Annotated in this window: 51 protein-coding genes and 1 pseudogene (1 of these 52 running past the window's edge); 26 read left to right on the plus strand and 26 right to left on the minus strand. The window is 41.6% G+C overall.

Annotation, left to right across the window (positions count from 1 at the left end):
* Positions 1 to 222: the start of a DUF3685 domain-containing protein gene (locus AC5JL8_RS13060; RefSeq protein ID WP_495880200.1), read on the minus strand. 1,596 nt of this gene lie to the left of the window's left edge; the window shows 222 of its 1,818 coding nt (coding positions 1–222); its start codon is at positions 220 to 222; its stop codon lies off the left edge, out of view.
* A 257-nt stretch (positions 223 to 479) separates the two neighbouring features.
* Positions 480 to 938, minus strand: a complete 459-nt coding sequence (locus tag AC5JL8_RS13065; protein ID WP_495880493.1) for a Fur family transcriptional regulator — start codon at positions 936 to 938, stop codon at positions 480 to 482.
* A 1,317-nt stretch (positions 939 to 2,255) separates the two neighbouring features.
* On the opposite strand from AC5JL8_RS13065, the gene AC5JL8_RS13070 reads away from it, so the two are divergent.
* A complete protein-coding gene (locus AC5JL8_RS13070; RefSeq protein ID WP_495880201.1) occupies positions 2,256 to 2,729 on the plus strand; it encodes a CRR6 family NdhI maturation factor in 474 nt (157 codons plus the stop codon).
* Between the two features lie 290 nt (positions 2,730 to 3,019).
* On the opposite strand, the gene AC5JL8_RS13075 is transcribed toward AC5JL8_RS13070, so the two are convergent.
* Positions 3,020 to 3,979 carry a glycosyltransferase family 9 protein gene (locus AC5JL8_RS13075; protein ID WP_495880202.1) on the minus strand — a complete coding sequence of 320 codons (960 nt, stop codon included), beginning with the start codon at positions 3,977 to 3,979 and terminating at the stop codon, positions 3,020 to 3,022.
* A gap of 256 nt (positions 3,980 to 4,235) precedes the next feature.
* Here AC5JL8_RS13075 and ispD point away from each other — a divergent pair, with 256 nt between their 5' ends.
* From ispD to AC5JL8_RS13090, 3 genes are all read left to right on the plus strand, one after another.
* Complete coding sequence (gene ispD / locus AC5JL8_RS13080; RefSeq protein WP_495880203.1) at positions 4,236 to 4,919, plus strand: 2-C-methyl-D-erythritol 4-phosphate cytidylyltransferase; 684 nt, start codon at positions 4,236 to 4,238, stop codon at positions 4,917 to 4,919.
* A gap of 194 nt (positions 4,920 to 5,113) precedes the next feature.
* Positions 5,114 to 5,656, plus strand: a complete 543-nt coding sequence (gene scpB / locus AC5JL8_RS13085; protein ID WP_495880204.1) for an SMC-Scp complex subunit ScpB — start codon at positions 5,114 to 5,116, stop codon at positions 5,654 to 5,656.
* 344 nt (positions 5,657 to 6,000) lie between these two features.
* Positions 6,001 to 6,345 (plus strand): DUF760 domain-containing protein, encoded by a 345-nt coding sequence (locus AC5JL8_RS13090; protein WP_495880205.1) that lies wholly within the window; start codon positions 6,001 to 6,003, stop codon positions 6,343 to 6,345.
* 238 nt (positions 6,346 to 6,583) lie between these two features.
* On the opposite strand, the gene AC5JL8_RS13095 is transcribed toward AC5JL8_RS13090, so the two are convergent.
* Positions 6,584 to 7,792 carry an HhoA/HhoB/HtrA family serine endopeptidase gene (locus tag AC5JL8_RS13095; protein WP_495880206.1) on the minus strand — a complete coding sequence of 403 codons (1,209 nt, stop codon included), beginning with the start codon at positions 7,790 to 7,792 and terminating at the stop codon, positions 6,584 to 6,586.
* Between the two features lie 229 nt (positions 7,793 to 8,021).
* On the opposite strand from AC5JL8_RS13095, the gene AC5JL8_RS13100 reads away from it, so the two are divergent.
* On the plus strand, positions 8,022 to 8,900 hold the full coding sequence (locus tag AC5JL8_RS13100) for a peptidoglycan DD-metalloendopeptidase family protein (protein WP_495880207.1): 879 nt from the start codon (positions 8,022 to 8,024) through the stop codon (positions 8,898 to 8,900).
* A 16-nt stretch (positions 8,901 to 8,916) separates the two neighbouring features.
* On the opposite strand, the gene AC5JL8_RS13105 is transcribed toward AC5JL8_RS13100, so the two are convergent.
* Positions 8,917 to 9,957 (minus strand): cysteine hydrolase family protein, encoded by a 1,041-nt coding sequence (locus AC5JL8_RS13105; protein ID WP_495880208.1) that lies wholly within the window; start codon positions 9,955 to 9,957, stop codon positions 8,917 to 8,919.
* Between the two features lie 395 nt (positions 9,958 to 10,352).
* Here AC5JL8_RS13105 and ispG point away from each other — a divergent pair, with 395 nt between their 5' ends.
* Positions 10,353 to 11,579: a (E)-4-hydroxy-3-methylbut-2-enyl-diphosphate synthase gene (gene ispG, locus AC5JL8_RS13110; RefSeq protein WP_495880209.1), complete on the plus strand. Its 1,227-nt coding sequence runs from the start codon at positions 10,353 to 10,355 to the stop codon at positions 11,577 to 11,579.
* A gap of 145 nt (positions 11,580 to 11,724) precedes the next feature.
* Entirely contained in the window at positions 11,725 to 13,011 is a 1,287-nt protein-coding gene (gene ctpC, locus AC5JL8_RS13115) for a carboxyl-terminal processing protease CtpC (protein ID WP_495880210.1), read from the plus strand.
* Between the two features lie 69 nt (positions 13,012 to 13,080).
* On the opposite strand, the gene AC5JL8_RS13120 is transcribed toward ctpC, so the two are convergent.
* Entirely contained in the window at positions 13,081 to 13,269 is a 189-nt protein-coding gene (locus AC5JL8_RS13120) for a DDE transposase family protein (protein ID WP_495880211.1), read from the minus strand.
* A 247-nt stretch (positions 13,270 to 13,516) separates the two neighbouring features.
* Here AC5JL8_RS13120 and hflX point away from each other — a divergent pair, with 247 nt between their 5' ends.
* The 4 genes from hflX to gshB all read left to right on the plus strand — a co-directional run bounded on the left by hflX (position 13,517) and on the right by gshB (position 18,071).
* Positions 13,517 to 15,262 carry a GTPase HflX gene (gene hflX, locus AC5JL8_RS13125; RefSeq protein WP_495880494.1) on the plus strand — a complete coding sequence of 582 codons (1,746 nt, stop codon included), beginning with the start codon at positions 13,517 to 13,519 and terminating at the stop codon, positions 15,260 to 15,262.
* Positions 15,263 to 15,508: 246 nt separating this feature from the next.
* The gene (locus AC5JL8_RS13130; protein WP_495880212.1) at positions 15,509 to 16,237 is read left to right on the plus strand and encodes a hypothetical protein; all 729 of its coding nucleotides are present in this window, start codon (positions 15,509 to 15,511) and stop codon (positions 16,235 to 16,237) included.
* 468 nt (positions 16,238 to 16,705) lie between these two features.
* Entirely contained in the window at positions 16,706 to 16,978 is a 273-nt protein-coding gene (gene grxC, locus AC5JL8_RS13135) for a glutaredoxin 3 (protein WP_495880213.1), read from the plus strand.
* Between the two features lie 118 nt (positions 16,979 to 17,096).
* A complete protein-coding gene (gshB, locus tag AC5JL8_RS13140) occupies positions 17,097 to 18,071 on the plus strand; it encodes a glutathione synthase (RefSeq protein ID WP_495880214.1) in 975 nt (324 codons plus the stop codon).
* A 478-nt stretch (positions 18,072 to 18,549) separates the two neighbouring features.
* Here the strand turns inward: gshB and ftsZ are convergent, their stop codons facing one another.
* The 3 genes from ftsZ to AC5JL8_RS13155 form a co-directional block, all read right to left on the minus strand.
* Complete coding sequence (gene ftsZ, locus AC5JL8_RS13145; RefSeq protein WP_495880215.1) at positions 18,550 to 19,839, minus strand: cell division protein FtsZ; 1,290 nt, start codon at positions 19,837 to 19,839, stop codon at positions 18,550 to 18,552.
* Positions 19,840 to 20,186: 347 nt separating this feature from the next.
* Positions 20,187 to 20,435, minus strand: coding sequence for a hypothetical protein (locus AC5JL8_RS13150; RefSeq protein ID WP_495880216.1), 249 nt, complete (start codon positions 20,433 to 20,435; stop codon positions 20,187 to 20,189).
* A 977-nt stretch (positions 20,436 to 21,412) separates the two neighbouring features.
* Positions 21,413 to 22,258 carry a cell division protein FtsQ/DivIB gene (locus AC5JL8_RS13155; protein WP_495880217.1) on the minus strand — a complete coding sequence of 282 codons (846 nt, stop codon included), beginning with the start codon at positions 22,256 to 22,258 and terminating at the stop codon, positions 21,413 to 21,415.
* An 861-nt stretch (positions 22,259 to 23,119) separates the two neighbouring features.
* Here AC5JL8_RS13155 and AC5JL8_RS13160 point away from each other — a divergent pair.
* A complete protein-coding gene (locus AC5JL8_RS13160) occupies positions 23,120 to 24,451 on the plus strand; it encodes a P-loop NTPase fold protein (protein ID WP_495880218.1) in 1,332 nt (443 codons plus the stop codon).
* Positions 24,452 to 24,753: 302 nt separating this feature from the next.
* Positions 24,754 to 29,781, plus strand: a complete 5,028-nt coding sequence (locus AC5JL8_RS13165) for a WD40 domain-containing protein (RefSeq protein ID WP_495880219.1) — start codon at positions 24,754 to 24,756, stop codon at positions 29,779 to 29,781.
* Between the two features lie 65 nt (positions 29,782 to 29,846).
* Here the strand turns inward: AC5JL8_RS13165 and AC5JL8_RS13170 are convergent, their stop codons facing one another.
* Together AC5JL8_RS13170 and AC5JL8_RS13175 are read right to left on the minus strand one after the other, a co-directional pair.
* Positions 29,847 to 30,197, minus strand: a complete 351-nt coding sequence (locus AC5JL8_RS13170) for a hypothetical protein (RefSeq protein WP_495880220.1) — start codon at positions 30,195 to 30,197, stop codon at positions 29,847 to 29,849.
* Between the two features lie 202 nt (positions 30,198 to 30,399).
* Positions 30,400 to 30,729 carry a hypothetical protein gene (locus AC5JL8_RS13175; RefSeq protein ID WP_495880221.1) on the minus strand — a complete coding sequence of 110 codons (330 nt, stop codon included), beginning with the start codon at positions 30,727 to 30,729 and terminating at the stop codon, positions 30,400 to 30,402.
* Between the two features lie 236 nt (positions 30,730 to 30,965).
* Here AC5JL8_RS13175 and AC5JL8_RS13180 point away from each other — a divergent pair, with 236 nt between their 5' ends.
* The 6 genes from AC5JL8_RS13180 to psaI all read left to right on the plus strand — a co-directional run bounded on the left by AC5JL8_RS13180 (position 30,966) and on the right by psaI (position 38,276).
* On the plus strand, positions 30,966 to 31,799 hold the full coding sequence (locus AC5JL8_RS13180; protein ID WP_495880222.1) for a photosystem II manganese-stabilizing polypeptide: 834 nt from the start codon (positions 30,966 to 30,968) through the stop codon (positions 31,797 to 31,799).
* A gap of 1,002 nt (positions 31,800 to 32,801) precedes the next feature.
* A complete protein-coding gene (locus AC5JL8_RS13185) occupies positions 32,802 to 33,578 on the plus strand; it encodes an RNA polymerase sigma factor SigF (protein WP_495880223.1) in 777 nt (258 codons plus the stop codon).
* A gap of 165 nt (positions 33,579 to 33,743) precedes the next feature.
* Entirely contained in the window at positions 33,744 to 34,649 is a 906-nt protein-coding gene (locus tag AC5JL8_RS13190; protein WP_495880224.1) for a hypothetical protein, read from the plus strand.
* A gap of 2 nt (positions 34,650 to 34,651) precedes the next feature.
* On the plus strand, positions 34,652 to 34,897 hold the full coding sequence (locus AC5JL8_RS13195; protein ID WP_495880225.1) for a hypothetical protein: 246 nt from the start codon (positions 34,652 to 34,654) through the stop codon (positions 34,895 to 34,897).
* 388 nt (positions 34,898 to 35,285) lie between these two features.
* Complete coding sequence (locus AC5JL8_RS13200) at positions 35,286 to 38,024, plus strand: hypothetical protein (RefSeq protein WP_495880226.1); 2,739 nt, start codon at positions 35,286 to 35,288, stop codon at positions 38,022 to 38,024.
* Between the two features lie 111 nt (positions 38,025 to 38,135).
* On the plus strand, positions 38,136 to 38,276 hold the full coding sequence (gene psaI / locus AC5JL8_RS13205) for a photosystem I reaction center subunit VIII (protein ID WP_495880227.1): 141 nt from the start codon (positions 38,136 to 38,138) through the stop codon (positions 38,274 to 38,276).
* 165 nt (positions 38,277 to 38,441) lie between these two features.
* Here psaI and AC5JL8_RS13210 read toward each other — a convergent pair whose 3' ends face one another.
* The 6 genes from AC5JL8_RS13210 to AC5JL8_RS13235 form a co-directional block, all read right to left on the minus strand.
* Positions 38,442 to 38,570, minus strand: a complete 129-nt coding sequence (locus AC5JL8_RS13210) for a photosystem II reaction center protein J (protein WP_495880228.1) — start codon at positions 38,568 to 38,570, stop codon at positions 38,442 to 38,444.
* A 72-nt stretch (positions 38,571 to 38,642) separates the two neighbouring features.
* Positions 38,643 to 38,762 (minus strand): photosystem II reaction center protein PsbL, encoded by a 120-nt coding sequence (gene psbL / locus AC5JL8_RS13215; RefSeq protein ID WP_010997988.1) that lies wholly within the window; start codon positions 38,760 to 38,762, stop codon positions 38,643 to 38,645.
* A gap of 9 nt (positions 38,763 to 38,771) precedes the next feature.
* A complete protein-coding gene (gene psbF / locus AC5JL8_RS13220) occupies positions 38,772 to 38,909 on the minus strand; it encodes a cytochrome b559 subunit beta (RefSeq protein WP_015115279.1) in 138 nt (45 codons plus the stop codon).
* A gap of 9 nt (positions 38,910 to 38,918) precedes the next feature.
* Positions 38,919 to 39,167 (minus strand): cytochrome b559 subunit alpha, encoded by a 249-nt coding sequence (gene psbE / locus AC5JL8_RS13225; protein WP_495880229.1) that lies wholly within the window; start codon positions 39,165 to 39,167, stop codon positions 38,919 to 38,921.
* A gap of 119 nt (positions 39,168 to 39,286) precedes the next feature.
* Positions 39,287 to 40,309, minus strand: coding sequence for a photosynthesis system II assembly factor Ycf48 (locus tag AC5JL8_RS13230; protein ID WP_495880230.1), 1,023 nt, complete (start codon positions 40,307 to 40,309; stop codon positions 39,287 to 39,289).
* A gap of 101 nt (positions 40,310 to 40,410) precedes the next feature.
* Positions 40,411 to 40,755 (minus strand): rubredoxin, encoded by a 345-nt coding sequence (locus AC5JL8_RS13235; RefSeq protein ID WP_495880231.1) that lies wholly within the window; start codon positions 40,753 to 40,755, stop codon positions 40,411 to 40,413.
* Positions 40,756 to 40,951: 196 nt separating this feature from the next.
* Between AC5JL8_RS13235 and ndhC the strand changes: the two genes are divergently transcribed.
* From ndhC to AC5JL8_RS13260, 5 genes are all read left to right on the plus strand, one after another.
* A complete protein-coding gene (gene ndhC, locus AC5JL8_RS13240; RefSeq protein ID WP_045872960.1) occupies positions 40,952 to 41,314 on the plus strand; it encodes a photosynthetic/respiratory NAD(P)H-quinone oxidoreductase subunit C in 363 nt (120 codons plus the stop codon).
* The gene (gene ndhK, locus AC5JL8_RS13245; RefSeq protein WP_495880232.1) at positions 41,305 to 42,042 is read left to right on the plus strand and encodes a photosynthetic/respiratory NAD(P)H-quinone oxidoreductase subunit K; all 738 of its coding nucleotides are present in this window, start codon (positions 41,305 to 41,307) and stop codon (positions 42,040 to 42,042) included. The genes ndhC and ndhK overlap by 10 nt, the downstream gene beginning before the upstream one ends.
* Positions 42,035 to 42,562, plus strand: a complete 528-nt coding sequence (locus AC5JL8_RS13250; RefSeq protein WP_495880233.1) for an NAD(P)H-quinone oxidoreductase subunit J — start codon at positions 42,035 to 42,037, stop codon at positions 42,560 to 42,562. The genes ndhK and AC5JL8_RS13250 overlap by 8 nt, the downstream gene beginning before the upstream one ends.
* 349 nt (positions 42,563 to 42,911) lie before the next feature.
* A complete protein-coding gene (locus tag AC5JL8_RS13255) occupies positions 42,912 to 43,565 on the plus strand; it encodes a GIY-YIG nuclease family protein (protein WP_495880234.1) in 654 nt (217 codons plus the stop codon).
* Positions 43,558 to 43,800, plus strand: a complete 243-nt coding sequence (locus AC5JL8_RS13260; RefSeq protein ID WP_495880235.1) for a hypothetical protein — start codon at positions 43,558 to 43,560, stop codon at positions 43,798 to 43,800. Before AC5JL8_RS13255 ends, AC5JL8_RS13260 begins: the two co-directional genes overlap by 8 nt.
* A gap of 65 nt (positions 43,801 to 43,865) precedes the next feature.
* On the opposite strand, the gene AC5JL8_RS13265 is transcribed toward AC5JL8_RS13260, so the two are convergent.
* Positions 43,866 to 44,042 carry a hypothetical protein gene (locus AC5JL8_RS13265; protein WP_495880236.1) on the minus strand — a complete coding sequence of 59 codons (177 nt, stop codon included), beginning with the start codon at positions 44,040 to 44,042 and terminating at the stop codon, positions 43,866 to 43,868.
* Between the two features lie 22 nt (positions 44,043 to 44,064).
* Positions 44,065 to 44,229 (minus strand): hypothetical protein, encoded by a 165-nt coding sequence (locus AC5JL8_RS13270; RefSeq protein WP_495880237.1) that lies wholly within the window; start codon positions 44,227 to 44,229, stop codon positions 44,065 to 44,067.
* Between the two features lie 232 nt (positions 44,230 to 44,461).
* On the opposite strand from AC5JL8_RS13270, the gene AC5JL8_RS13275 reads away from it, so the two are divergent.
* Entirely contained in the window at positions 44,462 to 45,301 is an 840-nt protein-coding gene (locus tag AC5JL8_RS13275) for an Rpn family recombination-promoting nuclease/putative transposase (protein ID WP_495880238.1), read from the plus strand.
* Positions 45,302 to 45,337: 36 nt separating this feature from the next.
* On the opposite strand, the gene AC5JL8_RS13280 is transcribed toward AC5JL8_RS13275, so the two are convergent.
* From AC5JL8_RS13280 to AC5JL8_RS13290, 3 genes are all read right to left on the minus strand, one after another.
* Positions 45,338 to 45,577: a hypothetical protein gene (locus AC5JL8_RS13280; protein WP_495880239.1), complete on the minus strand. Its 240-nt coding sequence runs from the start codon at positions 45,575 to 45,577 to the stop codon at positions 45,338 to 45,340.
* Between the two features lie 178 nt (positions 45,578 to 45,755).
* Complete coding sequence (locus AC5JL8_RS13285; RefSeq protein ID WP_495880240.1) at positions 45,756 to 46,310, minus strand: phosphate-starvation-inducible PsiE family protein; 555 nt, start codon at positions 46,308 to 46,310, stop codon at positions 45,756 to 45,758.
* Positions 46,311 to 46,394: 84 nt separating this feature from the next.
* The gene (locus tag AC5JL8_RS13290) at positions 46,395 to 47,486 is read right to left on the minus strand and encodes a tetratricopeptide repeat protein (protein ID WP_495880241.1); all 1,092 of its coding nucleotides are present in this window, start codon (positions 47,484 to 47,486) and stop codon (positions 46,395 to 46,397) included.
* 282 nt (positions 47,487 to 47,768) lie between these two features.
* Here AC5JL8_RS13290 and AC5JL8_RS13295 point away from each other — a divergent pair, with 282 nt between their 5' ends.
* Positions 47,769 to 49,811: an elongation factor G gene (locus AC5JL8_RS13295; RefSeq protein WP_495880242.1), complete on the plus strand. Its 2,043-nt coding sequence runs from the start codon at positions 47,769 to 47,771 to the stop codon at positions 49,809 to 49,811.
* A gap of 115 nt (positions 49,812 to 49,926) precedes the next feature.
* Here the strand turns inward: AC5JL8_RS13295 and AC5JL8_RS13300 are convergent, their stop codons facing one another.
* From AC5JL8_RS13300 to AC5JL8_RS13315, 4 genes and pseudogenes are all read right to left on the minus strand, one after another.
* Positions 49,927 to 50,166: a hypothetical protein gene (locus AC5JL8_RS13300; protein WP_495880243.1), complete on the minus strand. Its 240-nt coding sequence runs from the start codon at positions 50,164 to 50,166 to the stop codon at positions 49,927 to 49,929.
* Between the two features lie 97 nt (positions 50,167 to 50,263).
* Positions 50,264 to 50,398 (minus strand): hypothetical protein, encoded by a 135-nt coding sequence (locus tag AC5JL8_RS13305; protein ID WP_495880244.1) that lies wholly within the window; start codon positions 50,396 to 50,398, stop codon positions 50,264 to 50,266.
* On the minus strand, positions 50,395 to 50,718 hold the full coding sequence (locus AC5JL8_RS13310) for a DUF433 domain-containing protein (protein ID WP_495880245.1): 324 nt from the start codon (positions 50,716 to 50,718) through the stop codon (positions 50,395 to 50,397). Before AC5JL8_RS13310 ends, AC5JL8_RS13305 begins: the two co-directional genes overlap by 4 nt.
* 85 nt (positions 50,719 to 50,803) lie before the next feature.
* A pseudogene (locus AC5JL8_RS13315) lies at positions 50,804 to 51,657 on the minus strand (tetratricopeptide repeat protein); the annotation flags it as partial.
* Positions 51,658 to 52,092: the final 435 nt, after the last annotated feature.

Consider the following 52,092-nt stretch of genomic DNA (forward strand, 5'->3'; position numbering starts at 1 on the left):
CTGAAGGTCAGTGGAACGACTATTACCTAGTTCTAAAATTACTAAATCGACTTGGTTGGGGTCTTGTTTGGCAAGTTCTGCCAATACTTGCAAAGCCGCAGTATCTGTTTCTACATCTGATACTACTTGCAAATGAGGAAATTTTTCCAATGCTACCCGTAGTCCTAAACGGAAGATAGGGTCTTGGTCAATTAACAATAATTTTAAAGGGCGATCGCTCATAGTCTCCTCAAAAACAGAGGCACTGTTTTTTACCAGCTAAAAAAACAGCTCCGATACTTAGCTTAGTCCTCCTTATTGTTACTTGTTTATGCAATTTGAGAATATGATGCTGATGAGGTTGAGAAGACGTTTGGTTTTAAAATTAAATATAAATAATGATATTAATAGGATGACAGGTATAAATAATAGGTACTTGACAAATACCGGTGGTTAGCTACCTTTATTTACCAACCACCGATTACTGCCAAAGAACGCGATTAGCAATTAACGCTGTTCTCTCGTGAGTTGCGGTAGCCATAAAAATTAATACTGTAGTCAGTGATCCGTACTCCTGTTTGCTGTTCAACTTGGCGGATAAAATCTTCTGGTAGTTCTATATGAACGTCGAGAATCTGATTAGTATCAATACAGTTGACATGACTATGGGAATCACTGATGTTACCGTATAGACGCCCATCACAACGTTCAATACACTCAATGATACCTTGACTAGATAAAGCTTCTAAATTTTGATAGACAGAGGTATGACCGATCTCTTTGCCTTGCTGGTTCAAGCGATCGTAAATTTCTCTAGCAGAAAGATGTTCATTTGCTTGCCAAAGCAGTTCCAGAATAAAGCGGCGCTGACGGCTAACTCGCATACCTAGCACTTGACACTGTGCAAGAGCATCTTCTAGAGAACGAATTGGTTTTGTCGATATTGCTTGTTTTTGCATATTTAAGTTTGTTAACTGTTGGGTTAATTTTCCCATTTCAAGGTTAGATGGTTATTCTTATAAGCGAGGATATTACTACTACCTTTCGGTTCAACCTGTGTTATTTCTTTTGAACGCTGCGGAAATCACAGGTTGAGGCGAAAATTTTTGATTTGTTGGGAGTCGTCTTGTCACACCTTAATCTAAAACAAACTCATTACAACTTTAGCTTAAAATATATGGCAATGTCCACTTAAGCGCAGGCGTTCTCCTTGCTCCAGTAGGCTCATCCGCAGGAAATACCATACTCATGGTGTATTAAATTTACTTGAAAAGGAGAATAATTATAGACTTATAGAAGTCACGTCTAGCTTAAATAAAATACTGTATAGATAAGTAGTATATGTTGCAAGGCTTAGGCAAAGTTAAAGACCGATAAACTTGCTAGTTATACCTTGTGCATTTCATTTAGCGATCGCTGGTTCGTAAAAATTAAGTTCAAATTTTTTTAGATTTTAGCTATAAAAAATCGTCTGAAGAATCTGAGATTACGTTAATTACTTAAATTAAGGTTACAAATTATTTTTCTTTGTTACATCAAGCAGAGGCTTGTCTACTACGAATTTGTAGTAACCTGCAAGTGAAATGATATTATGCTGTCTTTAATGCAGATTAATTACTCTGTACAAAGTAATTAAGCAAGTTTTCGCCTAGCATTACAAAGCAAAAAAAGTAATGTTGCTATCACTGAAAGCATATCTAAAACGCCCTAAATTTTCAGCATATTCACGTATTAACATATTGTCCGCAAATTCACATAATGTCTAACAAGTAGATACGGAAGTAGAAAAACGAATTGATATTTATAACATCGAAGTTAGGTTGCTTCACTTTCAGTATTTGCTGTGTAATTTCTAAGGAGTAGGTAACTATAGCAAATAAAAATTACAAAGCGTAACAATATCCAAAGCACAGAGTTTATACCTCTTAGGTATAGACAATGAAAACGCCAAAGTTAATGGCATACCCTATGGGAAAACGCAAGCGAAGGTGGCAAGATGTCATCCTTAGACGTAGACCACCCTTCTTTTCAGCGGGTAGTCTAGCCGTGAAATCAATGCCAGTAACTTTTAGACAGATGATTTTCCTTTAATTTCGGCAAATAGACAAAGACGTTATGGGACGCGATACTTATCGCGTCTTTATTTTGTTAAAAACACGCCTAAAGCACTTAGAGCAGGGAGCAAAGTTAAAACAAATCTAGCATCCATCCCTGAAAGCTGCTACTGTAGATTCTCGATCCTACAGTTGAGCATAAAGAAAGTGGCCGCTGAGTCAATGACAATCACGATCGCAATCAATACTGACTCCATTAACAATCTGGATCTGTCACCCGCCTCAATGGTGATTGATAAACTATTACAAGAGGGGGCGATTTCGTCCCAAGAACAACTGCTACACTTTGATATCAAATATGACATGGAACCTGGCGATCCACGAGAGCTCTCAGAAATTCCTGAGGTGCGTCTGTGGTTTGTTCGCTTGGATGCCAAATATCCTTGGCTACCATTTTTACTAGATTGGAAAGCTGGGGAATTTGCCCGTTATACTGCCATGCTTGTACCACACCAGTTCACTGCTACAGAAGGTATTCAGTTCAATCCCGAAGCCTTAGAAATATTTTTGATGCACAAAATCTTTGTTTTAAGTGATTGGCTGAAGCAGCAGGGTATACCCAGTCAATCACGACTGAAATCTATGGCACAGCTGCTTGGTTATGACTTAGATGACGCTTTCTTCGAGATATTTTAAATTAGTTTACTTTGGTAATTAAATAAACTTAAATCCGCTGTTAAGCAGCGGATTTAATACCGCAACAATATTTAGGTTAGAAGCTGTTAGATTTTTACCTGGAGGGATGAAGTATTTTGGCTGATACTTTTCTGTATTTTGCTCTCAATATCTGGATTTGCAGCAAAATCCACTTAGGTTAAAAAATGATCGCTTACCCTAATTGTTACCAAAATTCTCCGATAAACAGCATTCTTACCATATTGATATCTAAATCTAATAAACGATCGCGGTTTGAGAAAACTACTGCTTTAGCCGCCCCAAATTTTCTCCAAAACTACTGTCGGTGAAATATCTGCCATTTTGCCTGTAGGAGATTTAATGGCAAGGAACTTATCGCTTTTTGGCAACAACTTGGCTGGATCGGTAGAACCAAATAGAGCAATGGTATAGGTTTGGACTGCTACACTCAGTTGCAAAGGCGCACTATCGGTAGACAACATCAAACTTGCTCCTCCAATAATCGCAGCCAACTTGCCGATATCATTTGGAGAAGTTACCTTGAGATTAGGAGCAGACTCCAAAAGTGCCCGTACAATTTGTTCATCCTCAGGCCCTTTAATGAGCACCACAGGCAGATCCGGTTGCTTGTGTTGAAAGTCCTGAATAATTTGCTGCCAGTTTTTCACAGGATAAATTTTATCCAATCCTTTAGCTTGGGATATTAGGCTAGAACCAGCATGAATCAAGATGTAACCTGTTTCATGCACTCCCAAGCGTTTTTGTTCCTTTTGTGCCCATTCAATATCTGATTTTGGCAAATTCACCGCTAATGGTGGGCAAGGAGACTTAATGCCTAATGGTTGCAGCAAGTCGTGGTAAACTGCCGCCGCATATTGTGATGGTTTGAATGGTACAGAGTTGGTGAGAAAAACTGCTCCTTTACCTTGGTAGCCAATGCGTGTGGGAATTCCCGCCAACCAAAGTAAAAGGCCTACCAACCAGCTTTGCCCTACAGTAATGGCGAGATCGTACTCGCGATCGCGAATCGCGCCCACCAGGTTACCCCAATCTGCTAGGCTGTTACGGTCTTTGTAATCAAATGTCAGTACCTCGTTAACTGACTTGCTTACCCGATAGGCAGCTTTTGAGCGAGGTTCCACTACTACATCTATCTGAGCATTGGGGTAATAGCGCTTCAGTTCATCTAGAGTCGGAAACAAGAGAATTTGGTCGCCAATTCCGCCAGGTACAAGGGCTACTACTCGCATAATATTTATTGACGCTTGACGCTTACTCGCTCCTTATTTTAGGGGAATATAGGTATTAGCGATTGGGTATTAGGGATTTGGTATTGGGTATTGGGCATTGGGCATTGGATAAAGAAGACAAGGAGCAAGAGTTAATCATGGTTCTTTCCCCTTGTCCCCTTGTCCCTTTGTCTCCCCTGCTTCCCCTGCTCCCTGCACAAGCTGCTTTTTCCTAGTCCCCAGTCCCCAGTCCCTAATTCAAAGATTGAGGAATTCTGTGTATTTACTAATTCCATCTGCCGGTATGGGTAGAAGAATGGGGAGCGATCGCAATAAACTCCTGCTGACAGTGCGATCGCAACCAATTATTGCTTGGACTCTCAAAGCCGCTGCTGCGGCAAATACAATCACTTGGATAGGAATTATTTCCCAACCCACTGACTGGGATGACTTCAAAGCAATTTTCGCTGATTTAAAGCTGACTAAACCAGTAGAATTAATTCGCGGAGGCTCTACCCGCCAAGAATCGGTTTACAATGGCTTGCAGGCGTTGCCAGCCCCAGCAGAACAAGTGTTAATTCATGATGGAGCTAGATGTCTAGTTACACCAGATTTACTCGACTCCTGCGCCCAAGCTATTCGCCACTGTTCTGGTTTGATTGCTGCTGTGCCTGTCAAAGACACTATCAAAGTTGTTGATGAAAATGGCATAATCCAAAGTACACCAGATCGACGGCAACTTTGGGCGGCGCAAACTCCTCAAGGATTTAATGTTGAGTTATTGAAGCAGTGCCATGGTGAAGGTATCCGTCAAGGCTGGGAAGTAACCGACGACGCTGCTTTGTTGGAAAAATGCGGTGTTGAAGTACAAATTGTCCCAGGAGAGGAGACAAATTTGAAAGTAACCACTCCCCAAGATTTGGCGATCGCAGAGTTTATCCTCAAAAGTAGATGCTTGTAATGGATAAACTGTGTTACTCAAAATTTTAATGCACCGCTAATGTAAATTTTTATGTGTCAAAATTTACATTGACGTATTTTAGTTTTTATGATATTATGCCACACACTTAGAAATCGTTCTTTGTCAAGTGTCAGTTGTCAATCGTGAATGACTAAATGGCTAACGACTAAATAACGACTAACGACTAACTACTAATGAATACAGCCACAGCGACGAAGATAGAAGCAATTCTCTATTTAAAGGGTAAGCCCTTGTCGCTCGGTGAAATCGCCGAGTATGCCGCGTGCGATCGCGCCACTGTTGAGGAAGGCATAATTGAACTAATTGACGACTATGCCCGCCGAGATAGCGCCCTAGAAGTCGTAGAAACGCCAAATGGTTACAGTTTACAACTGCGGCCTGACTTTCATGATTTAGTGCAAACACTAATTCCCGTAGAATTAGGTTTGGGTGCATTGCGAACCTTGGCAGCGATCGCCCTGAATAGTCCCATACTCCAAAGCGACTTAATTAACCTACGGGGTTCAGGAGTATATCAACATGTTCCAGAACTTGTGGAACTCGGTTTTGTCCGGAAACGCCGAGATAGTGATTCGCGTTCATACTCACTACAAATAACCCCGAAATTCCACCAGTATTTCCAAATCGAGCAACTTCCCCAAATATTATCCACAAGTCAGAAAGAACAACAACTAGAATTGGATTTAGAACTCAAAGAAAACGAAGCAGCAGAATAACTTGTGCTGTTTGACACTATATTTTTTACCAAAAAAGTAGTATTACCCTTGAGAACAACAAAAGTCTTTGAATCACGGTTAAGTCATGAGATAATCACACATTAAACAATTAAGCAAAGATCCTTCTGCGGTACTATTCGAGTATTTACAAAAGCCAAGCCTAAAACTAGCCAAGACGTTGAGCGTAAAACACTTGTAAACAGACATAGTTAGGATTTGCTCAGTTATAAATGTGGTAGTCGCCTTCCCCTGGGTAGAGCCAACGGCTTATACCAGTGGGGAATGCATTACTCTTGTACTATGGTTTAGAGTAGAATCAGCAACTAAGCTAAAAAAAACTGCCAATGGTGTTTGATCCCGACTTTTTAAATGACAACTCTGAGGAACACCCAAATCAGCTTCTGAACGAGCACTTTGAGCAAAATCCCAATCAGTTGCTCAAATATCTACAGCACCAGTCGCCTGAAGTTTTAGCCCGCGTCGCCCAGTCCGTCAGCCCCGAAATTAAACAAATCATTTCGCAAAACGTCCAAGGGCTGGTGGGAATGTTACCTGCAGAAAATTTCAACGTTCAAATTACTACAGATAGGGAAAATCTGGCGGGTCTTTTGGCGTCGGCTATGATGACGGGCTATTTCCTGCGCCAGATGGAACAGAGGATGCAATTAGAGCATTTATCTGGTCAATAGTTAATCAAGCAAAGTTTGGGGCTGTGGACTCATGACTGGCAAATATTGACTAGCTGAAAAAAGTGCTGAGTGCTGAGTTCTGAGTCTTGAGTAAAAATACTAGTCTCTAGTTTCTTTTTCATGCGTTGTTGGTGTACGCAGTTAATAAGGGCTAATTACACCAATTTGAAAAAAGAATGTAACAGATACAAGCCTAGAAACCCAGATCAAATCTGGCTTTCTTAACTTTGAATTGGTATTACTTCTTATGAGGATAAGCCCCTGACTGGACTTTGAAGGTTTGAGTTTTACCGTTGCGGTTGACTTCAATTTCGAGAATGTCTCCCACAGAACTAGACTCTACTAGCTTTTGAACTTGGGCTGCTGTTTTGACTGGTTTACGGTTAATTTTTTGAATCACGTCTCCCGGAAGTAGCCCACCCCGCTTTGCTGGCGAATTGTCCAAGATTCCTTTAATTACAATGCCAACGTCCTGCTGGATGTTGAGCTTATTTTCTTGATTAATTTGCTGCTTCTTGGCTGGAGTCAGGTCTGTCATCTCGATTCCTAAAAAAGGATGTTCTACACGCCCTTTGGTAAACAGTTCATTAGCAATACGGGCGGCGGTTTCAATTGGGATGGCAAAACCAAGACCTTGAGCATCGGCGCGGATAGCAGTGTTGACACCAATAACTTCGCCTTGAGCGTTTAATAAAGGCCCGCCTGAATTACCAGGGTTAATTGCAGCATCGGTTTGAATAAAGCTGACTCGCTTATCTGGCACACCAACTTGAGCGCTGGTGCGATCCGTAGCGCTGATAATACCAATGGTGACAGTATTATCTAAACCTAAAGGATTACCAATAGCGATCGCCCACTGTCCTGGAACTAAGTTTTGTGAGTTGCCTAACTTTACTGTGGGCAATTTATTTGCCTTAATTTTAACTACTGCCACATCTGTGACAGCATCAACGCCCTGCACCTTGCCTTCAAAAGTCCGACCATCCTTTAAAGTGACTTGGACAGTATCTGTATCTGCAACTACGTGAGCGTTAGTCAGTAATTCACCATTTTCACTCAAAATAAATCCAGAACCTGTACCGCGCTCAATTCGCTCTTCAGGCATGGGTTGCTCATCCTCGCCAAAGAATCGACGCAACAGAGGATTTTTCAAAGCGTCAGAAATAGGATTTGCTACTTTGCGGGTGGCATTAATCCGCACTACAGCTGGGCCAACTTTTTGCACGGCTGTGGCAATAAAATTTACGTTATCGCCTCCATTAGCACCAATCCGCCCATTCACAGCATTTGGAACTACTGATTCTGGAGGCAAAGCTGCTGTGACATTTTTTAATTGCTGAAAGGAATGTTGTTGTGGCAGAAGATAGCGACTACCTAACAAACCTGCACCGCCGCCAACTACCAATAACGACACATAAACGACCACTTTCTTCAAGGATAACTTCATAATATTTCTGTTTAAGGAAAGCAATGCAGTTGCTAATTTCTAAGTTTAGTCAAGCAGATAACAAGTGGACAGATAAATTTGACAGATAGTAACGAAAAAGTCTGAGTAATAGAATAATTCTTTTTCTCCCAAATAGCCCTTAACCTACTTTTTGGGAACCACTAGCTCCCCATCCTCTTCTAATACCCAATCTAAAATCTAAAATTAACGCTCTCGTTTATTGGTACACATGACTTGTTCATATCGTCTAGTGATTCTCTGTAGTTTAGTCAGCGCCTTGGGGCTAGGATATATATTTCCAAACTCGAAAAGTGCCAACGCTGCTGTAGGGAGTTGCCCAACTCCTGCTCTATCTCGTTTCCAGCGACATATCGTTGCTAAGGGTGAAACTGTAGAGAGTATAGCGCAGCTCTATAATCTCATTCCGGCAACTATTATCGACATGAATCCGGCGTTGAGGAATGGTTCTGTAACTGTCGGTAGCGAACTTCAAATTCCTCCCTACAACGGAATTGTAGTTGAAGTACCTCGTGGGCAAACGTGGCGAGAAGTAGCAGCAAAATATAAAGTTCGCGCCGATGCACTGTTTGAAGTAAATGGTTGTCAAAAAGATCCCAGAGTTGTCTTTGTCCCAGGGGGAAGTTGGTCGTCAAATCGCCCCTTAATTGCCTCTCCTACCTCGCCCCCTGCTCCTGGTAAGCTAGCTGGGTATCCCTTATCGGCAGTAGCAACAGTGGCGTTACCTTATGGCTGGCAAATTCATCCCACTACAGGTGATGTGTTCTTCCATAGCGGGGTAGATTTGTTAGCAGCTGTGGGAACTCCTGTCGAGGCGATCGCTCCGGGAACTGTGGCTTTTGCCAGCGAACAAGGTACTTATGGCAAGTTGGTAATTATTAACCACGCTGGTGGGCTTCAAAGCCGTTATGCCCATCTTGACAGTATCAAAGTTACTGCCGGTCAGCAAGTGAAAAAAGGAGAAGTGCTAGGCACTGTCGGCACAACCGGACAACCTGCTGCTAAACAACCACACCTCCATTTTGAAGTGCGTTCTAGTTCATCTCTAGGTTGGGCAGCACAAGATCCAAAGAGTTATCTTCAAAAATAAATACTAAATATCTGCCTTATACTAAATTCCCCAAGTCCAGAGATTCAGTAGATTTAATAATTCGCATTCCTGCATTTGCGAACCTGACAAATGCGGCATCTGCCTGTTCTGTGTAGTCAACTACACCAGGAACAACAACTGGAGAAGTACAATCTTCTAAAAGATAGATTTTACGGGCTAGGGTTGCATCTATCTGTTGAATTTCTGTTAATAAATCATCAATTGTCCAGGCGACACAGTGACTTTTAGCCTGACCGCCAATAATTACAGCATCAAATTCTAAAAGCTGGTGAATTAAACGTGTGTTTTTGTGAGCAAGAGGATTTTGATCAAAACTTACTAAAACCTCTGGACGTAAAACCGAATAATTTTCTGTTAAAGGATTATCACCTTTAATTTCAAATTGCGTTTGACTCTGACGAGCAATGCAGTGGAAAAATATTGCTTCTTCGACAGAAGAAACTAAAGCATGACCAATACCACCCAACATAGAATGATAAGGCCAAACTGTTAGAGGATATTTACCGTCTTGACTTAACTGTTTAACGTAATGATAAGCGTGTTTTTCTAATAATTCATAATTACTATTGGTAAGACTATTAGCAACTGCTGGGTTAACTTTCCAGATCCCTTGTTCGATATCTTGTGGAGTAATACTCGTAGCAGCAGGTACGGGATGTTCTCCAGTAGCGTTTACCCAGAAAATGGGATGGAAAATTTGCATTGCTGTGTGAGTATCCATCGTCGGTGCAATTGTTGTAATCACAGCCAAGTTACAATAAATAAATTCGCACAATCGCTGATTATCATTCACTGCTCCCGTGCCAGATTTCCCTCCTACAAATAATTCAAACTCAGGAATACAAAAAGTATTTTGGACATCAATTAAAAGTAAACAAATGCGAGCTTTATCCAAAGATGCAGGTTGGATGTTGTGTTGTTTTGCCCATGCTTCAGCTTGCGCTGCGCGTTCTTCATAAGGTACGCGCCAGACTTCGCCCACTTTATTAGGGTTAAAGTGCGGGGGAATAGAAAGTTTGCTGGTTTGGGTGTTCATAATTACAGCTTGTTATTTTGTAGTATTATTAATGGTTTTATCTATTTAGCTTGCAGCTACGGTTAGCTTAATCCTATACACCTGAATTAAGTAGCGATTAAATTTAGCTCAAAATTGGATTAATTATCAGGATGAAAAGTTACTTATAAAAACATAAGCCTTGCTGATAGTATTTATAACTCAGTGAGAAAGCGATCGCTACTCATTTGCCAAAGCTTGCAAACAGTCTATTTCTGCAACGAGAAAAATCGATAAATTTCTTTTACTTCTCCCCTATCTCACTTTTTTCTTTTTTTACTGCCGCATTGCCCAAAATCGCACCAACTGTGGCAATCTGAGAGACAGAGCATTTGAAATTTGATATTTTCGCTACAGCAAATTTACTTAATGAGGTTATGCAAACTCTGCCGACCGTTACAACTGCAAACACCACATCTAGTGAACTCACCTTTGATACAACAATTAAGCGGCGTAAGACTCGTCCCGTAAAGGTGGGAGATGTCACCATTGGGGGAGGCTACCCCGTGGTGGTGCAGTCGATGATTAACGAAGACACTCTCGATATCGATGGTTCCGTGGCAGCTATTCGTCGCCTACACGAGATTGGCTGTGAAATTGTCCGTGTCACAGTGCCAAGTATGGCTCATGCCAAAGCTTTGGCAGAAATTAAACAAAAACTTGTTAAAACGTACCGAGACGTTCCCATCGTTGCCGATGTGCATCATAATGGCTTAAAAATAGCCTTAGAAGTTGCCAAGCACATAGAAAAAGTACGGATTAATCCAGGGCTGTATGTATTTGAAAAACCAAACACCAATAGAGGCGAATACACCAAAGCAGAATTTGACGAAATTGGCGAAAAAATCCGCGAAACCTTAGAGCCTCTTGTGGTTTCGTTGCGGGATCAAGGTAAAGCAATGCGAATTGGCGTAAATCACGGCTCTCTTGCCGAAAGGATGTTATTTACCTACGGCGACACTCCAGAAGGAATGGTGGAATCTGCTTTAGAATTTATTCGCATTTGTGAATCTTTGAACTTCCATAATTTGGTAATTTCGATGAAAGCTTCACGGGTTCCGGTGATGGTAGCCGCCTATCGCCTGATTGCCAAGCGCATGGATGAGTTGGGTATGGATTACCCCCTACATTTAGGCGTTACAGAAGCTGGTGATGGTGAATACGGGCGAATCAAATCTACAGCTGGCATTGCTACATTACTAGCTGATGGCATTGGCGATACAATTCGAGTCTCGCTTACAGAACCACCAGAAAAAGAAATTCCCGTGTGCTATAGCATTCTGCAAGCTTTGGGATTGCGGAAAACAATGGTGGAATACGTCGCTTGTCCTTCCTGCGGACGTACTTTATTTAACTTAGAAGAAGTGCTGCACAAAGTCCGGGAAGCAACCAAACACCTAACAGGGCTAGACATAGCAGTTATGGGTTGTATTGTAAATGGCCCTGGTGAAATGGCGGATGCTGACTATGGTTATGTAGGCAAGACTCCTGGTTATATTTCTTTATATCGTGGTAGAGAAGAAATTAAAAAAGTCCCAGAAGACCAAGGTGTAGAGGAATTAATTAACCTCATTAAGGCAGATGGACGCTGGGTAGAACCTTGAAATTTGTAGCGGCGACCAATACAGGTCGCCGGATTGCCAACTATTTTGTTGAAATAAGAATACATGCTCGGTCGCTACAGCGATACGCTGTGTTAGATTGAGCATACTGACTATAAAAAATTTTCCTTCTGGCTCAGCTGTCATTATGGTAATTACAAAAAGTAGGCTGGTTTTGGGTGCTACGGCAGTGACGCTCTCAACAATTGCTGTTACTAGTCTTGGCATTCACTCACGGGGTCAGGCTTTATTTAAAGAAAGTCCTAAGGAATTAGTAGACGAAGTTTGGCAGATTGTTCAGCGACAATACGTAGATGGTACTTTTAATCAGGTAGATTGGCAGGCTGTACGGAAGGAATACTTAAGTAAGTCCTACAGTAGTCAGCAAGAAGCTTATAAATCCATCCGGGAGATGCTGAAAAGGCTAGATGACCCTTACACCCGGTTTATGGACCCAGAGGAATTTAAAAATATGCAAGTAGACACCTCTGGAGAACTAACAGGTATTGGGATCACTATCAGCCAGGATGAAAAAACTAAGAAACTAGTTGTGATTGCTCCAATTGAGGATACACCAGCATTCAAGGCGGGGATTCTTTCTAAGGATGTGATCCTTAAAATCGACAATAAAAGTACTGAGGGTATGGATACCAACCAAGCGGTATCTTTGATTAGAGGTGAAGCTGGAACAAAAGTAAACCTGACGATTCAGCGCAACGGTCAAACAAAACAATTTGAAATTAAACGAGCGCGGATTGAAATCCATCCGGTAAAATATTCCCAAAAACAAACTCCAGCGGGTAACTTAGGCTACATTCGCTTGAACCAGTTCAGTGCTAATGCTGGTAAGGAAATGCAAAGTGCAATCAAAGATTTAGAAACTAAAGGAGTTTCTGGGTATATTTTGGATCTGCGTGGCAATCCAGGTGGATTACTTTTCTCTAGTGTGGAAATTGCCCGAATGTGGCTGAATAAAGGTATAATTGTTTCCACCATTGACCGCCAAGGTGAGCAAGAGCGAGAAGTAGCCAGTGGACGTGCGCTGACAAATAAACCGTTGGTGGTTCTGGTAGATAAAGGTTCAGCCAGTGCTAGCGAAATTCTCTCCGGCGCATTGCAGGACAATAAACGTGCTACTTTGGTAGGCACTCAAACCTTTGGTAAGGGCTTGGTACAATCGGTTCGCCCTTTAGAAGATGGCTCAGGATTAGCGGTGACAATTGCTAAATACCATACCCCAAGTGGTAAGGATATTAATAAGCATGGAATTGATCCAGACGTGAAGGTAGATTTGACCGATGCCCAACGCCAGGATTTGTGGCTCCGCGAACGTGATAAACTTGCTACCTTACAAGACCCGCAATTTGCTAAGGCAGTAGAAGTTATAAGCAAACAAATAGCTACTAAACCTACTTCCACTGCCGATAAAAATTAAATATTTGGAATTTCGGCTTTTGATCGTAAATTCAAGAGTTTAAGACCCTAAATTCTGAATTTTGAATTGTTATTGGGGTTGGCACTTACCAGCCCGAATCAACCCGATACGACGGGCGATCGCTTCCCCCTGAGAAGTAAACGGCCCCCACTGTTCTATAATCTCCAAATTATCGTCCTCAGCAACTAAGTTGGGGACGATTTCGCAATGGCCAGCAGGACGCTTGACAATATACCAATTTTCTGTGATTTCAGTCATTGAGATAACAGTTAATTCAAGCGACAAACTATCTTTTATTCTCAGGCAGTGCTGATAGTAAGCATTAATTAACAGAGCTATTTAAAAGTAAAGAAATATTTAGTTAATTTTTATCAAGCTTCCTCATAAAGCTTGCCACTCTACACTTTTGCCAGCAACCCCTATCAGTTAAAGCTTGCACCTCAAAGCATGTTGTAAAATAGACATAGAAAGATTTGGGGGGCCATTTCACTGGTCATAAACGCCTATAGAGACTATCTACGGAAATCTTCAAGGTCTAAAGTCCAGCCAGCTGAAGCAACTACAGCGGCTGTATCACCAGCGTATACCGGGCGATTGCATTACTACATCCGAGTTTTCCCAACGTCTGGCAGCAATTAGCACAGAAATTAATCAGCCTGTGTGTGCCTACCTCAACCGTCGCGGACAAGTGATTCGTGTAGGGGTAGGCACACCGCGTCAAACGCAAATCCCACCGTTGGAATTGCCTCGTTATGGTGCAGAACGACTTAGCGGTATTCGTTGTATCGCCACTCATCTGAAGCCAGAACCGCCTAATGAAGCGGCGTTAACAGCTATGGCGCTGCAACGTTTAGATACCTTAGTTGTGTTAAATATTACCGGAACTGGATTTACACGGCGAGGCGGTGGCGCTACTGGGTACGTCAAAGAAGCTTATTTTGCTCATTTAAAACCTCAAGAATCTCGCGCTTTGCTCACCAGTGCTGCTTTGTCTAAGGTGGGAACGAGCAATATTCCATCGCCAAGCTGGAGTGTATCGCTGCCTCTTAGCTTAGATGAACTGGCACAGCAACATTTTCTAGATTTAGTAGAGAATCTAGAAGCGGAGTTTCAGCGAGAATTTATTGCCCAAGAAGTAGATGCAGACCACGATCGCGTGCTAATTGTGGGAGTAATGACCGATGAAATGACTCCCCAACGATTCCAGGACACCTTGGTAGAATTGGCGCGATTGGTGGATACAGCAGGGGGAGATGTATTGCAGACAGTACAACAAAAGCGATCGCGCATTCATCCCCAGACAGTAGTTGGTGAAGGCAAAGTTCAAGAAGTCGCCCTGACTGCTCAAACTTTAGGGGCAAGTCTTGTTGTCTTTGACCGTGACCTCTCACCTACCCAAGTTCGCAATTTAGAAGCACAAATTGGTCTCCGGGTGGTTGACCGCACCGAAGTAATTCTGGATATCTTTGCTCAACGCGCTCAGTCCCGTGCTGGTAAGTTACAAGTAGAACTAGCACAGCTAGAATATATGCTGCCCCGACTGGCTGGTAGAGGTCAAGCGATGTCCAGGTTGGGTGGTGGAATTGGGACTCGTGGCCCTGGTGAAACCAAGCTAGAAACTGAGCGCCGCGCCATTCAACGGCGCATTTCTCGCCTGCAACAAGAAGTAAATCAGTTGCAAGCACATCGTTCTCGCTTACGACAGCGCCGACAACATCGAGAAGTACCTTCTGTGGCTTTGGTTGGTTATACCAATGCTGGCAAGTCCACCTTGTTGAATGCCCTCACTAATGCTGAAGTTTACACAGCCGACCAGTTATTTGCTACTCTTGACCCCACCACACGTCGTTTGGTGATTTCTCACGCAGAGACTGGTGTTCCCCAAGAAATTCTACTTACAGATACAGTAGGGTTTATACACGAATTGCCTACTTCATTAATGGATGCTTTCCGCGCCACCTTAGAAGAAGTCACAGAAGCTGATGCTTTACTACATTTAGTAGATTTGTCGCATCCTGCTTGGTTGAGCCATATTCGCTCAGTTAGAGAAATCCTGGCACAAATGCCAGTAACCCCAGGGCCAGCCTTGGTTGCTTTTAACAAGATTGATCAAGTTGATAGCGAGACTCTAGCTCTAGCTAGGGAAGAATTCCCCCTAGCAGTGTTTATTTCTGCTAGCCAGCGCTTGGGATTAGAAACCCTACGCCATCGCCTAACCCAGCTGATTCAATATGCCGTTGACTCTCGGTAAATACTAGAACTTAATTGAATTTGCTAAGTAATAAAAAGCCCAGTACTAATACTGGGCTTTTTATTACTGTAAAGTCGAAAATAAAGTCTTTTGAAAGTAAACACTATACTATCGACAGTCCGTATTTGACTGTCTAAATTAGTATGAGGCATCTCTATTGAGTGCTTTTAATATCAGAGGGATAGTAGCAAATTTCTGTGTTTACCAGCTGAGTCTCACTATTGTGTTTTGTAAGCACTGTTTAACATGAAACATTTCTTTTTAACTTCAGCAGCATCCTCATTGTTGGCTGCTACTGCTGTTGTAATATCAACTTGTGCCTTTTCTCCTGCTAACGCAGCTTCTATGGATTTTACTATCAACGAATTCACAGGTGCTGATACTCAGGTGAAGTTTACCTTGGATGATAAAATCGCAGGCTCTGGCAAAATTCAGTTTAAAGTAGATTTTCTAGCAACTGGCAATAACAAAATTGCCGATATACGTGGTGTTTTCTTCAACATTTTTGATGACTCACTCCTCAGTGGTCTTCAAGTAATCGGTACAGATGTAACAGCCAGCAAATTTGGCCCTGCTGGAACAGTAAACTCTGTCGGTAGTAGTAATAACAATCTGAATGGTGGTGGTGGAAAGAATATTGTCTATAACAACTTTGATGCTGGGGTAGAAATTGGTCAGGAAGGTATAGGTAATGGAAAAGGCGACATTCAATCGACCACCTTTACCATATCCCACCTTTCCAAAGCCTTAACTTTAGACCAATTTTCTCAACAGAACTTTGGAGTACGGTTGATGAGTGTAGGGCCTTTAAATGATCGCGAATACAGTAGCAAACTCAAAGGTCAAGCTCCTTACTATACTCCACCACCACCTCCACCTCAAAAAGTACCTGAATCGAATACAACAGCTGCGCTTGGCTTATTAGCACTGATTGCTATGAAAGTACTGAAACAAAAACCTCTAGTTAAAGCTTAAATTCTATTCTCTTAGAGTTTGATGCAGTTAGTAACAGAATGCACTGGATTAGATTACAAGTGCATCCAGTGTATCTTTCTAAATTTTTGGAACATTAAGCAATTACGATGATAGTACTGGCCTGTTAAGCAATTAATATACGGATAACAATTTTTAGCTTTTATAGTAATTTGAAAATATCCTCAGCCATAAAATTTTACGAATAGCACGCTACAGGTTAGGTAGTGGTTAACACTTAACAGTTTTGAGGTAGCAAAAATAATCAAGTATAGTTGCTGAGGTTACTAGTATTTAAACTGGAATACTATCAGTTGTTTAAGGAACCTGGTGCAAACATAACATTAGTTAAGAGTCTATGGACTCTTGACTAACTTTTATTTATGCAGACTTACCTAGCTACTTTTAAGGTTGAGAGCAAAACTGGATAACGTTCTAAAATTAAGAATATTCAATCAAGTTGAGGACGTTATGGCTGCCAAAGTAGAAATTTACACTTGGAGGACTTGCCCTTTTTGCATCCGCGCCAAAAATTTGCTGAACAACAAGGGGGTGGAATTTATCGAATACAGCATAGATGGAGATGAAGCTGCACGAGCGCAAATGGCTCAAAGAGCAAATGGAAGACGCTCTTTACCACAAATTTTCATCAATGATAATCATGTTGGTGGTTGTGATGATATCCACGCTTTAGAAAGACAAGGCAAGCTGGATGAGCTACTAGCTTCTACCAATAATGTCTAAGTAGAGAAGAAATTAGAATTACGCTTTTTTGCAGCACAGCCAAGTAAATCGGCTTGACCATCAAGAGATAATCTAAGTTGAATAACTATTACATTTCCTGGTAGTTGAGGCAAAAAGCGTGAAACTAGCTTTTATTATTGATCCCATCCATCAGCTTGACCCATGCCATGATACAAGTGTTGCTCTGATGGAAGCAGCGCAAACTTTGGGGCACGAAGTCTGGGTAACACAGGCAAACCTGTTGAGTGTGGTAGAGGACAAAGCTTGGGCTGTTCTACAACGGGCAGAACTTATACCAGTGCAGTTGGTAGAGGGACGCTATTTTGCAGTAAATCCTTGGTACAAGTTGAGCGATCGCTCCTTTACATTCCTGGAAAACATGGATGTCGTATTCATGCGGACTGATCCCCCAGTCAACGATTCCTACCTCTATGCAACTTACATTCTGGATTACATCGACCAAAACAAGACCCTAGTAATTAACAGCCCAAATGGTATCCGAGGAGCAAACGAAAAAATGTATGCTCTTCAGTTTAGCAAAGTGATCCCAGAAACTATAGTTAGTGCTGATAAGCAGCTGATCCGGAAATTTGTGGAAGCAAAAGGAGCAACTGTTCTCAAACCACTAGGCAACAAAGCTGGGGAAGGGATTTTATTTTTACAATCAGGCGATCGCAACTTTAACTCCATTGTTGAACTCAGCACCTTCCAAGGTCGAGTGCCAGTTATGGTGCAAACCTATTTACCGGAGGCAAAAGAAGGAGACAAGCGAATTATCCTACTCAATGGGGAGCCGATTGGTGCTCTTAATCGCCTTTCTAGTGGAAGTGACTTTCGCAATAATATGGCTGCTGGGGGTACAGTTGCTCAAACCGAAATTACCCCAAGAGAGTATGAAATATGCACCCAAATAGCTCAAACCCTCCGGCAAGACGGTTTAATCTTTGTAGGTATTGATGTGATTGGTGGTTATCTTACCGAAGTCAACGTTACCAGTCCAACTGGAGTCCGTGAAATTGATAAATTAGATGGCACTAATCTCGGTCGTCATGTTATTCAATGGGTTGAGCAGACTCTACAAAGTAAAAAATAAAAATAATTTACCTTCTTTGGTTTTTGTGCATTCTACCTTACGGGAAGATACTGGCACGTCTACGCGACAAAAGCTGTTCGTAGTTAAAGGTTTAAGTACATTTGTAAATGTTACTGAGTACACAAATAGACCTAAACACGCAAGTACCCTGATGTGGGCTAGTCTTCCCGCTTTATTAAGACAGATGCTTATGGGAGCAAACTAAAGCAGAGACTTTAGTCAAAATTTTCATCATTTTCATCTCCCCTATTTTTTGCCAAACACACTAGGGGACATACGAGCCAGCGGACTCCTGCCCAAGTTCATTTGGTTTTTTGGTAGCGTTGCGGAGCTTTGTTAGCAATTGGCAATATCAACTATGGACACAGAATTGCTTACCTCTGCCCCTAATGAAACTCTATAACTAGCAGATTGTATATAGTGCTCAACCCGACCTAAGAATTCAAATTTAATTTTCAATCCAAAATTTTGGCTTAAATTAATTCTTTGGTGGGGTACGTCGCCGTTGAAGAAAATCAGGAATATCCAAAGCAGGTTTTTCTTTGGGTTCTACAGTTGGTGTGGGTGTAGGAGGACTAGCTGGTGGCTGTGAAATAGGCCGCCTTGGAGGAGGTGCTACCCGAACGTTAGTTGCATTTTGTTGTGGTGCTGCTTGTACTTCCCCTGTAAATCCAGTTGCAATTACAGTAATTCTTACCTCACCCTGGAGCCTGTCATCAATTACAGCCCCGAAAATAATATTGGCGTTGGGATCAACTACTTCATAGATTGTTTCTGCGGCAGCATTCACTTCATGTAAAGTGAGGTCGCTACCACCAGTAATGTTAAAAACAACTCCTCTAGCACCTTCAATGGAAGATTCTAGCAAAGGTGAGGAAATAGCAGCGATCGCTGCTTCTCTAGCTCTTGATTTTCCAGAGCTAACACCTATTCCCATTAATGCTGATCCGGCATCTGCCATCACAGCTCGAACATCGGCAAAGTCAACATTTACCAAGCCGGGGATCGTAATTATATCAGAAATGCCTTGCACCCCTTGACGCAGCACATCATCTGCATAGCGAAAAGCTTCTTGCACAGGTGTTTGCTCTGGGATCACTTCCAATAGCTTATTGTTGGGGATAATGATCAGCGTATCTACTCTGCTTTTTAGCCCTTCAATGCCTTGCTCTGCTTGACTAGTCCGGCGGCGTCCCTCAAAAACAAATGGACGTGTGACAACGCCGACAGTAAGAGCGCCCATTTCTTTTGCGACTTCTGCAACAATTGGAGCTGCTCCTGTTCCGGTACCGCCTCCCATGCCTGCGGTGATAAATACTAAGTCAGCACCTTCTAAAGCTGTGGCAATTTCGTCCCGTGATTCTTCAGCGGCCTTTTGACCGATGGCAGGATTACCACCTGCGCCTAAACCTCGTGTCAGTTTCTGTCCTATTTGCAATCGGCTAGGAGCGCCAGCTAAGGTAAGAGCTTGGGCATCAGTGTTAATTGACCAAAACTCTACTCCGCTAACGTCAGACTCGATCATGCGGTTAACGGCATTACCACCACCGCCACCTACACCAATCACTTTAATGTTGGCAACCCGACCCGGAACAATCTCGCCAATTCGGTGACTTTCAACAGTAATTTTCTTACCATCATGATTTTGCCCGAAGTTAAGCCCAGAGTGATTAAAAGGATTGGTCGAGTTAACAGCCAGTGAAAACCCTGGCTGTCCCACAGATTGGGAGTTTTTATAGGTAAGCCCTTGGTTATTATCAAGTGTCATTGGATTTGTGAAAGGTAGATAAACGACTTTTCCAGGTGATATTCACCTAAGAGTCAACTATAGTTTGACATTGCCATAGATGGTGACAGTGTTCCTTATTGTTCTCACTACTTTCAACCCTAACAGGATTGTCAGTGCGAAATTTTGTTATGAGATCAGTCGTTAACGCACCTGATCGCACAACCAATTCTAGAGAAGTATACCGATATTTATTGAAAAATGCTCTGTATAACTTCAGCCAGAGATTAAAATCTTCAGTGCTATATTGCCAATTAAGTATGTTATGCCGTGGGCATTTCCCATGCTTTTCCCTTGTTACTACTAATGATTTAGTTTGGTCGCTAATTTTACACATAACAGTATTGATTTTTATTTAACGCCACCATTAAATTGTTAATTTTGTATATTTTATAATCTTCTTCAAAAGAAAAATACTGAAGATAAAAATTATTGCTTTCGTTAAAGTTGGCTCTCCAGGTAATTTCTAAGTTATTAAATATACAGCATTTTTCAGTAAAGCCAACTTTGTGTCTGAAATTATGCTCAGATCGTACAACTTGTAAAGAAACGTCACGACGCTTCTTGTCTGCTGTCATAGTAAAGTTAATAGGTTTCACCATTACAGATGATTGCACTTTAAAACACAAAATTTGCCCTTTACTTACTTTATGCCTAAGTTTGGAATAAGGAAGAATTTGCTTGTCAATTTCTAAAATACCGAATTGATTGGCTATTTGACGTGCCTTAATAGATGCTTAGTTGGAGCAATATTCTACCCGATAAAAATCTTCACTGGAGCATCAATTAACAGGTATAGCAGAGATACTTTGTAACCCAACAAAGGTGGTGGCACGGTGAACTCTGTACGATTTTTCAGAAGCAACGCTTACGGAACTGAGGTAGATGTTTTCCTTTATGTAAATCAACTTCGGAAAAATCGTCATTGCAGCTACCATCGCGGCATGATTGATAGCAGTAAAAACTGTCTATTTTACTGAAAGCTGCCCTTTGAGCATCTACACCAATGTTCTTTCCTTATCAGTTAGATATTAATGAAAAACTTACGAACTTGTCTGTTTTACGCTTTGGTTCAGTTGAATATGAAATAGCTATAGCAATCCGATTTGATTTTTGAAATTACTTGCGTAGGGAGGGAACTCTTAAGAGTTGAGACCAGCCCCTGTGTTGGCGGTCTCCGTCAGAATGCGGGATTGGCATAAAGCCCTGCGGGCTTAGGAGATACCTGAAGGGAGACAGGAAAGAAAGTAGGTAGAAGTGTACCTAGCTTCGCAAAAATCAAATAGGAGTCCTATATAAAGCGTTTTCTATTACAGATGCCGCCATCATATTGTCTAATATGTCGCAGCCTATCAATAACTGCTAGGGCTACAATAGAAATTTTTTCTCCTCAATGAATGAGGTTATGTCATTGCCCCTCTCATTTTAATTAGAACCTAACACTGATTTTGCTATAGAGTAATCGAAAACTAAAAAAAATAATAGATATATTTATCCACATAAAGCTTCTTAAATTTACTAGGAGCATCGTATATATTGAATATTTCAGATGTTTTTAGGGAGCTTGGAAATTAACCTTCTGCTTTTTTTGGTTCAATTGTACTAATGGAATTTCGGGATTTTGTAGATCAATGTATTCTATTTGGCTCGAACTCAGCTTGGTTGGTAAATCGCGCATTTGGGCAAGTACCTGAATTTGTTCTGATAGATAAATGCTTGGAGGGCCAAGATGTACATTGCCTAGTTCTGTTTTCAAGATTAAATTCGTTGGATCTTGGCAATTAATTTCCATTACCTTTACAGAACTTTGGCTTACAGATAGATAAAGTTGAGTCCAGTAGGGGCGGTACTGTTCTGGCAACCCAATAACTTGAAGACTGGGCAATTTCACAGTGGGATTAAGCGACGTGTATTTTTCTAGGGGAATCCAAACCCCGCTTGCATCTAGTAAGCCTACGTTTACTTGTTTTTTGCTAGTATCGGTATTGCCTTCCTTACGCATTTGAGCGATCGCTACAGGTACTCTTTCCTTAATTTCGATGCTTAGTCCAGGAGGAAAGAGCCGACGGCTGACAATCGCTTGTGCAATAGTCGGCTGTTGCTTCAAAGAGTCGGCGATCGCAGACGGTTGAATCCGCCATAATGACTGGGGATAAGATAGCACCAACAATGACTTAATCGCCTCGTCCGAAAGGAATTTATTGCCTGATTTGATCACAATTTGTTTAGGAGCATTTAGTACCCACATTGGTTGGATTGCCACCCACAGCAAACTGCCTGCCAAACCGCTAATGGCAACGGTTCGCCAAATAGCCTGAATAAATTTCATTTGCTTTTGCCGTCTTAATTTCTTCCGCCGTTGGGTTAAACTTGTGCGGGAAACCGATACTATGCCAGCCATTCAAACCCCTTTGTGGTTTCAATTTAATTTGTTGGTAGGCTCAGCTCATCAATATAATTTCAGTAAACTCTGTCGGCATCTAATAATCGCTGTTCTCAATACTTTTTTCACTTTTTAGTAACACCTTACAGCAACCACACCTAGATTGTGGAGTGAATAACTCTTTATTAAAACTTTGCGTTGTCTATTCTAAACTGAATGTAGCCTTTTTCCTGTATGGTGGCAGCCATTATCCGCGAATAACGCTACATTATAAAAACTATACGTAAAAATTAGAGTATATATATTTTGCATATATTCAGCATTTATACGAGGCAGCTTTAAAATTTAGACATTTGCGAAATTTACTATAGCAAAGTTTGGTTGCCTAACAAAGATTAGACGGATTAGACGCCAAAATGTAGGCAGTTGTATAACACTAGTGCCATTTATAACGTATTGGCATTTGAGATTTTTTTGCATAAGATTACGAATAATTAAGCTAATTCAAAAAGCCTACCATATGATTGTTGACAAATACTAATTAAAATGCTAGTAAGAATTTTAAATTCTCAAGACATGAATAATAGTAACTTTTTTTTACATCGGACATAAGCCATAAGGTTTTTAGCTATATCAGGTAAATTCTATAGATTGTCAAAACCTGAACAACAGCAGTAAAAAGGACAAATACGTTTAACGTATAACGAACAACTACATCTCTATCATGTACTGACAGTTGCTTACAGCGATCCCGTGTCTACTGCTGCTCCCTGCATGGCACAAATTGTGAGTGAATTCTGCGCCTGTATATTTGGATAGAGATTTTATATATCAAAAGATACAAATACAACCGCATCTAAATCTACATCTGCCTCTACCATGAAAACAACACTGAATTTGTCACGTTTTTATAAAGCGTGTAACCCTAGCTACGCACTAAACATGAGTGAGGTACTAGATAGGCAGTACTACATAGATTTCGCTGATGTGCGTGGTTGCAAGATTGTTGAAGAATTGCAACGTACTATTAGCCGTATTTCTCCAGATGAGCCGACCTGCCAGTTATTTACGGGGCATATAGGTTGTGGTAAGTCTACAGAGTTGCAGCGTCTTAAGGCAGAACTGGAAGTGGCAGGATTTCATGTAGTTTACTTTGAATCCAGCCAAGATTTAGATATGGCGGATATCGACGTCAGCGATATTTTGCTAAGTGTTGCCCGTCAAGTCAGTGTAAGTTTGGAAGGGATAGGCATCAAACTGAAACCGGGTTACTTTATCAATCTGTTTAAAGAAATAGGGGATTTTTTGCAGACCCCTATAGAGATGTCAGGACAGGCGGAGTTATCTTTGGGCATTGCCAAAATTACCGCCAAAACAAAAGATAGTGCTCAGATGCGTAATCAATTGAGACAATATCTGGAGCCACGTACTAATAGTATTTTGCAAGCAATTAACGAGGAGATACTAGAAAAGGCTGTTCAACAACTAAAGCAGCGTGGTCAAAAAGGATTAGTAGTAATTGTAGATAACTTAGATCGGGTGGATATGAGACCCGTAGCATCTGGGCGCACGCAACCAGAGTATCTGTTTATTGACCGAGGCGAACAGTTACGTCGCCTAAAATGTCATTTAGTCTACACAATTCCTCTAGCTTTAATATTTTCCAATGAGTACGAGACACTTAAAAATCGCTTGGGGGGAGGAATTGCGCCCAAAGTATTGCCAATGGTATTAGTGCGGCAAAGAGATGGTAACGACTATGAGCCTGGGATGGCGCTATTACGCCAGTTAGTGCTAGCAAGAGCCTTTCCAGAAGTGCCCTGGAATGATAGACCGCTATTAATTGCAGAGTTATTTGATAATTCCGAAACTCTGGATCGTATATGTCGTGTCAGTGGAGGTCACATCCGTAATTTATTAGGTTTGCTTTATAGCTGCCTACAACGCCAAGATCCACCTTTTTCTAGGGATTGTTTAGAAGCCGTGATTAAGGATTATCGGGATGACTTGCTATTAGCGATTGATGAATTCCAATGGAAATTACTATTTGAAGTAGTGCAGCAACAAAGCGTTAAAGGCGAGTCTGACTACCAGAGTTTACTGCGAAGTATGTATCTTTTTGAGTACCGCGATCCTCAGGGGCGCTGGTTTGGCATTAGTCCGGCGTTGGCAGAAACAGAAAAAGTCATTATTTGGCAGCAAAATAAATAAGCTTGCTTGTATTGGCAAGTATCATAATCTGCTGACTGTAGGCAAATTAAATGTAGTACAGCCCGAATAAAGTAAAAAGCTAGAAATTCAAAATTGTAATTTAAAAATTAGTTTCTTGTAATTGCAATTTATGGAATATCAATTTTAGCTGTAACTTTGGAAATCAATAGTTAAGTTTTCTGTTTTATTCATAATATCTACGTTTTCGTAACGATGGAAATTTAATATTCAACAGGCTTACAGCACATTTTTCATTTTTGAAGTGTAAGTTTTTATTTTTTCCTAGCCCGGTTTTTTTATTTATGACAAAGTGGCAATTCACAGCAGCTATCGTCAATGACAATCAGCATGCTTTGCAAAGAATGATTCGCGCGATAAATGTCTCTAAAGGACAATTTGCTCTCATCTTAGTCCGGTGCAATTATGCGCAATTACGCGAGCAAATGTTGAATCATCTTCGCTTGCTTACCAAAGACATAAATATACGAGAAATATTTCTTCATCCATCAACTAATGCTTTACACACTCAAATAATCACAGAACTATTTTTAGATCATCCTGTAGTTGCTAAAGATACTTTACCATCAGCTGTAATGGTTTTCGGTCTAGAATCAGTTATTGCTCTTGACAATTTTCTTGCTGGTGTGAATCAGGCAAGAGATATATACGCAGCTACTTTTCCCTTTCCGCTGATATTTTGGCTACAAGATGAAGTAGCCTCAATGCTTTCCAGATTAGCCCCAGATTTTAAAAGTTGGGCTGCAACCACAATCAAATTTGAACTCGCAAAAGAATACTTAATTGCTTTAATACGGCAAGAAACAGACTCTCTATTTGCGAAAGTTTTAGAGGCGGGTGCTGACAGATTTTTATCTAATGATGCTCTTGATTTAGCTCCCAAGTCACAAAATCGTCGTGAAATTGAGTCAGCTCGTAATGACTTGCTACGGTTGTACGGTATCAAATTAGACCCAGAGTTAGAAGCAAGTTTAGAATTTGTATTGGGGCGTGATGAATACGCCAACGATCAAATTAACGATGCTTTAGCTCATTATCAGAGGAGCTTAACACTTTGGCAGCAGGTGGGATCAGCAGAGAGTGGATTTAGAGATTTAGGAGAAAATCTAGAAGTATATTCTCCCCATCCTCCGATGCTTCCATCCCCACCACTTCTTCGACAGGCAGTAGTGATATTTCACTTGGGGCTGTGTTATCGCCGGATGGCAGACTTATACCAAGGCTCTGACAGCAAGTACTGGCAAGATGCTCTTGTATGGTTTAAAAAATGCCTTGAGGTATTGGAGGACGCGCAAAGACAAGACTTAGTTGCCAAATTCATTTTACCTGTTTGTGAAATGCTGCAACGCTTAAAAGCTTGGGAAGAGTTAGAACAAGTAGCCAACAAGTCACTGCGGTTACATGAAACTTATGGTGTTCCAGCACAAGTTGCCCAAGATTATGGTTTTCTTGCAGATGTGGCCGCTTCTGAGTCGAATTGGTTACTAGCTCATGAATTAGTGAATAAGGCACTTTCGATTGCAGAACTAGCAACAGAAGTTACACGGCGGCAGGAAGCTTGGTATCTTTTATTGTTAGCGCGTACACAGCGGCATCTTAGTGAGTGGGAAGAAGCTATCAATAACTTAGAGTGGGCAAGGGTAGTTTGTGAGTTACAGTATGAACCATCGCTGTATTTAGAGATTTTAGAAGAGTTGCGATCGCTCTATTTTGTTGAGCGTCATGATTACACAGAAGCCTTTACTCTTAAGCAAGAAAAAATTCAAATAGAACATCAGTACGGCTTTCGAGCCTTCATTGGGGCAAGTCAATTGCAGCCGCAACGTTACAGAATTAACCCTGTCTTGGAGCCGCAAAAAATACCTTTTATTCCTGAGGAAGTAGCACGAGAAATAGCTGCTGCTGGACGGCAACATGATGTAAATCGATTGATTGAACGGATCACTCGTGCTGATTACAAACTCACAGTAATTCATGGGCCATCAGGTGTTGGCAAAAGTTCAATTCTCAAAGCTGGTTTAGTACCAGCCTTGAAAGGAAAAGTAATTGGTGAACGCATCCCTTTGCCTATTGTTTTATCTGTTTACACTGATTGGGTTACAGCCTTGGGGCGCAGTGTCAATCAAGTACTGGCACAGACGGAAATATCACTTGCTGTAGAAATTAATCCAACTATACTGATTGAAAAACTGCGGTTAGCTACTGAACGAAATCACACAATCATTCTGATTTTTGACCAGTTTGAAGAATTTTTCTTTGTTAGCCATTCCCCTGCTAAAAAAATTCAATTTTATAAGTTTTTTAGTGAATGTTTAAATATTCCCTATATCAAAATAGTTCTTGCATTACGTGAAGATTATTTACATTATTTATTAGAGTTTGAACGGTTAAGTAAAGAAAATATTGATAATTTATATGATTTAGGCATAATTAACAGAAACATTCTTGATAAAGATATACGTTATTATTTAGGAAAATTCAACCGAGATGATGCAATAAGCATTATTAAAAGCTTAACTCAACGTTCATATTATGAAATAACTGATGAATTAATTAACCAACTAGTAAATGATTTAGCAGGAGAATTTAACGAAGTCCATCCAATTGAATTACAAATAGTCGGTGCTCAACTGCAATCAGAAAATATTACTACACTCGCCCAATACAAGCTTTGCGGTGGGTCGGCAAAACTAGTGAAACGCTGGCTTGAGGAAGTTATCAAAGATTGTGGTCAAGAAAACGAAGAGCGTAGTTGGAAATTATTATTTGAATTAACTGATGAAAAAGGGACAAGACCGCTAAAAACAAAAGCTGATTTGACGGTTGCACTAGGGAAAAATTTGGGTGGAAGCTCAGATTTTGACTCGGCTTGGGAATTTATTTTAGAAATTTTAGTAGGTTCAGGATTGGTATTACGAGAGCCGGAAGAGTTAGGCGATCGCTACCAACTAGTCCACGATTATTTAGTAGAACCAATTCGCCAAAAGAACAACTATGGCATGGTTGCCGAATTAGAAAAAGTAAGATTTGAAAAAAATAGAGCTGAAGAGCAACAAAAGCTCTCTCAAGAGCAACTGAATTTAGTTTTGCAACGCCGATTGCGAGAAGCACGTATAGCAGGCGTAGCGCTGGCAGTCATGGTAGGAACAATAGCTGTATTATGGTGGCAAGCTGACTTACAGAAAAGAGCCGCGATTCGTCAAACGCTACGAGCAGAACGTAGCGAAACCAACTTTAAAATTAGTGCCATTACTGCTGCCAGTGAAGCTCTATTTGCCTCTAATAAAGAGTTTGATGCCTTATTAGAAAGTTTGCGAGCTTGGAAAAGACTCAAACAAGCAGATGGAGTCCAACCAGATACTAAGATGCGGGTAGTGACAGCCCTCCAACAAGCTGTTTATGGGGTTACAGAGATCAATCGCTTAGAAGGGCATTCTGATATTGTCTGGGGTGTAACTTTCAGTCCTGATGGCCAGATGCTGGCATCTGGCAGTACTGATCAGACAGTAAAAATATGGCATGTTGACGGCAGCATACTCCAAACTCTCAAGGGACATAGCGATGCTATAACCAGTGTGAGTTTTAGCCCAGATGGTCAAACAATAGCCTCTGCTAGCCTTGATAAAACTGTGCAAATCTGGCGGAAAAACCCATTTACAGGCGTATTTGACGCGCGTCCATATAAAACCTTGAAAGGGCATGGAGATTGGCTTTACAGCGTCAGTTTCAGTCTTGATGGAGAATTATTAGCTACTGGCAGTAAAGATGCAACCATCAAACTCTGGCGTAAAGACGGTAGTTTAGCCAAAATACTCAAGGGACATCAGGGGTGGGTAAATTGGGTAACCTTCAGCCCAGATGGAAAATTTATTGCCTCAGCCAGTGAAGACAAGACAGTAAAAATTTGGCGACGAGATGGTAGCTTAGTAACCACTTTGCAGGGGCATCGGCAAGCGATAACCACTGTAGCTTTCAGTACGAATGGACAATTACTAGCATCTGGAAGCCGAGATAAAACAGTAAAACTTTGGCGACAAGAGCGTAATAGTAGTAAAGACGGTTTTGAATTTCGTCCCAGCAAAACCTTACAGCAGCATAGTGGTACAATTTGGAGCCTGAACTTCAGTTCTGACGGTAAAAAGTTAGCTTCTGGAAGTGATGACAATACTATTAACCTTTGGAGTGTTACTGGCGCTTTACTCAAAACTTTCAAAGGACACAGCGATGCTGTTGCCGGTGTAGCTTTCAGCCCAGATAACAAACTGCTGGCATCGGCAAGTTATGACAAAACTGTAAAATTGTGGCGTCTGGATGCCCCAACAATACCCATCCTCCGAGGGCATAAAGAGCGAGTTTTGAGCGTTGCCTGGAGTCCTGATGGTCAGATGTTAGCTTCTGGCAGCCGCGATCGCACCATAAAACTTTGGCAACGAGATGCTAGTGGCGGTAAACTCGAAACTCGACTCTATAAGACTTTACTAGGGCATACAGACAAAGTTCCCAGTGTTAGTTTTGACCCCAACGGCGAAATACTTGCCTCAGCAAGTTATGACAAAACTGTAAAACTTTGGCGACGTGACGGTACTTTACTTAAAACCTTAGAAGGCCATAGCGATAGTGTAAATGCTGTAAATTTCAGCCCTGATGGTCAGTTATTGGCCTCAAGTAGTAAGGATAAGACCATCAAACTTTGGAAGCGTGATGGTCGCTTAATAAGAACCTTGGTTGGTCATAGCGGTTGGGTAAATAGCGTTAATTTCAGTCCCGATGGTCAGATTTTCGCTTCTGCTAGTGATGACCAAACAGTCAAGCTGTGGCGAAGGGATGGTACTTTACTCAAGACTTTCTCGCCCCATGAAAGCTGGGTGTTAGGTGTCAGCTTTAGCCCCACTGACCAGTTGCTGGCTTCTGCCAGTTGGGATAACACTGTAAAGCTGTGGCGGCGGGATGGAACCTTGTTAAAAACCTTATTAAAGGGGTATAGCGATAGCGTCAACGCCGTAAGTTTTAGCCCCAATGGTGAATTGTTGGCTGCCGCCAGTTGGGACCGCACAGTCAAACTCTGGAGCCGTGAGGGTAAGTTGATTAAAAGCCTCACAGGTCATCATGGTGCGGTATTAGGTATCAGCTTTAGCCCGAATGGTCAGACACTTGCTTCAGCCAGCGATGACAAGACAATCATTCTGTGGAATTTGGATCTTGACGACCTACTCCTTCGTGGTTGCAACTGGGTGGATGATTACCTCAAGCACAACCGCAATGTTGACCAGCGCGATCGCTTTCTTTGTGATGCTATCACCCGCAGGCACTAGCATCAGCAGTTATAAGTGTAAGACCCAAAGAGTTATTAATTTCAAACTCAATACTTGTTTCGAGCTTACCAGCCAAGTGAGCGATCGCTCTTGACTACACCATCACTGTTTTCTTCAGTGGCATCTTTTAGCAATTTGGCTAAAAAAGCTTGTAGCCTCATGCGCTCAATATAAGGCCAGCCACCCTCAGACTCAATATCTTTCAGTAGCGAGTAGAGGTGCTGACGGTTATCAGGCAAACTATCTTGAAAAGACCCATCCCGAATCTCGCGGTGTAACTGCTCCAACTGCCGCAGTAAAGTCAAAAGAGCTATAGAATCCCCTTGACAGCTCTCCGCCGCTTCATAAACCGTGCTTACAATCATTTGTAATTGAGAAGAAAACTTTTCTGAGTCAAAGCTTGTGTTGTTGCTCATGCCACCTTTTCCTTATAAATAAGATCTACTCAAAGTTACTGAAGATTTTTGACTTTCCTTGGCTAACACAGATTTTAGAATGCATAAGGGAAGAGCAGTTTCAGGTTCTAGGTGGTTCTGGAGGCTTTTGTCCTCTGCTCTTGACTTAATTGCTTCTGTTGGTTCTGCGTCATTGACTGCCCTAAGTAGGGCAGAGTATAAACTAACTTGTATCTTGATCCAAAACAATTGCGATCGCTTCTAAAACATAGCAGTAACGTTTCGCACAGCCTAAACGCGAGCTAGATGAAATCAGAATATTCTTGGTGAATATTACAGTGCTTTGATTTTGAGTTTCAAAAAATCGTATGATCTGGCTGATTTCCCTATCAAAACAATAAGCTGTATGTAGTGGCGACACATACATAATACAGAACGACTTAAGCGACACCGTTTTTGTCAAAGGCAAAAGAAAAGGGCGAAGGGAATCCTGCTCTTCGTATCCTTTCAGGTAAGCGCTGATGCCGCTCTGTTTCAGGGCGCACTCATCCATGCACCCAAACTCTAACAATTGCCGACAATAGTAAAACTGCTGGATTTTTCCCTTGCGACCCACATCCAAAATCAATGCGGTGTCTGGCTAGCCTGGGGTTTCAATCCCAGACTCAAAAAGCGACACGTTTAAATACGTTTAGCAAAGATCAGTTTGAGCCGTGGCTTCTCATCAGAGATCAACACTTCGGTGCAGTTTTACAACTTAGATATTTATTTTTGAAATTGAGGTTGACCATGAGGTATCGCGCTTTAATTGTTGCATTCTTGGCTTTGTGCCTGGGGTTAATAACTGCTTGTAGTGAAGGTCCATCTTCTAGCGGTAAGGATATACTCACCTACGAACAAATTCGCGGCACTGGCTTGGCTAACAAGTGCCCCCAATTAGCAGAAACAAGCCGTGGTTCGATTCCGATCAATTCTAGCCAGTCCTACGCCATCAAAGAACTTTGCTTAGAACCAACCAATTTCTTTGTGAAAGAAGAACCCGCTAATAAACGGCAAGAAGCAGAATTTGTTGCTGGCAAATTGTTGACCAGGTATACCTCCACCATTGACCAAGTGCAGGGCGACCTGAAAATTAACTCAGATGGCAGCCTGACATTTGTGGAAGAAGATGGTCTTGACTTCCAAGCCATCACTGTGCAACTCCCTGGCGGTGAGCGAGTACCTTTCCTCTTCACCATCAAAAATTTAGTTGCTCAAACACAACCTGGTTTAACCAGCCTTAATACCTCCACAGACTTTGAAGGCACATTCAAAGTGCCTTCCTATCGTGGTGCTGCCTTCCTAGATCCCAAAGCTCGCGGTGTCGTTACCGGCTATGATAACGCCGTCGCGCTCCCTGCCCAAGCGGATGATGAAGAACTCACCCGCACTAACGTCAAGCGTGCTGAAAATCTCAGCGGCAAGATTTCACTGCAAGTAGCTAAAGTAGATAATGCTACTGGTGAAATTGCAGGCACTTTCGAGAGTGAACAGCCATCTGATACCGATTTAGGTGCTGGCGAACCCAAGGAAGTCAAGATTCGTGGGTTATTCTACGCTCGGGTTGAACCGACTCGTGGCTAACTTCTCTTGAGTACCGTAACTTACTGGCACTCAGATCAGCACTACAATTCTGTATGCATCAGGCTTGAATGCAAAAGTTAACCCACATACCCCCTTATCTTTAGGGGTGTATGTGTTTTTTTATTGAAAAATACAACAAAGGGTATCTGGCCCTTTTTTTATTAGGATGCATGAATATTCAAAACAATTTTATTTCGTATTAAGAGAATACTTTTAAATTACCAAATTGTATCTATATCCCTCCTAGACCTGCTAAAAAATCGGTGAATAAACTTCTAAAAGTCTTCCTTTTTAAGGGAAAATTAGGAGGATAAAAAAGTATTTGATACATCAATAACAAGTTTTAAAATATCCTCTGAGTAACACTGTATAAATCAAAAAAATTATAAAGCTAATAGCTGGGTACTTAAGAGTTTTCCTCACCTCTGCTTCCGGCTACTGATATGATTTCATTTTATTTTTGCTCCAAATATACAGCAAAGGGTTAGAAAAGTAGCGAATAATAATTTCTAGCCGTGAAATAAAAAATTGCTATAACGGATATCTACGTATATTTATGCCAGCATATTTGCTAATTTTCAATATCGCATAAACTTCTTTAATTAATGCCGTAATTTTACTGAAATCGGAAAATTTTTGTAATTTAATCAAATTCTGGCATATAAAATTTTAAACCTCTAATAAAGCCTAATAATTAATAAATAAAATTAAGTACAATCGCGGTTTGTGATTTAGTAAATAATTTTATATTTTGTTTATATATAGTTTTTTGGCTTCAGGTAATACCAAAGCTAAATAACAAACAAAATAACGATTTTGCTTATTTTGACCTTGCTCGATTGTCAACCTACCTATGGTTTTTTTCAAAACAAAGTTGTTATTTACCACAGGGGTTACGGGGTGATTTAGCGTGATATGCAATCTGCTGTATCACCCAATCGCAGCTTGGTTTAAAAGCGATTACTTAATGCTTTATTTGCTCTGCTCAATAAATGCGGTGCCATGCCTACTACAGTCACCAACGAACTGAAGCATGAAATTTGGCAGTTGTTGCGAGAATATCAGCAATCGCGCTCAGAAACTATTCGCAATCAACTTGTTAAACTCAATTTTGGACTTGTGAGAAGAGAAGCTCACTACTGGGTAAATCAATGCCATGAAAACTACGAAGACTTGCTCCAAGTAGGCTGTTTGGGTCTAATTAGAGCTATTGAAAAATTTGAAATTTCTAAGGGACATGCTTTTAGTTCTTTTGCTGTTCCCTACATTCGCGGTGAAATTCAGCACTACCTCCGAGATAAAGGTGTCACCGTCCGCATTCCTCGACGCTACTTAGCATTGCAACAGCAAGCTATAGGAGTTTCGCGTTCTTTGCGCGCACAATATAACCGCCAACCTACTGACTCTGAATTAGCAGCAGCACTCGAAATTTCGCCTAACGAATGGCAAGAAATTAAATTGGCATGGATCAATCGTGCACCCTTGAGTCTGGATGTGCCAGTGCAAGATGGAGAAGAAGGCTCTGCGAGTCTCGGAGAATTAGTTCCAGATCCCCATTACCGTAGTTTTCAACTAGCGCAAGAAGATCAAATTCGCTTACAACAGGCATTAGTTCAGTTAGAACAACGCACTCGTGACGTTTTAGAATGTGTATTTTTGCATGATTTGACACAAAAACAAGTAGCAGAACACTTAGGAATTAGTGTAGTCACGGTTTCCCGGAGAGTCAAGAAAGGTCTGGACTTGTTGAAACATCTCATGGGTGTGGCAGATGATTAGCTGCATAAAATTTAGCTCCGCAGTTATGCTGGGCTGGTAGTGTTAAAAATAACCTTTGCAATCTAGAAAATTAGGTTATAAAGGGAACAGACTTAGCCTTAAATACGAATTTCAGGCATGTTGATTTCGACAAACAAATTTTCCTATGGCTTTTGAGAGCGGCTAATGGGTAGAAGAAATTCCACAATTGCAGGTGCAGCCATTTTTATATTGGCGATCGCTGGATGTACTTCAGAAAGTACAGAACAAGCTAGTAATCCTAGTCCAACTGCGGCTAATCTTAGCCCAACTGCAACACCAGCAGTAAAAACGCCACCTGCAACTCAATCTTTTAATAATCCTGTGATACCTGGCAAACAGGTATCAAAAGTTGCTTCTGTAACTTATAGTCCATCCTCTAATTTGATTCAACCGACTAATGCTAAAGAACGGGAAATCATGGTATTGAAAGGTCGGACTGACCCGTTTGCACAAATTTCTGGACAGATGGTTACCGAAATTGCTAATACTACTACGAAACCCGTTCCTGTGTTGCCTCCTTTGCCTACTGTCAAACCTTTGAGGAAAATAGCAGTAGTAGCGAAAGTACCACTACGCAGTGGAGTAAAAACAGCTAATTTAATCGCACAAAAAACTAACACAAATAAACAAGCAAGTGCTTCTCCTGGCTTGGCTCCAGTCTTGCCTAGAGTTTTGCCTCCAGTTGTCCCCAGCCCGAATTTAGTCTCTGTATTGCCAAAACCAGAACAGCCAGAGTTAGCAAAATCAGTGCTTGTGACGGGTGTAATTTTAGTGCGAAATCAACTCCAGGCAATTATCAAAGTACCGAATGAGCCGACGAGTCGCTATGTGCAAGCGGGACAGCGATTAGCAAATGGTCTGCTGATTAAACGTATTGAAATGAATGAAGGCTCCAATCCTATCGTAATTGTGGAACAATACGGTATTGAAGTTGCAAGAATGGTAGGGGATGCACCTGCCAATTCAGCACCATCAAATACCAATAATGGCGGAAATTCTATTTCTTGGACAACGCCACTCCCAAATATTGTTGCTGTCGGAGCTTCATAAGGATGGAGACTAAAGAAACAATTGAATTTGCTGGTTTGCCTCTAGCAGTCTATCGAGAGATAGCAGCTCATTTGTGCCAAGTTGAAGGGGTAGAGGTGGGTCTGATCCCTCAGTCATCTCAACAGTTTGATTATCATCAAAGTCAAATCAGTGGCTTGTCGATTGCGTGGGTATCAAACCCTGCTTTGGAAAATCGGCAACGCGTTCAGCAGATTTTGACTTACTATCAAAATCGCTATGGTATTTGACGACTTGAGTAAATATCAAGTTTCTTAACTATACCCATAGTTGAGATATTACGTTTTTCTGTTGTTATATCGAACTGAGGTTTAGTTCACCTTAAGAACCTTTGATACTATTTCACCCGATGTTTGCTATGTATCATACCCTCAGCAGCCACTATTGGAATGGGCAGTTGGGGGTATTTGATATGTTGATCATACTCAAAGAATGTAATGCGAGTTGAATTGGGTATCTATTCTCATTAATCTAAGTTGCTGAGAATAAAGTTTGATTACTTAATATCAATATCAAAACATCGTCTGAGGTTATGCAATTATAAATTGCTGAGGTAAACTTGCAAGCAAGTAATGCAAAATATTACTCAGCTGGTCTTCGGTCTGGGCATCACTCACAATGGAACACTGGCAATTTCTGATACAGAAGCAGGGCGATCGCGCTTGGCATGCCCTGGAATCGCCAAAGGGAGAAATTACGGAGGGTCGGTATAGAGTTTTGGCTCGTTCTAACCGGCCTAATATAGACGTGGAAGTGCGAGTAACGCACTCTTCGACGCAAGAAGTACCACCAAAGCGGCGAATTCAGAAGCGATCGCGTCGTACTAATTCAGAAGGCTTAATGGCGGTAATTCCTTTTACCTACTTCAAGCCTGGTATTTGGGAGTTGCAATGCTCCGGTGACTTGATGTCGGATATTCTCGGTAAATCCTGGCAATACAATGTCTCTCTACGAGTTTTGTCTGAACAAACAGATGAGAAGGTGGGAATCATAGAGGGCGAAACGAGTCTGGAATCAGATTTCTTTGATGACCCAGAAAGTATTGCTGATGACAATTTGGTATCTGCTACTTCGGCACAATCCCCTATTGCGATAGTAGACACTGTTACTGTTGCTGTTCCCACAGAACTAGCAATTGCAACACAAAACAGCCTTAGCGGAACTGATCTGTTAATTGATACTCAAGAAGATGCTGTTATCGATCAGCCTGTAAGTCCGGTTTGGTTCAAAGGTGAGACAGCAGAACAAATTTTACAAAACTTAATAGATTTAGCTTTACCTACATCTGACCCTTTGCTTGAGGATGAAACGGAGGATGATTCTTCGGATATAGCAATATCACCACCGTTATTACTGACCCTCGTTCAGGAAGCCTATGTTGCTCACTGGGGGCAAGCTCTCACCGTCAAGGGACGGGTGGAGCTAGATATGGAAGCTGAGATACCTTACCCAGAAAGTCTCTATGGGCTAGCAATAGAAATTGAGCTGCGCTCACCCTTAGAAGCGGAAATCTTGACCAAGGTAAGGCAACCTTTACTGAATCAGGTGTTGCCCTTTAATATCACATCGTCAATTGATATTCCTGCTGACTGTGAATCTAAATTAATCTTGGCGGATATTAGTGTGTATGGAGGACTAACTGACTTTGGTGAAGCGATACTGTTAGCTAGCCAGTCTTTCACAATTACAGCAGATGTCACTGAATTACTAGCAATTACAGCCGCAACAAAATCTAGTACGCCAGATATTTTGGATGACAAAAGCGCACCCCTGACCTCACCTACTGCTGCTAAAGAGCCAGAGCCATCATTTAGTATCGATTTGGCACTTTTCAATCTGGTTAAAACTGTCAAATCAGACCAATCTCTACCGCTCAATCCATCCCCGAATCAATCCCTACCACCACAAATTAGCCAGCAATCTTCACGAGAAGCGGCCCAAGGGCCGTCTACGGTTAAGAAATCAGCAGATTATCGTGCGCTTCAATTGCCGAATTTTCCCCCGCTTCCACCGCCTCCACCGCTGCCAATCGAGGCGATCGCAACGGCGGCGGTGGCAGAACCCCCAACAGCCGTAATTTCTTCCCCAGAAACTTCTACAGCAGAACCGCCAACAACCGAAGCAAGTTTAGAGAAGGTTGAAACTTTAGCCACAATCAATCTCGATCAGCTTGTCATTAAACATCGCAGAGTACCGGCTGGCAGTACATTTCCGTACTTGAAACGGTTAAAAGTCTTGCCAAATGATCGCCAAGAAATAAACAGTGGTGTATTAGATACATTGGATGTTCAGGTTTCTGAGAACTCAAAGGAGCCAGATGAAACTCTAACGGAGCATCAAAACACACCTGAAGCCAATGCATCAGAATTAGTAGCCAATGATCGACAATTGCAGGATGAGTCTGTTGTAGAAATAGCTACACCATCTGCTTCGGAGTTAATTGATGAGTCTGTTGCACAAACAGTTAACCCACCTCGTTCAGAGTTAATTATAGAAGGCAATCCCTACTCATCCCCTTTGATTACGAAATGGTTGCAGAGCCAAGGATTTTCTATACCCGAAATCATCCACGTGCCAGACCGAGATTATGATACTAATGTTCTAGCCGAGCAGACAATGCCTGATGAAAAGGCTTCCGTTTCTTCTAACCCTCAAATTTTAATGTCTGATATCGACTTGCCATTAAAGCTAAATGATGAAACGGGGGAATTAACAGATGAGGAGCCGATAAAACAAGAGGAGATAGAGATACCAACTGTTTTAGAAGCAGAAAATATAACAGAAGAAGCCTCCGCGCTAGTACGTCAAGACCCTCCATCATTGCCTCCTCCCCATACCAAGAGCATTCCGGCTTGGTTAGCGCAAGAAATTGTTGTAGATGATACATACAGTGAACCTGAAATAAATGCAGCAAAAAGTCATACCTCCCAAGCGGAGGAGCCAGCGCTATTAGATTCAACTTCGTTACCTATAACTGCGGCGATTACTGAGCCGTTACCAATTCCACAATTGTATGTGCCAGAAGGTGAACTGATCGCGGGCAAATTTGTGAAAGTGCAAGTGGAATTACCTGAGGTATCGCCTCAAGTGGTTGTCAAGTTATGGGTTGAGGATTGCCAAACTCGCTGGCTGCTAGACGGCCCTTATTTACTGAAAAATTTACAGCCTAATTCCTTGGGAGGGTTGGAAGCAATCACGCAATTGCACATTCCTTTTGGTTGTTTGGAATTACGAGTTGAGGCGATCGCTCTAGATATGGCAACCCAACAGGAAAGTCATAAAGTTACCATAACACGAACTGTGATACCGCCAGACTTGCCAAATTTGCAGCTGGTGGATGAGCTACTAGGTATCTAAATAGCTTTGGCTATGGTAGCTGTGTTAAAAATCTTTAGAATTTAAAAAATGGGGCTGAATTTGCAGTAAGCTCATCTTGAATTGTAGTGTGATTGAACAGGAATATTTGCTATGTCAACCGCATTTTTGCCTTCTATTTTGGCGTATTCTACGTTCTTGCCTTCTATTTTTGTTCCTTTGACTGGTCTAGTTTTCCCAGCAGTAGCTTTCGCGTTTTTCTTTTTATACATTGAACGCGACGATATTGGCTAATCGATTATTAGGTAATAGGCTACTTCGCTTTTTATCCATTACCGAGTGGATTTAATAAATATTAGAATACCGCCTGTCTCAATGAGATAGGCGGTTTTTTAATGCTGATTTCTAAACAAGTGCTAGATAATCTACACTACTTATGCTATTTGGCTCAAGCTACCATTACATTGAAGAACCGAGTCCGGCATAGGCTCCGTAAAAGAAAATGCCTACAACAGTAATTACACCTAACCCTGCGATCGTAGCGACGACCCATAGGGGAATTCTCCCACTTCCAGCACTTCGAGACATAGTTTTATCTCCTCCCTTAATAAAAAATCAACACAGGTTAAATAAACAAATGATTAACAACAGTTTTTCCAGTTAGTTAAAGAAGTAACTGGAAAACAGAATACCCAGAACAAAAACTAGTAATAGTCCCAGGTAAAGGGAAGTCCGGTTTAGCTCAACCGGCTGATTATTAGGATTGGGCGTTCTTTCCATGAGTTCCTCCTAGCGTTGAATAAACTGCATTGCGGCGATCGCGCCCAAGAAAAAGACGGTTGGCACACCTAAAGTGTGAACTGCAAGCCATCTAACCGTAAAAATTGGATAGGTAACTGGTTGATTGATGTTGTTGCCACTAGTCATGATTTCAAACTACTTTTCGATAAATTTTTCAACTTGCTGTTTAGCTTCAAAACGGTTGTTCACAATGGGCACTTCCTGCCGTACTTCTGTGAAATACTCATTGGGTCGTGGTGTACCAAACACATCATAAGCCAGTCCTGTGCTGACAAATAACCAACCAGCAATAAATAATGCTGGAATAGTGATGCTGTGGATCACCCAGTAACGAACGCTGGTAATAATGTCCGAAAATGGACGTTCTCCAGTGGTACCTGACATTTAATTCCTACCTTCACAAGACTGTTATTGAGTTTATTATCCTACAAAGTTTAGAAAGAGTTACAACTTGCAACGTCCTTCTCAGAAATAAACAGAACTACATCAACCTAGTGTTACCACTAAGCCGCCTCTGACTGGGAAGCTGTTTCAACGTTGGGTTTATATTTTAGTAAAACGCCGCGATCGCCAATAATAAACCCTTGCTCAGGTTGGAAAAACACAATTTTGTAAAAATTAGCAGCAACTTCTTCAACCTCACGGTCTTTTTCCCAGGTTTTACCACCGTCGGAACTGTGCAGCAAATTACCGCTACCGCCACCTACCCAAATGTCATTGGGTGTGCGATACGCTAAATCTAGTAAACCCCAACTGGTAGAGAACTCAGGAGCTTGTACTTCTTGCCACTCTTCAGGTTTAGTTGGGTCGCTAAACTGAACTTGACCGCCCCTTGCTAGCATCCACAACTGACCATTGTCAGCAAAGCCCATGTTTTCTACTCGGCGAGAACTATTGCGGTTATGAGGAACCCAAGCATTTTGCCCTGGTTCCCAAGTAGAGTAAAAGCTACCCTTAGCCGAAACAGCAACATATTTACCATCAGCAGAACGTTCCAGGTTACGAACCACACCTACCGCTGCTTCCACCTGGGCTTTCCAGTTTTTGCCGCCGTCGGTGGTTTTATATATAGCGCCTACATCAGTAGCCATCTCAGCTGCGTTTGGCCCCAATGCACTGATACGAATAGGGCTACCAGGTAGTTTTTCACTTAACGGAATGCGCGACCAAGAACGACCTTCATCAGTGGTGTGCAGCAGCAAAGAAGGCTCTCCCACAATCCACCCTTCTTGGCCAGCAAAACTAATAGAGTCAAAGCGATACCTTGAGTCATCCAGTGCTAACGTTAAGGGTTTCCAATTCTCCCCACCGTCATTGGTTTCCAAAATGGTGGCGTTGCTACCTACTAAATAGCCATGCTGAGAATTAGCAGCAAAAGCAATATCCAGCAGCTTTGCTTCTGTGGGGACAGTAATGATTGCCCAAGGGTTATAGCTGGTAGAGGGGACTTTGCTACAACCTATACACATCAGGACAACTATTAACAAGGCAAATATTCGTTGCCAACTTTTAAAAATTGAATGCATCAGTATTTCTTAGTTGTTTCTAAATTTGTGTACGGGTTATCTAAAACGTTTACCTTAGGGGCAATAACTAACTACGGACTGGTTCAAAAAGATAGCGGGTCTTATTGTAAGCCGTAGAGACTGAGAAAAAACAAGAAACCAAGTGCCAATGCCCCAAAAATCAAGATACTTTTTTGGGTTGGCGTTAGCGTATTCACACCTAAACCATAACCAAGATTTTCTCGGAAGCCAGATGCTTGTCCCACAGGGCCAATATTGGCGAAAGCTTGTTTTTTAGCGCTACACACCGGACAGCGCCATGATAAGGGCAGGTCTGCGAAAGATGTTCCTGAGGGAATGTCATGCTTGTCATCTCCCTTTTCAGGTTCATAAACGTAACCGCAGGCGCGACACTCGTAGCGGTCTAACTCTTGATTTTCAACAGTTTGTTCGCTTTGTTCGCTCATGGCTTAGGCCTCGCAGAGGGGCAAATATTAAATATACGTTAAAAATTATGACATAACTGTTAGAATTTTCTATCACAATCAAAAACGAATCAAATACCCTCAGCGCGTTTGTTTCCCAGATTTCAGAAAAGCCTAAAAGATATAATGTAAAAGAAAGTAACAGCCTTATTTACACCATAAGCGGTAGATATTCATTGTGTTTGTCCTCAGCGGTTACGAGTACCTTCTAGGCTTTCTAATTATCTGTAGCCTAGTGCCTGCCCTGGCGCTCTCAGCGTCCAAGCTCTTAAGACCTAGTGGCAAAAGCGCAGAACGGCGCACCACCTATGAATCAGGCATGGAACCCATCGGCGGAGCCTGGATTCAGTTCAATATCCGCTACTATATGTTTGCCCTAGTCTTTGTCGTCTTTGATGTAGAGACTGTATTTTTGTACCCTTGGGCGGTTGCTTTTCACCGTCTAGGGCTATTGGCATTCATTGAAGCGCTAATTTTTATTGCAATTCTTGTAATCGCCTTAGTTTATGCATGGCGTAAAGGAGCTTTGGAATGGTCGTGAATTCTAACTTAACAACCCAGGACAAAGAGCGAATCATCAACCCGATTGAGCGTCCCTCAATCACCCAGGATCTTTCAGAAAACGTAATCCTGACTACGGTTGATGATCTTTACAACTGGGCGCGGCTTTCGAGTTTGTGGCCGTTGCTATTTGGTACGGCTTGCTGCTTTATTGAGTTTGCAGCTTTAATTGGTTCCCGGTTTGATTTTGACCGCTTCGGATTAATTCCCCGTTCTAGCCCCCGCCAAGCTGATTTAATTATTACGGCAGGGACAATCAACATGAAGATGGCACCTCAACTCGTGCGGCTTTATGAACAAATGCCTGAGCCGAAGTATGTAATTGCGATGGGAGCTTGTACGATTACTGGCGGGATGTTCAGTGTTGATTCTCCTACTGCTGTACGTGGAGTTGATAAACTGATTCCTGTAGATGTGTACTTACCTGGTTGTCCTCCTCGTCCAGAAGCAATTATTGACGCAATCATTAAGCTGCGGAAGAAAATAGCTAATGATTCAATGCAAGAGCGGAGTCAAATTAAGCAAACCCACCGCTACTACAGCACGACTCATAATCTGAAGCCAGTGCAGCAAATTTTAACTGGTAAGTATATGCAGTCAGACGCTCGCTTTACCCCACCGAAGGAATTGGCAGAAGCGATTGGTTTGCCAGTACCACCTGCTTTACTGACATCCCAGAAACAAAAGGAGGAAACGAACCGTGGCTGAAGAAGAATCTAAACCAGTACCAGCAGATGAAGCAGCTTTGGTAACAGCCGGTCAAGTTTCCCAATGGTTGAGTGAAAACGGCTTTGAGCATGAGTCTTTAGCACCCGATGCTAATGGGATAGAGATACTGAAGGTGGAGCGGGATTTCTTGCTCCCCATGGCTACGGCTCTGTATGCTTATGGGTTTAATTATCTTCAGTTTCAAGGTGGTATTGACCTTGGGCCTGGACAAGAATTGGTAAGTGTGTATCACCTAATTAAAGTTGGTGATAATAGCGATCGCCCTGAAGAAGTACGATTGAAGGTGTTCTTGCCAAGAGAAAACCCTACAGTTCCTTCAGTCTACTGGATCTGGAAAACCGCAGATTGGCAAGAACGCGAGTCTTACGATATGTTCGGCATTATCTACGAAGGACACCCCAACCTGAAGCGGATTTTAATGCCAGAAGATTGGATGGGTTGGCCTTTGCGTAAGGATTACATCTCGCCTGATTTTTACGAGTTGCAAGAAGCTTATTAGGTAATGCTGATTGCTGAGTCTTGAGTGTCAGCAGTGAGAATTTTAATGTCTCATCTCTAACCCCTTTCCGTCGGCGGAGAGGGGTATTGTTTTTTAACGCAGAGGAACACGGAGGTTCGCGCGGAGGAGGGAGGTGATCGCAATTATTTTTTACCTATTTATAGTTTGCTTTTCAAAATAATTTGGAACTGTTAATTTAAGATAATTTGAGGGAAATCTATAAATGTAGCCTCATACAAGGAGATAATATTACTAATTATAACTGCAAATAATGAGTAATTAGATTTACATTTTAAATTGCTAAAGTTTCAATAGTTTAACTTGTACATAATTTGGTTGCAGTCATGCAATGTTATTAACAAACATCAAAATTTCTGACCTGCCATCGGTTTATTTATTAGACAAAGACCAACTGCCAAATTGTGCAGCAATCTACTTTGTATCTGATAGCAAAGGTCAGATACTTTATATTGGTAGAACAGTCAACTTGGTCGGACGCTGGCGTGAACATCATAGATTTAAACAACTAAAAAGATTTAATCGCAAAGACCGTATTAGTATTAGTTGGATAAATTGCAGTAATAATATAAACGCTCTTCCAACTCTTGAAAATGAGTTAATAAATTTATACAAACCGCCGTTGAATTGGTCAAAAGTTGTAGCACCGATTAGAAGAATAACTCCGGCTGAGATGGCACTACAGCATAGCCTTCAGCAGTTAGCTAAATGCAACGCTATGATATTTGGGTTCGACCCAATTGCGGATGAGAAACCACCAACAATATATTTGGTTTATCCCGTTTATGATAGGCGCGGTGTATCAGGCAGCATACGATCTGTACTAAAAAATATCAACAAAAAAGCTAGCACACTGAAGTGGAAAGAGTACCATACAGACCCTAAATATTTAGGAAAATTCGGATATTGGGAGACTGAGTACAACGGTATACGAATAGATTTAGCTCCGAGCTCCGGTTCAGGGTTTAGTTCACTTTATGCATGATTCGACTCGTCGCACTATCGCAGGGGTTGAACTTATGGCTTTTAGCAGCGATCAACTAGAAACACTTCTAGAAAATACACCAAAATTTAAGGAAAACGCTTCAGGTTTAGATGCTTTAGAGGATGATCTTATTCCGATAGAACTTGTAGATAAAAAACATAAGAGTAATAGTAAGCATCAAGGTGTAGTTGAAGTTGAACCTTGGGAGGAATTAGCGGGACTTAAACAAAAGTGAAGGAAGTAAAGTTAATCGGATAATGGACAGCTAGGGTGATGTAAAGCGAAATTTACAAGTTTTACTCAAAGCTTACCATGATGAAATTTAAAAACGCGATCGCCTAAACTCGACATTCCGAGTTCCAAGCTTGAAGTTTTCTGTTTCCAACTCAAAGTTCCGTGTTCCGAACTCGACATTTCATGTTCCAAGCTTGAAGTTTCCTGTTCCAAACTCGAAGTTTCATGTTTCAAGCTCGACATTCCAAGTTCCGAACTCGACGTTTTATGTTCCAAGCTCAAAGTTCCGAGTTCTGAGGTTGAATGATGGGGTTGTGAAGGCGATCGCTGTGCTTCTAAACCTCAAAGTTGAGATTTGCAACTGGAAGTTTTGTGTTCTGAGGTTGAATAATAAAGTGATGAAGGCGATCGCTGTACTTCTGAACCTCAAATTTAATACTTTAAGCTAGGGAAACTATGTTTTGAAGTTCAGTTGCAACAGGTGAAACCCAACAACTGAAAAAAATGATGTTGGTTTACTTTATGCTTAAGCTAATCTTGTATTTTAAAAGCGTTTCACTGCATCTACTACCAGCAAGCGATGTCTATTGACTCAATACTGTGCGTTTAGGTACTTCTTGATAAACTTGCAAATATAGATTTTTTGGCACAATAAAATCCAAGTGCAAACTGACAAAATTTTCTATAGCTTATTTCAAGCTTTCCCTAGTATATTTTTTGCCATCATTGGCGATACGAACGTCAACCCCAACGCCTATGAGTTCGTTTCCGTTGAAATAAAAGAAACTGCTTTTCGCATTGATGGGGTATTTATCCCTAAAACTGAAACAGCAGACCAACCTTTATACTTTGCTGAAGTCCAGTTTCAACTAGACAACACTTTTTATAGACGCTTGTTTGCAGAAATCTTTCTTTACCTGCGTCAAAACCCATCTGTTAATTTTTGGCGTGCTGTTGTTATCTATCCTCAACGCAGTTTAGACCCAGAAGACCAATTACCGTATCGGTTATTGCTAGATAGCCGGCAAGTACAACGCATTTATCTAGATGAATTAGGGACAGCTACAGAAAATTCACTTCAAGTTGCCATAGTAAAGTTAATTATCGAAAGCGAAGAAACAGCCGTTGACCGAGGTAGAGCATTAATTTTGCAGGCAAGAGAGCAACTGGCAGATGAAACTACTAAGAAGCAAATTGTAGAATTAATAGAAACTATCCTGTTGTACAAATTTACAAGATTGAGCCGAGAGGAGTTGGCAGCAATGTTGGGTATAGACGACGAATTTAAAAAGACAAGAATGTATCAATCAATGAAGCAGGATGCCTGGGAAGATGCTATGCAGGAAGGTCGGCAGGAAGGTCGGCAGGAAGGTAGACAGGAAGCTAAGTTAGAAGCTGTACCCCGCTTGTTGGCTTTGGGGTTGAGTGTAGAACAAGTAGCGCAAGCTTTGGATTTAACTGTAGAACAAGTGCAGCAAGCAGCAGGGAATCAGTGTAGCTGATAGCGCCTGCTGCTTAATGTCTCTCAATCGCCAACGTTACATCTTACCTTGCTGCATCACTTCTTGAAGATGGCGACGAATCTCTTGTGCTTGCTCAACATCAGACTGCCGCAATTTTTGGAATAATTCTACACAGGGTTGAGAGTTAGCTTCCTGTGCATCTTTAATGTAGGTATCGTAGGCTTTGACTGCTTCAGCTTTGTTGTGCAACACAGTTACAAAATCGTACTCTAGGTTGCTAATGGGTTCTTGAGACTGTCCGTTACCTGTAGTCATAAATTAACTCTCCTTTAGGTTTCTACTTAATTTCTACCTATCCTAAAAGAGGCATTCATCTTCCCAAAAGCGTAGAAAAAATTACCAAGCTTGCATTAGCAGCCGTAGATATAAAAATTTCAGGCTAGGATATGCAGTTTAGCTTAGATAGTTACTATGCAGCTATCTATGGGCTTATTTATGCCAGAGGTTGGTTTTCATCACGGCGACGTGAATATTGAAATTCCAACTCGTTTTGCAATTCACTACCGCCTTGATAGACAATCGGGCAAAACTTAGTATTAGCGCTCATGCAATCCATGTGCGGTGTCTTGGCACACACAATTAGTAGTCCACCCAGAATCAACAATAAGCCACAAATTGCTGCTGTCTGAACTGAAGAAATTTCTAACGCACCGTGAACGACTACTTCTCGTAGTACGGATACAATTGTGACTTCGACTGCTACGCCAACAGAAATACTATGTTCTTGCAAGTAGACCATGAGGAGTCGAAATAACTCCACCAAAATCAATACAAATAGGATTTTTGCTGTGATTACTTTGTAATCTAGTGTCTGTGTGATGGCAACAAATATGCCCCACAATTGTATCAACATTACAGCAAATAAACCTAAACACAAGACAATGACAATTAAGTCTTGAAAAGCTTCCATGTTGCGAACAATGGCATGGCGATCAAACCAGCGATCGCAAAATAAAAATCGACTTTTGACGCGTTTTTGCATGTGCATTATCATTCCAATCCGAACAAGTTCAGACCACCCAGCCAGTCCACCCATTCTTCCTATTGTTACGCAATGTTAAAGGTTCTCGCCTCAGCGAGGTTGGTAATTTAAATTCTGTGCTTGTTGCAACAATTGTTCGGCGTTTCTGCCCCATTCAGGATTACCCTGAGCATTGTATAAATCTCTAGCATATTGGAATACTTGTGCTGCTTCTCCATACTGTCGTAATTGCATAAAAACTAACCCAGCACCGTAATAAGCGTTGGGATAGTTGGAGTTACCTGTGGCAGATTTTCTAAATGCTTCTAATGCCTCTGTTAATTTGCCTTGGCTAAACCAAATTGAACCGAGATTGTAGTGTACTTCTGGATATTTAGGATTAATTCTTAGCGCTTTACTAAATGCATCTCTTGCTCGATCAATTTTGCCTTGTTGTAGATAAGATAAGCCTAAATGGTAAGCAGGCTCTGGTGCATTTGGACTATATTGCATCGCTTTTTTAAAGGATGCGATCGCTCGATCCCAATTCCGTTGCTGTTCTCTGAGCAACCCCAAATTATAATGAGCAAAACCGAGTTTAGAATCAAGTTCTATTGCCCGTTGTAAGTAATCATTCGCCAACTGTAAATTATTTCCTTCTAACAATGCTCCGCCTAAATTGGCAAAAGCTGGTGCAAACTTGGGATCAGTTTGGGTTGCTCGATAAAATGCATCTGCCGCAGGTTGTAATTGTCCTGATTGCCGCAATGCTAGTCCTAAATTATAGTGTGCAGCTGCCAATCTTGGATCTAGTTGTGTGGCTTTTCTAAATAAGGCGATTGCATCTTGGACTCTACCCGATTGAATCGCTTGTAAGCCCTGATTTAAGAAGTCTGTGGCAGTTTGTCCACTAGATTGTGCCAGCAAGCCAGGATGGAGAGATGGGGGGATGGGGAGACTGGCAGATGCAAACAAAAGACTTTCACCCAGCAAAACCAAACTTACCAGTACAGCTTGGCGGCAATAATTATTGACTTGCAAAAGATTGAAAAACTTGTGAAATAAACTTTCTTTACTTCTGCCTTGAAAGAGTGCTGAGTAAAGAGTAAGAATTTCTCTCCTTGTCCCCTTGTCCCCTTGTCCCCTTGTCTCCTTGCCCCCTTCTCTCCTGCCTTCTTGATATTGATTGAATGATAATCCCATTGCTTTTCTGACTGGCAATACTTTCAGTTACGTTTGCTTTACAAAATAGTTGGTGAAAATAGTAATAGGTTACAAAACTATAAACTATAGTACTAAAGTTTGAATTTATTAACGTTTCTTTAGCTAAATCTTACAACAGACTACGATTTTTTGTTCCTCAGATTAAAGGGAGGATAATAACAGATTAAAGAGGGAATGATTCTTCCTCGAAGAGAACCATTTTTTATCCCTGAAATATACAGGATAAGGCGGTTAGAAGTCACTAACCGCAAGGGAGGTTTTATGAACGAAAAAGTAAAATCGGGTTCGCGGAATGTTGCAATTGTCGGCCCTTATTTAAGTGGGAAAACAACTTTACTAGAGAGTTTGTTATTTGTCACAGGGGCAATTTCTCGCAAGGGTAGCGTCAAGGATGGTAACACAGTGGGAGATAGTGCGAGTGAGTCGCGCGATCGCCACATGAGTGTAGAAGTAAGCGCGGCTAGCACCGAGTATAACGGTCTGCGCTTCAATTTTATTGACTGTCCCGGCAGTGTAGAATTTGCCCAAGAAACATACAACGCTTTAATGGGAGTTGATGCGGCAATTGTAGTTTGCGAACCCATACGCGATCGCGTCCTCACCCTTGCCCCCCTATTTAAATTCCTAGACGATTGGGAAATCCCTCATATCGTCTTTGTTAACAAAATGGATCGGGCAAATATTCATGTTTTAGAGACATTACACGCCCTCAAAGCCGTTTCCAGCCGCCCCCTAGTAGCGCACCAATATCCCATCATGCAGGGGGAACAGTTAACCGGCTTTATCGATATGGTGACCGAACAGGCATATCAATATCATGCAGGCGCACCAGCTGATTCCATTCCCTTCCCCGAAAGCTTAAAAGAAGAAGAACATATTGCACGAGCGGAGATGCTCGAAGCTTTAGCAAATTTTGATGACCATTTATTGGAAGAACTTTTAGAAGATATCGAACCACCCCAAGAAGAAATTCTTAAAGATTTAAAAATGGAATTGGGCGCAGATTTGGTAGTGCCTGTATTCTTTGGTGTGGCTGAACAAGATTATGGTGTTAGACCTTTATTAGACGCCCTGGTACGCGAAGCACCCGAACCTGAAACCACAGCAGAACGTCGTTTAAGCAAAGCAAGCAATACTGCGATCGCTCAGGTATTAAAGACTTATTACACTCCCCAAGGTGGCAAACTCTCCTTAGTGCGGGTTTGGCAGGGCAAATTAACCGATGGTATTGTCCTCAACGGTGTTCGTGCAGGTGGTATTTATCGCCTCATGGGACAACAACAGCAGGTAGTTAATGAAGTTTTTGCTGGTGAAATTGTCGCTATCAGCCGTTTAGAAGGCGTGAAAACTGGAGATATCCTCTCCACAGATCCACAACTGAAACTAGAATTACCGAAAGCCGAACAGTTAGAACCAGTTTTCGCCCTCGCCATTACTCCTGAAAAGCGCAACGATGAAGTAAAACTCAGCAGTGCGATCGCCAAACTGTTGGAAGAAGATCCTTCACTAGCTTGGGAACAACATGGCGACACCCACGAAGTAATTCTCTGGGGACAAGGTGAAATTCATTTGCAAGTCGCCTTAGATAGGCTGCGCCGTAAATATAACTTGCCAATGACAACCCACTTGCCACAAGTGCCTTATAAAGAAACTATCCGTAAACCTGTAGCATCAGTTCATGGGCGCTACAAGCACCAAAGCGGTGGACACGGGCAATTTGGAGATGTTTTTCTCGATATCCAGCCCTTACCACGTGGTGAAGGCTTTAATTTCCGGGAAACTATCGTTGGGGGTGTGGTTCCTAGACAGTATATCCCTGGTGTAGAAATGGGTGTGCGGGAATTTCTGACACACGGGCCTTTGGGTTTCCCAATTGTGGATGTGGCGGTAACTCTAACAAACGGTTCTTACCACACCGTTGATAGTTCTGAACAAGCCTTTAAACAAGCTGCTAGGTTGGCAATGCAAACGGGGATACCCCAAGCCCAACCCACCCTTTTAGAACCGATTCTCCGCGTGCAAGTGACAAACCCTAGCGAATTTACTTCCAAAGTGCTGCAACTGCTGAGTGGTAGACGGGGGCAGATTTTGGGCTATGAAGGTAGAAATGATTGGCAAGGCTGGGATAATATCTCAGCCTATTTGCCGCAAGCCGAGATGCAGAACTTTATTGTAGAGTTGCGATCGCTCACTCTCGGTGTTGGTTCCTTCCACTGGGAATATGACCATCTCCAAGAAGTACCGGAAAAACTCGCTGAACGTGTGCTTGCTGGTAATGGTCACGGTAACGGTAACGGCAAGTAATTTTATCGGGATTTTGAATTAAACAAATCCCAACAAAATAAATTATCCAACACGTAGGGGCACAGCAATGCTGTGCCCTTTCGATAGCTGTATTTGATGCAAGTGAAACCTTAATTTATAAAGGCAAAAATAAAATCCTATTAATCCACTCTTCTGCATCGGAAGCAGCCCAAATCAGGATTAAACTATCAATTGCCTCCTGTATTGGTAAATCTTGAGAAATAATCAAGACACCTGCACTTGTTTGAGCGGTAATATATTCAGCAAAGTGAAAGGGCATTGTTCTGCGATCATGAGAAACCAGAATTCGCCCTTCTTTAGCTGCAATGTCTAAAACTTCTAAGCTAATCGTCATTTAAATTGCACCATTTTCATGGTAATAAAAGCTGCAAACCCTCTCCCCTGCTCCCTGCCCCCTGCTCCCCTGCGGTCTCAATGTGCAAATTAAATGCTTAACAGCTTATATCTTGCAAGCCTTCTAAATCGGTTACTAACGCCGTCTGAAAATCTATCCTTGGTTCACGCCGCAAAACACCTGACACAATATTTTGATTGAAGTCAGCATCCGCTTGAAACCGAATTGTCATTGACGATCGCCTTTAGCAGCAAGCAACTTGTTATACAATGCTGCATTCTGTTCCTTTGAAGCTTGACGTAGTTTCTGAAACTCAGCTTCGCCAGCTTTCAAATACGCATCAATTGCGGATTGATTTGCTAAGTAAAATGCGATCGCACCGTAAACTTGCTCAAGCTTTAATACTGGAAAACTTTGAACGATACCTTCCGGGGATGTGCCATTCAAGAAAGCATGAACAACAGAGTCTAAAGAAACACGACTATCTTTAATCCAGTAACTATTTTCTCTCCACTCAACATACTGCTTGTGAATAACTGGTGTTGCTGTCATAGATTGCAATCAGGGCTGAATAACTGTTTTTAGTATAGATTAGCCGATTGAATATCTAGAAATAAATCGCACTTAACTTAAGTTGGCTCAGGAGCGATCGCTCTTTGCGTTCTAAAGCAGACTGTGAAACACCTTTGGCATACCAAGCTTGGTGATAATCAGGTTTAATTTTCAATACTTTCTCATAGGATGTGATTGCTTCTTCTTTCAGACCTAAAGCAGAAAGCGCAATGCCTTTGTTATAACAAGCTTGGTAATAATCAGGTTTAACTTTGATTGCTTGCTCGTAAGATGTGAGTGCTTCTTCATATTCTTTTGCCGAAAGCAGTAAATTTCCTAGTTTCAGCAATAAACTTACCCTACTACTTGTTGTCTGATGTTTCTCAGCTAGCAGTTCTTGAACTTCTAAAACTTTTTCAATCTTTTCTTCTGGTGTAGGTTTTAGATATTCTTCATAGTTTCCTTCTAGTATCAAACGAGATGATTATTGCTCTAAAACTTCTGGTTTTGTTGGTAATTCAAATACCCCAGAGCGCCAATCAAAAAAATCTGGGGCGCGGTGGATTAAATAGTTTATCGAAAATGACCGCAAAAGAAAAACAAAGCAAAATGGGAAATTATCTCTAAACCGTTCTCGCTGTTGATTTAAGTGATTTAAAATATGCGGTACGCTTGTTAAATTACTAAATTGACCTTCAGTAATTTCGCCAAAAGTCCTTTTCTCATACTTATATAAAGATATTCCAGACCTTTAATCAATAAAATATCAATTTGAGTATTCGTGTTTGCTTGTTGCATCCGATTTCCCAACTCTTGCAGAATATCCGCATCTCCGCGTACATCCTGACAATCTACATACCTTGTGTCATCGGCGGGTAAGGGTTCAAAGGGGTTAAAAGCGTTATAAAGGTTGGTGAGTAAATCAGGATTATTAAGCATAAGTAAAAAATATTGCAATTTTGCCCATTATAGTGTCGCTAATAGAAAGTTAGGTTTTGGGCAAGTGAGGAGGAAAGTTAAAGACAGACAAAAATCCTTATTTCTCGTTTCTCCTGTTTTCGCTATCTCTTTAAAAAAGGAGTTTTGATTAGTTAGTATCTCAATTACCTAGATTTAGTCCAGGTAAATTTATATTTTGCATCTCGTCGCCCTCACCCTAAAAAGGCTTGTTATTAATTACACCTTTTAAATCTTTCACTTCGTTGCTGTCCCACCTCAGAATAAATTCTGAGGCTAATAGCTAAAGTCCTCTCAAGAGGACTAAATAAACATTTCAGTCCACTTCAGTGGAGTTAGGCTATTAGCCTTGCACTTCAGTGCAGGGCGGGATATAGGTAAGCGCAACAATTTACTCAAATAACAATCGTCAAAGCT

This window comes from Mojavia sp. (genome assembly GCF_059505145.1).

Excerpts from the sequence above, each read along its gene's own strand:
- AC5JL8_RS13295 (WP_495880242.1), top strand. The coding sequence starts at position 47,769 with ATGAACGAAAAAGTAAAATCGGGTTCGCGGAATGTTGCAATTGTCGGC.
- AC5JL8_RS13070 (WP_495880201.1), top strand. The coding sequence starts at position 2,256 with ATGACAATCACGATCGCAATCAATACTGACTCCATTAACAATCTGGAT.
- AC5JL8_RS13155 (WP_495880217.1), bottom strand. The coding sequence starts at position 22,258 with ATGGCTGGCATAGTATCGGTTTCCCGCACAAGTTTAACCCAACGGCGG.
- AC5JL8_RS13300 (WP_495880243.1), bottom strand. The coding sequence starts at position 50,166 with ATGACGATTAGCTTAGAAGTTTTAGACATTGCAGCTAAAGAAGGGCGA.
- AC5JL8_RS13210 (WP_495880228.1), bottom strand. The coding sequence starts at position 38,570 with ATGTCTCGAAGTGCTGGAAGTGGGAGAATTCCCCTATGGGTCGTCGCT.
- AC5JL8_RS13150 (WP_495880216.1), bottom strand. The coding sequence starts at position 20,435 with ATGACAGCAGACAAGAAGCGTCGTGACGTTTCTTTACAAGTTGTACGA.
- ftsZ (WP_495880215.1), bottom strand. The coding sequence starts at position 19,839 with ATGACACTTGATAATAACCAAGGGCTTACCTATAAAAACTCCCAATCT.
- psbF (WP_015115279.1), bottom strand. The coding sequence starts at position 38,909 with ATGACTAGTGGCAACAACATCAATCAACCAGTTACCTATCCAATTTTT.
- AC5JL8_RS13160 (WP_495880218.1), top strand. The coding sequence starts at position 23,120 with ATGAAAACAACACTGAATTTGTCACGTTTTTATAAAGCGTGTAACCCT.
- AC5JL8_RS13280 (WP_495880239.1), bottom strand. The coding sequence starts at position 45,577 with ATGACTACAGGTAACGGACAGTCTCAAGAACCCATTAGCAACCTAGAG.
- AC5JL8_RS13100 (WP_495880207.1), top strand. The coding sequence starts at position 8,022 with ATGACTTGTTCATATCGTCTAGTGATTCTCTGTAGTTTAGTCAGCGCC.
- AC5JL8_RS13120 (WP_495880211.1), bottom strand. The coding sequence starts at position 13,269 with ATGACTGAAATCACAGAAAATTGGTATATTGTCAAGCGTCCTGCTGGC.
- ispG (WP_495880209.1), top strand. The coding sequence starts at position 10,353 with ATGCAAACTCTGCCGACCGTTACAACTGCAAACACCACATCTAGTGAA.
- AC5JL8_RS13090 (WP_495880205.1), top strand. The coding sequence starts at position 6,001 with ATGGTGTTTGATCCCGACTTTTTAAATGACAACTCTGAGGAACACCCA.
- AC5JL8_RS13200 (WP_495880226.1), top strand. The coding sequence starts at position 35,286 with ATGGAACACTGGCAATTTCTGATACAGAAGCAGGGCGATCGCGCTTGG.
- AC5JL8_RS13310 (WP_495880245.1), bottom strand. The coding sequence starts at position 50,718 with ATGACAGCAACACCAGTTATTCACAAGCAGTATGTTGAGTGGAGAGAA.
- AC5JL8_RS13105 (WP_495880208.1), bottom strand. The coding sequence starts at position 9,957 with ATGAACACCCAAACCAGCAAACTTTCTATTCCCCCGCACTTTAACCCT.
- AC5JL8_RS13305 (WP_495880244.1), bottom strand. The coding sequence starts at position 50,398 with ATGACAATTCGGTTTCAAGCGGATGCTGACTTCAATCAAAATATTGTG.
- AC5JL8_RS13190 (WP_495880224.1), top strand. The coding sequence starts at position 33,744 with ATGGGTAGAAGAAATTCCACAATTGCAGGTGCAGCCATTTTTATATTG.
- AC5JL8_RS13235 (WP_495880231.1), bottom strand. The coding sequence starts at position 40,755 with ATGAGCGAACAAAGCGAACAAACTGTTGAAAATCAAGAGTTAGACCGC.
- psbL (WP_010997988.1), bottom strand. The coding sequence starts at position 38,762 with ATGGAAAGAACGCCCAATCCTAATAATCAGCCGGTTGAGCTAAACCGG.
- AC5JL8_RS13165 (WP_495880219.1), top strand. The coding sequence starts at position 24,754 with ATGACAAAGTGGCAATTCACAGCAGCTATCGTCAATGACAATCAGCAT.
- AC5JL8_RS13175 (WP_495880221.1), bottom strand. The coding sequence starts at position 30,729 with ATGGATGAGTGCGCCCTGAAACAGAGCGGCATCAGCGCTTACCTGAAA.
- scpB (WP_495880204.1), top strand. The coding sequence starts at position 5,114 with ATGAATACAGCCACAGCGACGAAGATAGAAGCAATTCTCTATTTAAAG.
- AC5JL8_RS13195 (WP_495880225.1), top strand. The coding sequence starts at position 34,652 with ATGGAGACTAAAGAAACAATTGAATTTGCTGGTTTGCCTCTAGCAGTC.
- ndhK (WP_495880232.1), top strand. The coding sequence starts at position 41,305 with ATGGTCGTGAATTCTAACTTAACAACCCAGGACAAAGAGCGAATCATC.
- AC5JL8_RS13285 (WP_495880240.1), bottom strand. The coding sequence starts at position 46,310 with ATGCACATGCAAAAACGCGTCAAAAGTCGATTTTTATTTTGCGATCGC.
- AC5JL8_RS13180 (WP_495880222.1), top strand. The coding sequence starts at position 30,966 with ATGAGGTATCGCGCTTTAATTGTTGCATTCTTGGCTTTGTGCCTGGGG.
- AC5JL8_RS13255 (WP_495880234.1), top strand. The coding sequence starts at position 42,912 with ATGTTATTAACAAACATCAAAATTTCTGACCTGCCATCGGTTTATTTA.
- grxC (WP_495880213.1), top strand. The coding sequence starts at position 16,706 with ATGGCTGCCAAAGTAGAAATTTACACTTGGAGGACTTGCCCTTTTTGC.
- AC5JL8_RS13260 (WP_495880235.1), top strand. The coding sequence starts at position 43,558 with ATGCATGATTCGACTCGTCGCACTATCGCAGGGGTTGAACTTATGGCT.
- AC5JL8_RS13230 (WP_495880230.1), bottom strand. The coding sequence starts at position 40,309 with ATGCATTCAATTTTTAAAAGTTGGCAACGAATATTTGCCTTGTTAATA.
- AC5JL8_RS13095 (WP_495880206.1), bottom strand. The coding sequence starts at position 7,792 with ATGAAGTTATCCTTGAAGAAAGTGGTCGTTTATGTGTCGTTATTGGTA.
- psbE (WP_495880229.1), bottom strand. The coding sequence starts at position 39,167 with ATGTCAGGTACCACTGGAGAACGTCCATTTTCGGACATTATTACCAGC.
- AC5JL8_RS13290 (WP_495880241.1), bottom strand. The coding sequence starts at position 47,486 with ATGGGATTATCATTCAATCAATATCAAGAAGGCAGGAGAGAAGGGGGC.
- AC5JL8_RS13065 (WP_495880493.1), bottom strand. The coding sequence starts at position 938 with ATGCAAAAACAAGCAATATCGACAAAACCAATTCGTTCTCTAGAAGAT.
- AC5JL8_RS13075 (WP_495880202.1), bottom strand. The coding sequence starts at position 3,979 with ATGCGAGTAGTAGCCCTTGTACCTGGCGGAATTGGCGACCAAATTCTC.
- AC5JL8_RS13170 (WP_495880220.1), bottom strand. The coding sequence starts at position 30,197 with ATGAGCAACAACACAAGCTTTGACTCAGAAAAGTTTTCTTCTCAATTA.
- psaI (WP_495880227.1), top strand. The coding sequence starts at position 38,136 with ATGTCAACCGCATTTTTGCCTTCTATTTTGGCGTATTCTACGTTCTTG.
- ctpC (WP_495880210.1), top strand. The coding sequence starts at position 11,725 with ATGGTAATTACAAAAAGTAGGCTGGTTTTGGGTGCTACGGCAGTGACG.
- AC5JL8_RS13130 (WP_495880212.1), top strand. The coding sequence starts at position 15,509 with ATGAAACATTTCTTTTTAACTTCAGCAGCATCCTCATTGTTGGCTGCT.
- AC5JL8_RS13185 (WP_495880223.1), top strand. The coding sequence starts at position 32,802 with ATGCCTACTACAGTCACCAACGAACTGAAGCATGAAATTTGGCAGTTG.
- AC5JL8_RS13265 (WP_495880236.1), bottom strand. The coding sequence starts at position 44,042 with ATGTCGAGCTTGAAACATGAAACTTCGAGTTTGGAACAGGAAACTTCA.